This window comes from Pseudomonas sp. NLJ1 (assembly GCF_049486705.1).
Classification (GTDB): Bacteria; Pseudomonadota; Gammaproteobacteria; order Pseudomonadales; family Pseudomonadaceae; genus Aquipseudomonas; species Aquipseudomonas inefficax.
On the sequence record NZ_CP137735.1, the window covers coordinates 1,311,027 to 1,365,724 of the forward strand.

The 54,698-nt window shown below is 63.7% G+C and carries 57 protein-coding genes and 1 tRNA gene; 26 read left to right on the forward strand and 32 right to left on the reverse strand.

Annotated elements, in window-relative coordinates:
* Positions 1-28: 28 nt before the first annotated feature.
* Positions 29-874 carry an AAA family ATPase gene (locus tag R9B85_RS05765; RefSeq protein ID WP_013973748.1) on the forward strand — a complete coding sequence of 282 codons (846 nt, stop codon included), beginning with the start codon at positions 29-31 and terminating at the stop codon, positions 872-874.
* Between the two features lie 13 nt (positions 875-887).
* Positions 888-2,066, forward strand: a complete 1,179-nt coding sequence (locus tag R9B85_RS05770) for a vWA domain-containing protein (protein WP_112254182.1) — start codon at positions 888-890, stop codon at positions 2,064-2,066.
* A 90-nt stretch (positions 2,067-2,156) separates the two neighbouring features.
* Here the strand turns inward: R9B85_RS05770 and R9B85_RS05775 are convergent, their stop codons facing one another.
* From R9B85_RS05775 to R9B85_RS05790, 4 genes are read right to left on the reverse strand one after another with little or no spacing between them, the layout of a single operon-like run.
* Positions 2,157-3,098, reverse strand: a complete 942-nt coding sequence (locus R9B85_RS05775) for a biotin-dependent carboxyltransferase family protein (protein ID WP_207876928.1) — start codon at positions 3,096-3,098, stop codon at positions 2,157-2,159.
* The gene (gene pxpB, locus R9B85_RS05780) at positions 3,095-3,781 is read right to left on the reverse strand and encodes a 5-oxoprolinase subunit PxpB (RefSeq protein ID WP_423770897.1); all 687 of its coding nucleotides are present in this window, start codon (positions 3,779-3,781) and stop codon (positions 3,095-3,097) included. Before pxpB ends, R9B85_RS05775 begins: the two co-directional genes overlap by 4 nt.
* Positions 3,778-4,557: a 5-oxoprolinase subunit PxpA gene (locus R9B85_RS05785; protein WP_423770898.1), complete on the reverse strand. Its 780-nt coding sequence runs from the start codon at positions 4,555-4,557 to the stop codon at positions 3,778-3,780. The genes pxpB and R9B85_RS05785 overlap by 4 nt, the downstream gene beginning before the upstream one ends.
* A gap of 9 nt (positions 4,558-4,566) precedes the next feature.
* Entirely contained in the window at positions 4,567-5,853 is a 1,287-nt protein-coding gene (locus R9B85_RS05790) for an MFS transporter (RefSeq protein ID WP_207876931.1), read from the reverse strand.
* 128 nt (positions 5,854-5,981) lie between these two features.
* On the opposite strand from R9B85_RS05790, the gene R9B85_RS05795 reads away from it, so the two are divergent.
* The gene (locus R9B85_RS05795; RefSeq protein WP_252379334.1) at positions 5,982-6,893 is read left to right on the forward strand and encodes a LysR family transcriptional regulator; all 912 of its coding nucleotides are present in this window, start codon (positions 5,982-5,984) and stop codon (positions 6,891-6,893) included.
* A 132-nt stretch (positions 6,894-7,025) separates the two neighbouring features.
* On the opposite strand, the gene R9B85_RS05800 is transcribed toward R9B85_RS05795, so the two are convergent.
* From R9B85_RS05800 to R9B85_RS05810, 3 genes are read right to left on the reverse strand one after another with little or no spacing between them, the layout of a single operon-like run.
* Positions 7,026-7,547, reverse strand: coding sequence for a DUF2937 family protein (locus tag R9B85_RS05800; protein WP_112254188.1), 522 nt, complete (start codon positions 7,545-7,547; stop codon positions 7,026-7,028).
* A 9-nt stretch (positions 7,548-7,556) separates the two neighbouring features.
* The gene (locus R9B85_RS05805) at positions 7,557-8,330 is read right to left on the reverse strand and encodes a class II glutamine amidotransferase (RefSeq protein ID WP_112254189.1); all 774 of its coding nucleotides are present in this window, start codon (positions 8,328-8,330) and stop codon (positions 7,557-7,559) included.
* Positions 8,331-8,344: 14 nt separating this feature from the next.
* Positions 8,345-8,851: an MFS transporter gene (locus R9B85_RS05810; protein WP_207876932.1), complete on the reverse strand. Its 507-nt coding sequence runs from the start codon at positions 8,849-8,851 to the stop codon at positions 8,345-8,347.
* Positions 8,852-9,033: 182 nt separating this feature from the next.
* On the opposite strand from R9B85_RS05810, the gene R9B85_RS05815 reads away from it, so the two are divergent.
* Positions 9,034-11,076 carry a S9 family peptidase gene (locus R9B85_RS05815; protein ID WP_112254191.1) on the forward strand — a complete coding sequence of 681 codons (2,043 nt, stop codon included), beginning with the start codon at positions 9,034-9,036 and terminating at the stop codon, positions 11,074-11,076.
* Positions 11,077-11,215: 139 nt separating this feature from the next.
* Here the strand turns inward: R9B85_RS05815 and R9B85_RS05820 are convergent, their stop codons facing one another.
* Positions 11,216-11,494 (reverse strand): hypothetical protein, encoded by a 279-nt coding sequence (locus R9B85_RS05820; RefSeq protein WP_112254192.1) that lies wholly within the window; start codon positions 11,492-11,494, stop codon positions 11,216-11,218.
* Between the two features lie 132 nt (positions 11,495-11,626).
* Here R9B85_RS05820 and R9B85_RS05825 point away from each other — a divergent pair, with 132 nt between their 5' ends.
* From R9B85_RS05825 to R9B85_RS05835, 3 genes are all read left to right on the forward strand, one after another.
* Entirely contained in the window at positions 11,627-11,998 is a 372-nt protein-coding gene (locus R9B85_RS05825) for a YajD family HNH nuclease (RefSeq protein ID WP_003259546.1), read from the forward strand.
* Between the two features lie 71 nt (positions 11,999-12,069).
* The gene (locus tag R9B85_RS05830; protein WP_112254193.1) at positions 12,070-12,540 is read left to right on the forward strand and encodes an RNA methyltransferase; all 471 of its coding nucleotides are present in this window, start codon (positions 12,070-12,072) and stop codon (positions 12,538-12,540) included.
* A gap of 62 nt (positions 12,541-12,602) precedes the next feature.
* On the forward strand, positions 12,603-12,944 hold the full coding sequence (locus R9B85_RS05835) for a DUF2892 domain-containing protein (protein WP_112254194.1): 342 nt from the start codon (positions 12,603-12,605) through the stop codon (positions 12,942-12,944).
* Between the two features lie 239 nt (positions 12,945-13,183).
* Here R9B85_RS05835 and R9B85_RS05840 read toward each other — a convergent pair whose 3' ends face one another.
* Together R9B85_RS05840 and R9B85_RS05845 are read right to left on the reverse strand one after the other, a co-directional pair.
* A complete protein-coding gene (locus R9B85_RS05840) occupies positions 13,184-14,392 on the reverse strand; it encodes a hypothetical protein (protein ID WP_112254195.1) in 1,209 nt (402 codons plus the stop codon).
* Positions 14,393-14,433: 41 nt separating this feature from the next.
* Complete coding sequence (locus tag R9B85_RS05845; protein WP_112254196.1) at positions 14,434-14,883, reverse strand: YcgN family cysteine cluster protein; 450 nt, start codon at positions 14,881-14,883, stop codon at positions 14,434-14,436.
* Between the two features lie 144 nt (positions 14,884-15,027).
* Between R9B85_RS05845 and R9B85_RS05850 the strand changes: the two genes are divergently transcribed.
* On the forward strand, positions 15,028-15,621 hold the full coding sequence (locus R9B85_RS05850; protein ID WP_039613991.1) for a nitroreductase family protein: 594 nt from the start codon (positions 15,028-15,030) through the stop codon (positions 15,619-15,621).
* Between the two features lie 188 nt (positions 15,622-15,809).
* On the opposite strand, the gene R9B85_RS05855 is transcribed toward R9B85_RS05850, so the two are convergent.
* The 5 genes from R9B85_RS05855 to R9B85_RS05875 all read right to left on the reverse strand — a co-directional run bounded on the left by R9B85_RS05855 (position 15,810) and on the right by R9B85_RS05875 (position 20,594).
* A complete protein-coding gene (locus R9B85_RS05855; protein WP_112254198.1) occupies positions 15,810-16,742 on the reverse strand; it encodes a D-2-hydroxyacid dehydrogenase in 933 nt (310 codons plus the stop codon).
* A gap of 2 nt (positions 16,743-16,744) precedes the next feature.
* On the reverse strand, positions 16,745-17,038 hold the full coding sequence (locus R9B85_RS05860) for a YcgL domain-containing protein (RefSeq protein WP_112254199.1): 294 nt from the start codon (positions 17,036-17,038) through the stop codon (positions 16,745-16,747).
* Entirely contained in the window at positions 17,035-18,168 is a 1,134-nt protein-coding gene (gene rnd, locus R9B85_RS05865; RefSeq protein WP_112254200.1) for a ribonuclease D, read from the reverse strand. The genes R9B85_RS05860 and rnd overlap by 4 nt, the downstream gene beginning before the upstream one ends.
* 257 nt (positions 18,169-18,425) lie before the next feature.
* Positions 18,426-20,063 carry a phosphoethanolamine transferase gene (locus R9B85_RS05870; RefSeq protein WP_207876936.1) on the reverse strand — a complete coding sequence of 546 codons (1,638 nt, stop codon included), beginning with the start codon at positions 20,061-20,063 and terminating at the stop codon, positions 18,426-18,428.
* A gap of 165 nt (positions 20,064-20,228) precedes the next feature.
* Positions 20,229-20,594, reverse strand: a complete 366-nt coding sequence (locus R9B85_RS05875) for a 5-carboxymethyl-2-hydroxymuconate Delta-isomerase (RefSeq protein WP_112254203.1) — start codon at positions 20,592-20,594, stop codon at positions 20,229-20,231.
* A 114-nt stretch (positions 20,595-20,708) separates the two neighbouring features.
* Between R9B85_RS05875 and R9B85_RS05880 the strand changes: the two genes are divergently transcribed.
* Positions 20,709-20,945, forward strand: a complete 237-nt coding sequence (locus tag R9B85_RS05880; RefSeq protein ID WP_063912984.1) for a YdcH family protein — start codon at positions 20,709-20,711, stop codon at positions 20,943-20,945.
* Between the two features lie 123 nt (positions 20,946-21,068).
* Here R9B85_RS05880 and R9B85_RS05885 read toward each other — a convergent pair whose 3' ends face one another.
* A complete protein-coding gene (locus tag R9B85_RS05885) occupies positions 21,069-22,250 on the reverse strand; it encodes a trans-sulfuration enzyme family protein (RefSeq protein ID WP_215521321.1) in 1,182 nt (393 codons plus the stop codon).
* A 92-nt stretch (positions 22,251-22,342) separates the two neighbouring features.
* On the opposite strand from R9B85_RS05885, the gene R9B85_RS05890 reads away from it, so the two are divergent.
* Complete coding sequence (locus tag R9B85_RS05890; protein ID WP_039613985.1) at positions 22,343-22,804, forward strand: Lrp/AsnC family transcriptional regulator; 462 nt, start codon at positions 22,343-22,345, stop codon at positions 22,802-22,804.
* Positions 22,805-22,920: 116 nt separating this feature from the next.
* On the opposite strand, the gene R9B85_RS05895 is transcribed toward R9B85_RS05890, so the two are convergent.
* Positions 22,921-25,251 (reverse strand): FdhF/YdeP family oxidoreductase, encoded by a 2,331-nt coding sequence (locus R9B85_RS05895; RefSeq protein ID WP_112254205.1) that lies wholly within the window; start codon positions 25,249-25,251, stop codon positions 22,921-22,923.
* Positions 25,252-25,600: 349 nt separating this feature from the next.
* Between R9B85_RS05895 and moaA the strand changes: the two genes are divergently transcribed.
* Together moaA and R9B85_RS05905 are read left to right on the forward strand one after the other, a co-directional pair.
* On the forward strand, positions 25,601-26,605 hold the full coding sequence (gene moaA, locus R9B85_RS05900) for a GTP 3',8-cyclase MoaA (protein WP_075046042.1): 1,005 nt from the start codon (positions 25,601-25,603) through the stop codon (positions 26,603-26,605).
* A gap of 20 nt (positions 26,606-26,625) precedes the next feature.
* Positions 26,626-27,525, forward strand: a complete 900-nt coding sequence (locus R9B85_RS05905) for a bestrophin family protein (RefSeq protein ID WP_112254206.1) — start codon at positions 26,626-26,628, stop codon at positions 27,523-27,525.
* Positions 27,526-27,644: 119 nt separating this feature from the next.
* Here R9B85_RS05905 and moaB read toward each other — a convergent pair whose 3' ends face one another.
* The gene (moaB, locus tag R9B85_RS05910; protein ID WP_112254207.1) at positions 27,645-28,184 is read right to left on the reverse strand and encodes a molybdenum cofactor biosynthesis protein B; all 540 of its coding nucleotides are present in this window, start codon (positions 28,182-28,184) and stop codon (positions 27,645-27,647) included.
* A gap of 140 nt (positions 28,185-28,324) precedes the next feature.
* Between moaB and R9B85_RS05915 the strand changes: the two genes are divergently transcribed.
* Both R9B85_RS05915 and R9B85_RS05920 read left to right on the forward strand, forming a co-directional pair.
* Positions 28,325-29,212 (forward strand): LysR family transcriptional regulator, encoded by an 888-nt coding sequence (locus R9B85_RS05915; protein ID WP_112254208.1) that lies wholly within the window; start codon positions 28,325-28,327, stop codon positions 29,210-29,212.
* A gap of 151 nt (positions 29,213-29,363) precedes the next feature.
* On the forward strand, positions 29,364-30,209 hold the full coding sequence (locus R9B85_RS05920) for a DUF6216 family protein (protein WP_112254209.1): 846 nt from the start codon (positions 29,364-29,366) through the stop codon (positions 30,207-30,209).
* Here the strand turns inward: R9B85_RS05920 and R9B85_RS05925 are convergent.
* A complete protein-coding gene (locus tag R9B85_RS05925; RefSeq protein WP_112254210.1) occupies positions 30,199-30,969 on the reverse strand; it encodes an AraC family transcriptional regulator in 771 nt (256 codons plus the stop codon). The genes R9B85_RS05920 and R9B85_RS05925 overlap by 11 nt on opposite strands.
* Positions 30,970-31,348: 379 nt before the next feature.
* Here R9B85_RS05925 and R9B85_RS05930 point away from each other — a divergent pair, with 379 nt between their 5' ends.
* The 5 genes from R9B85_RS05930 to R9B85_RS05950 all read left to right on the forward strand — a co-directional run bounded on the left by R9B85_RS05930 (position 31,349) and on the right by R9B85_RS05950 (position 37,894).
* The gene (locus R9B85_RS05930; RefSeq protein ID WP_013973778.1) at positions 31,349-32,965 is read left to right on the forward strand and encodes an APC family permease; all 1,617 of its coding nucleotides are present in this window, start codon (positions 31,349-31,351) and stop codon (positions 32,963-32,965) included.
* A gap of 23 nt (positions 32,966-32,988) precedes the next feature.
* Positions 32,989-33,915, forward strand: coding sequence for a 4-hydroxyproline epimerase (locus R9B85_RS05935; RefSeq protein WP_207876946.1), 927 nt, complete (start codon positions 32,989-32,991; stop codon positions 33,913-33,915).
* A 46-nt stretch (positions 33,916-33,961) separates the two neighbouring features.
* On the forward strand, positions 33,962-34,909 hold the full coding sequence (locus tag R9B85_RS05940) for a dihydrodipicolinate synthase family protein (protein ID WP_252379328.1): 948 nt from the start codon (positions 33,962-33,964) through the stop codon (positions 34,907-34,909).
* Positions 34,910-35,066: 157 nt separating this feature from the next.
* Positions 35,067-36,644 carry an aldehyde dehydrogenase (NADP(+)) gene (locus tag R9B85_RS05945; protein WP_423770899.1) on the forward strand — a complete coding sequence of 526 codons (1,578 nt, stop codon included), beginning with the start codon at positions 35,067-35,069 and terminating at the stop codon, positions 36,642-36,644.
* 2 nt (positions 36,645-36,646) lie between these two features.
* Complete coding sequence (locus R9B85_RS05950; RefSeq protein WP_423770900.1) at positions 36,647-37,894, forward strand: NAD(P)/FAD-dependent oxidoreductase; 1,248 nt, start codon at positions 36,647-36,649, stop codon at positions 37,892-37,894.
* A 123-nt stretch (positions 37,895-38,017) separates the two neighbouring features.
* Here the strand turns inward: R9B85_RS05950 and xenA are convergent, their stop codons facing one another.
* On the reverse strand, positions 38,018-39,109 hold the full coding sequence (xenA, locus tag R9B85_RS05955; protein WP_015271369.1) for a xenobiotic reductase XenA: 1,092 nt from the start codon (positions 39,107-39,109) through the stop codon (positions 38,018-38,020).
* Positions 39,110-39,159: 50 nt separating this feature from the next.
* Here xenA and R9B85_RS05960 point away from each other — a divergent pair, with 50 nt between their 5' ends.
* Complete coding sequence (locus R9B85_RS05960; RefSeq protein WP_252379327.1) at positions 39,160-39,495, forward strand: ArsR/SmtB family transcription factor; 336 nt, start codon at positions 39,160-39,162, stop codon at positions 39,493-39,495.
* 120 nt (positions 39,496-39,615) lie between these two features.
* Here R9B85_RS05960 and R9B85_RS05965 read toward each other — a convergent pair whose 3' ends face one another.
* From R9B85_RS05965 to R9B85_RS05980, 4 genes are all read right to left on the reverse strand, one after another.
* Positions 39,616-40,233 carry a helix-turn-helix transcriptional regulator gene (locus R9B85_RS05965; RefSeq protein ID WP_112254215.1) on the reverse strand — a complete coding sequence of 206 codons (618 nt, stop codon included), beginning with the start codon at positions 40,231-40,233 and terminating at the stop codon, positions 39,616-39,618.
* Positions 40,233-40,877: a hypothetical protein gene (locus R9B85_RS05970; protein ID WP_252379325.1), complete on the reverse strand. Its 645-nt coding sequence runs from the start codon at positions 40,875-40,877 to the stop codon at positions 40,233-40,235. Before R9B85_RS05970 ends, R9B85_RS05965 begins: the two co-directional genes overlap by 1 nt.
* A gap of 260 nt (positions 40,878-41,137) precedes the next feature.
* The gene (gene mqo, locus R9B85_RS05975) at positions 41,138-42,775 is read right to left on the reverse strand and encodes a malate dehydrogenase (quinone) (protein WP_112254217.1); all 1,638 of its coding nucleotides are present in this window, start codon (positions 42,773-42,775) and stop codon (positions 41,138-41,140) included.
* Between the two features lie 433 nt (positions 42,776-43,208).
* Positions 43,209-43,400: a YhfL family protein gene (locus R9B85_RS05980; protein ID WP_046616491.1), complete on the reverse strand. Its 192-nt coding sequence runs from the start codon at positions 43,398-43,400 to the stop codon at positions 43,209-43,211.
* A 705-nt stretch (positions 43,401-44,105) separates the two neighbouring features.
* Here R9B85_RS05980 and R9B85_RS05985 point away from each other — a divergent pair.
* The 3 genes from R9B85_RS05985 (at position 44,106) to R9B85_RS05995 (ending at position 45,143) form a co-directional block, all read left to right on the forward strand.
* Positions 44,106-44,378 carry a DUF3077 domain-containing protein gene (locus tag R9B85_RS05985; protein WP_025340252.1) on the forward strand — a complete coding sequence of 91 codons (273 nt, stop codon included), beginning with the start codon at positions 44,106-44,108 and terminating at the stop codon, positions 44,376-44,378.
* 160 nt (positions 44,379-44,538) lie between these two features.
* Entirely contained in the window at positions 44,539-44,796 is a 258-nt protein-coding gene (locus R9B85_RS05990; protein ID WP_370290641.1) for a type II toxin-antitoxin system RelE/ParE family toxin, read from the forward strand.
* Positions 44,793-45,143, forward strand: coding sequence for an addiction module antidote protein (locus tag R9B85_RS05995; RefSeq protein WP_112254218.1), 351 nt, complete (start codon positions 44,793-44,795; stop codon positions 45,141-45,143). The genes R9B85_RS05990 and R9B85_RS05995 overlap by 4 nt, the downstream gene beginning before the upstream one ends.
* A 97-nt stretch (positions 45,144-45,240) precedes the next feature.
* On the opposite strand, the gene R9B85_RS06000 is transcribed toward R9B85_RS05995, so the two are convergent.
* From R9B85_RS06000 to dapA, 5 genes are all read right to left on the reverse strand, one after another.
* Positions 45,241-45,330: transfer RNA gene (locus R9B85_RS06000), tRNA-Ser, on the reverse strand.
* A gap of 91 nt (positions 45,331-45,421) precedes the next feature.
* Positions 45,422-46,132 carry a phosphoribosylaminoimidazolesuccinocarboxamide synthase gene (purC, locus tag R9B85_RS06005; RefSeq protein WP_011535129.1) on the reverse strand — a complete coding sequence of 237 codons (711 nt, stop codon included), beginning with the start codon at positions 46,130-46,132 and terminating at the stop codon, positions 45,422-45,424.
* A gap of 30 nt (positions 46,133-46,162) precedes the next feature.
* Positions 46,163-46,921 (reverse strand): MBL fold metallo-hydrolase, encoded by a 759-nt coding sequence (locus R9B85_RS06010; protein ID WP_112254219.1) that lies wholly within the window; start codon positions 46,919-46,921, stop codon positions 46,163-46,165.
* The gene (gene bamC, locus R9B85_RS06015) at positions 46,922-48,043 is read right to left on the reverse strand and encodes an outer membrane protein assembly factor BamC (protein WP_112254220.1); all 1,122 of its coding nucleotides are present in this window, start codon (positions 48,041-48,043) and stop codon (positions 46,922-46,924) included.
* 15 nt (positions 48,044-48,058) lie between these two features.
* Entirely contained in the window at positions 48,059-48,946 is an 888-nt protein-coding gene (dapA, locus tag R9B85_RS06020; protein ID WP_207876952.1) for a 4-hydroxy-tetrahydrodipicolinate synthase, read from the reverse strand.
* A gap of 259 nt (positions 48,947-49,205) precedes the next feature.
* Here dapA and R9B85_RS06025 point away from each other — a divergent pair, with 259 nt between their 5' ends.
* Entirely contained in the window at positions 49,206-49,766 is a 561-nt protein-coding gene (locus R9B85_RS06025) for a glycine cleavage system protein R (protein WP_013973793.1), read from the forward strand.
* Positions 49,767-49,777: 11 nt separating this feature from the next.
* Positions 49,778-50,251 (forward strand): peroxiredoxin, encoded by a 474-nt coding sequence (locus tag R9B85_RS06030; RefSeq protein ID WP_013973794.1) that lies wholly within the window; start codon positions 49,778-49,780, stop codon positions 50,249-50,251.
* 118 nt (positions 50,252-50,369) lie between these two features.
* Here the strand turns inward: R9B85_RS06030 and R9B85_RS06035 are convergent, their stop codons facing one another.
* Positions 50,370-51,440, reverse strand: a complete 1,071-nt coding sequence (locus tag R9B85_RS06035) for an AI-2E family transporter (RefSeq protein ID WP_112254222.1) — start codon at positions 51,438-51,440, stop codon at positions 50,370-50,372.
* A 19-nt stretch (positions 51,441-51,459) separates the two neighbouring features.
* Positions 51,460-51,699 (reverse strand): sulfurtransferase TusA family protein, encoded by a 240-nt coding sequence (locus R9B85_RS06040; protein ID WP_008097503.1) that lies wholly within the window; start codon positions 51,697-51,699, stop codon positions 51,460-51,462.
* A 123-nt stretch (positions 51,700-51,822) separates the two neighbouring features.
* Between R9B85_RS06040 and R9B85_RS06045 the strand changes: the two genes are divergently transcribed.
* Entirely contained in the window at positions 51,823-53,259 is a 1,437-nt protein-coding gene (locus tag R9B85_RS06045; RefSeq protein ID WP_112254223.1) for a M48 family metalloprotease, read from the forward strand.
* A gap of 109 nt (positions 53,260-53,368) precedes the next feature.
* Here R9B85_RS06045 and nadA read toward each other — a convergent pair whose 3' ends face one another.
* Entirely contained in the window at positions 53,369-54,427 is a 1,059-nt protein-coding gene (gene nadA, locus R9B85_RS06050) for a quinolinate synthase NadA (RefSeq protein WP_112254224.1), read from the reverse strand.
* Between the last annotated feature and the right edge of the window lie 271 nt (positions 54,428-54,698).

Consider the following 54,698-nt stretch of genomic DNA (forward strand, 5'->3'; position numbering starts at 1 on the left):
CTACAGGCTTACCGCAGAGGACAGACCCATGAAGTTCGAAGGCACCCGCGACTACGTCGCCACAGACGACCTGAAACTGGCGGTAAACGCGGCCATCACCCTCGAACGCCCCTTGCTGGTCAAGGGCGAACCCGGCACCGGCAAGACCATGCTCGCCGAGCAGCTGGCAGCCTCGTTCGGTGCGCGCCTGATCACTTGGCACATCAAGTCCACCACCAAGGCCCACCAGGGCCTCTACGAGTACGACGCGGTCAGCCGCCTGCGTGACTCGCAGCTGGGCGTGGACAAGGTCCACGATGTGCGCAACTACCTGAAAAAGGGCAAGCTGTGGGAGGCCTTCGAAGCCGAGGAACGGGTCATCCTGCTGATCGACGAAATCGACAAGGCCGACATCGAGTTCCCCAACGACCTGCTGCAAGAACTCGACAAGATGGAATTCTACGTCTACGAAATCGACGAGACCATCAAGGCCAGACAGCGCCCGATCATCATCATCACCTCCAACAACGAAAAGGAGCTGCCGGACGCCTTCCTGCGCCGCTGCTTCTTCCACTACATCGCCTTCCCCGACCGCACTACCCTGCAGCAGATCGTCGACGTGCACTACCCGAACATCAGCCAGTCGCTGGTCAGCGAGGCGCTGGACGTGTTCTTCGACGTGCGCAAGGTACCAGGCCTGAAGAAAAAGCCGTCCACCTCCGAACTGGTCGATTGGCTCAAGCTGCTGATGGCCGACAACATCGGTGAAGCGGTGCTGCGCGAACGCGACCCGACCAAGGCCATTCCACCGCTGGCCGGCGCGCTGGTGAAGAACGAGCAGGACGTACAACTGCTCGAGCGCCTGGCCTTCATGAGCCGGCGCGGCAACCGCTGACAGGAGCCGGGCCATGCTGCTCAACCTGTTCAATGAAATGCGCGCGGCCAAGGTGCCGGTGTCGGTACGCGAACTGCTCGACCTGCACCAGGCCCTGCAAAAGCGCGTGGTGTTTGCCGACATGGACGAGTTCTACTACCTCGCCCGCGCCATCCTGGTGAAGGACGAGCGCCACTTCGACAAGTTCGACCGCGCCTTCTCTGCCTACTTCAAGGGCCTGGAGAACCTCGACCGGCACATCGAGGCGTTGATCCCCGAAGACTGGCTGCGCAAGGAGTTCGAGCGTTCGCTGACCGATGAGGAGCGCGCGCAGATCCAGTCGCTGGGTGGCCTGGACAAGCTGATCGAGGAGTTCAAGAAGCGCCTCGAGGAGCAGAAGGAGCGTCACGCCGGCGGCAACAAGTGGATCGGCACCGGCGGCACCAGCCCGTTCGGTTCGGGCGGCTTCAACCCCGAGGGCATCCGCGTGGGTGAGGCCGGCAAGCGCCAGGGCAAGGCGGTGAAGGTGTGGGACCAGCGCGAATACAAGAACCTGGACGACCAGGTGGAGCTGGGCACGCGCAACATCAAGCTGGCCTTGCGCCGGCTGCGCAAGTTCGCCCGTGAAGGCGCCGCCGAAGAGCTGGACATCGACGGCACCATCGACCACACCGCGCGGGATGCCGGGCTGCTGAACATCCAGATGCGCCCCGAGCGGCGCAACACGGTGAAGCTGCTGTTGCTGTTCGACATCGGTGGCTCGATGGACGCCCACGTCAAGGTCTGCGAAGAACTGTTCTCGGCGTGCAAGACCGAGTTCAAGCACCTGGAGTACTACTACTTCCACAACTTCGTGTACGAGTCGGTGTGGAAGAACAACCTGCGCCGCACCTCGGAGCGCTATTCCACTTTCGACCTGCTGCACAAGTACGGCGATGACTACAAGGTTGTGTTCGTCGGCGACGCGGCCATGGCGCCCTACGAAATTACCCAGCCGGGTGGCAGCGTGGAGCACTGGAACGAAGAAGCCGGGTATGTGTGGATGCAGCGTTTCATGGAAAAATTCAGGAAGATCATCTGGATCAACCCGTACCCGAAGCAGGCCTGGGATTACACCGCATCGACCCATCTGGTACGGGACCTGATCGAGGACAAGATGTATCCGCTGACCTTGCAGGGGTTGGAGGAAGGGATGCGTTACCTGTCCAAGTGATTTTGCCAGTGCCGGCCCTTTCGCGGGTGAACCCGCTCCCACAGGTATTGCGCAAGCCTTGAGGCCTGTGGGGTACATGTGGGAGCGGGTTCACCCGCGAAGAGGCCGGCAGCCTTGACGCCAACGGTCCAGGTATACCTGCTGCTCCCGCCACGCCTCATCCTGCACCACCGCCCTGAACCGCACCACCGCCCCCGGCATGCACTGCGCCAGTTGCGCCAGCGCCAGCGGCGTCAATGCCCCAAGCCGCGGATAGCCACCAATGGTCTGCCGGTCATTGAGCAACACGATCGGCTGCCCATCCGGCGGCACCTGCACCGCCCCCAGCGGAATACCCTCGGAAATCATCGGCGCACCCTGGTAGACCAGCTGCGGCCCCAGCAGGCGGATGCCCATGCGGTCGGCACGGCTGTCCAGCGTCCACTCGCGGTTGAACGCCTCGAACAGGCTGGTACCGCTGAAGTCACCGATCTGTGCGCCGATCACCAGGTCAAGCACTGGCTTTTGTGCGTACTGTGGCCGCAGCGCTGCCGGTACCTCACGCAAGGTCGCTGAAGCGCTGGAAAATGCCAGCAGCTGGCCTTTGCCGAGCGCAGAGCCCTGGCCATCGATACCGCCCAGTTCTTCCCGCACGACCGTGGCACGACTGCCCAGCACATCCTCGCCCAGGAACCCGCCAGGTGCTGCCAGGTACGCCCGCACGCCCTGCTTCGGCTGCTTCAGGGTCAACCGCTGCCCCTTGGCCAATGCAAAGCTGCGCCAGGGCGCCAGCGGCTGATCATCGACCCGCGCATCCAGGTCGGCACCGGCCAGGGCCAGCACACAATCCTGCTCTGCGACCACACAGAAACCACCTAGCGCCACCTCGACCACCGGCGCCGTCAACGGGTTGCCCAGCAGCCAGTTGGCCCAGTGCATCGCCACCCAGTCCAGCGCCCCGCCCTGGGTCACGCCCAGGTGGCGTACGCCGAAGCGCCCGGCATCCTGCAACTGGCACAGCGGCGTACTGGCCTCGATCTTCAACTGCTTCATGCTTGTGCCTCCACATCACCGCCCAACGCCACGAACTCGCTGCGCGAAACCGGCACGAAGCGCACCCGGTCACCGGGTTGCAACAGGCTGTAGCCCTCGCGTTCACGGTCGAACAGGCGCACCGGGGTACGCCCGATCAGGTTCCAGCCCCCCGGCGATACCGCCGGATAGGCCGCCGTCTGGCGCTCGGCAATGCCGACGCTGCCGGCCGCCACGCGCTTGCGCGGGGTGCCAAGGCGCGGGCTGGCCAGGCGTTCGTCCACCAGGCCCATGAAGCCGAAACCGGGGGCGAAACCCAGGGCGAACACCGGGTACTCGCGCTCGCTGTGCAAACGGATCACCTCTGCTTCACTCAAGCCACTGCGGGCCGCCAACACCGGCAGCTCCGGGCCGACGCTGGCGTCGTACCACACCGGGATCTCATGGCGGCGGCCACCGCTGCCCGTGTCTGGCTGCAAGCCCTCCAGTGAACGGATGATCAGCGCCCTCGCCTCACTCGGTGGCAGGTCGAACTGCACCATCAGCGTGGTGTAGGACGGCACCAGGTCCAGCAAGTGCTCGCCGAACGCCGCGTGCAAGCGCTGGCTGGCGGCAAGCATCCACGGCATGTTGCCCTCGTCGATGGAGTCGAACAGGCGCACCATCAGGCTGTCGATGGCCACAACTTCAATACGCGGCTTCATCGCGACTCCAGGGCATCGAGGGCCTGGCGAATCTGCCGCACCGCTGCTACCGAACTGTCATTGTCGCCGTGTACGCACAGGGTGCTGGCCGCCAGCCTCAACGCACTGCCATCGTCCGCCACCAGCGTGTCGCCACGGGCCAGGCGCACGGCCTGCTCCACCACCAACGCCGGGTCGTGGTGCACCGCGCCGGGCAGGCGCCGCGACACCAGGTGCCCGCTGGCGGTATAGGCGCGGTCGGCGAATGCTTCGAACCACAGCGGCACGCCAATTTCATCGCCCAGGGCCTGGGCGGCGCGGTTGTCGGCGGTAGCCATCAGCATCAGTGGCAGGCCGCCGCCATAGGCCGCCACAGCCTCCAGTACGGTACGCAGCTTGAGCGGGTCGGCCATCATGTCGTTGTACAGCGCACCATGGGGTTTCACGTACGCCACGCGGCCGCCCAACACTTTGCAGATGCCGTCCAGCGCACCGATCTGGTAATGCAGCAGGTCGCGGATTTCCTCCGGGCTGCAGGCCATGGAGCGGCGGCCGAAGCCGACCAGGTCCGGGTAGGCCGGGTGCGCGCCGATGGTCACGCCGTGCTCCAGCGCCAGGGCCACGGTGCGGCGCATGATGCCGGGGTCCCCGGCGTGGTAGCCGCAGGCGATGTTGGCGCAATCGATGTAAGGCATGACCTCGGCATCCAGGCCCATGCGCCAGCTGCCGAAACTCTCGCCCATGTCGCAATTGAGTAGCAGGCGTTCCACCGCGCGGCCTCCGTTGTCGTTGTTCATATGCCTACCTTACCGCGCCTGCAGTTGTTTGCCGCGGGTTTCCGGCAGGCTCAGCGCCGCCACGATCACCACGCCGTAGGACACGGCCGAAAACACGCCGATACCCAGGCCCAGCGGCACTTTCTGGCCGAGCACGCCGATCAGCAGCGGGAACAGCGCCGCAATGACCTTGCCGATGTTGTAGCAGAAACCCTGCCCCGAACCGCGGATACGCGTGGGGAACAGTTCGGTGAGAAACGCGCCCATGCCGCTGAAGATGCCCGAGGCGAAGAAGCCCAGCGGGAAGCCCAGCCACAGCATCACGCCGTCGCTGACCGGCATTTGCGTGTACAACAGCACGATGACGAACGAGCCCACGGCGAACAGGATGAAGTTCTTCTTGCGCCCCAACAGGTCGGACAGGTACGCACTGACCACATAGCCGACGTAGGAGCCTACGATCACCATGGCAAGGTAGCCACCGGTACCCAGCACGCTCAGGCCGCGCTCGTTCTTCAGGAAGGTCGGCAGCCATGAGGTAATGGCGTAGTAGCCGCCCAGGGCACCGGTGGTCAGCAGCGACGCACGCACGGTGGTCCAGAGCATGCCCGGGGCAAAGATTTCGTAGAACTGCGCAGGAGCCTCGGCGCTTTCCACCGCCTTGGCCTCGCGGTACACCTCGGGGTCCTTGACCAGGCGGCGGACGAAGATCACGAAAATCGCCGGCACCAGGCCCAGCAGGAACAGCGCGCGCCAGGCCTGCTCTGCCGGCAGCCAGGAGAACAGCAGCGCGTAGAGGATGGCGGTGAGGCCCCAGCCAAGCGCCCAGCCGGACTGCACCATGCCCACCGCCTTGCCACGGTCCTGGGCACGGATCACCTCGCCGATCAGCACCGCGCCGGCAGTCCACTCACCGCCAAAGCCGAAGCCCATCAGGGTACGGGCGATCAGCAGCTGTTCGTAGTTCTGGGCGAAACCGCAGAGGAAGGTGAAGAAGGCAAACCACAGCACCGTCAGTTGCAGGGTGCGCACGCGGCCGATGCGGTCGGAGAGAATGCCGGCCACCCAGCCACCCACGGCCGAGGCGATCAAGGTGCTGGTGTGGATCAACCCGGCTTCGGTGGTTGTGATGCCCCACAGCATGATCAGCGTCGGGATGACGAAACTGAGCATCTGTGTGTCCATGCCGTCCAGGCCGTAGCCGATCTTGCAGCTCCAGAACGTCCGGCGCTGCTGTGAGTCGATGTCGCGATACCAGGCGAAAGGCCCGGACGAAGATGGGGAACTGACCTGCTGCTGCACGCCGGTGGGGTTCATGCTTGCCTCGGCTTGTTGGTATTGTTTTATGGGCGACAATGAGTCGCGGCCTGGCTGCCATTGTTCAGACGCCGCGCCATTTGCGTCCAACGAGAAAAACCGCCGGTCTGGAACAAGAAAAACTGATCATGAACCTTCGCTTCCTCGAAACCTTCGTCTGGGTCGCCCGGCTCAAGAGCTTCCGCCTGACCGCGGAAAAGCTGTTCACCACCCAGGCCTCGGTGTCCAGCCGCATTGCCGCGCTGGAGGCCGACCTGGGCGTGAAGCTGCTGCTGCGCGACTCACGCGGCGTCAGCCTGACCCCGGAGGGCGGCAAGGTACTGGAATATGCCGAGCGCATGCTGGAAACCGCCAAGGCCATGAAGCAGTCGCTGGACAGCGACCGGGCCAAGGTCGGGCGTATCCGTATCGGGGTGATGGACACGGTGATCCACACCTGGATGAGCGCGCTGGTGGCGGAGCTGACCGAGCGTTACCCGCAGGTAGAGATCGAACTGGTGGCCGACACTGCGCTGAACCTTCGCGAGCAATTGCAGAAGGGCTTTCTCGACGTGATTCTGCAGACCGACCTGCTGCGCGAGCAGTCGATCCGCAGCCTGGACCTGGCGCGCTATCCGATGGGTTGGGTGGTGGCCGCCGGCTCGCACCAGCACCGCGATTACGGATCATTGGCCGAGCTTGGACGGGAACGCATCATCACTTTCTCGAAGAACTCGCGGCCGCACCAGGAAGTGCTGAGCCTGCTACTGGGTGCCGGTGCCGAAACGCCGCGGCTGAATTGCGTGAACTCGGTGGCGGCGATTACCCGGTTGTTGCGCGACGGGTTCGGCATTGGTGCGTTGCCGCCGGCGCTGGTGGATGCCGAGTTGAGCCGAGGTGAGCTGGTGTTGCTGCAGGGGCTGCAACCGCCGCCGAGCCTGGAACTGGTGGTGGCCTGGCAGACCGGGGTGGCGTTGGTGGATGAAGTGGTCGGGGTATGCCGGCAGGTGCTGGAAAGGTATGCGCGGGATGTGGGGGCTCAGCGGATAGTGCTGGTGTGAACCAGCTGTGCTGCCTGTGCTGGCCCTTTCGCGGGTAAACCCGCTCCCACAGGTACTGCATAAGCTTGAATCCTGTGCAAACCCTGTGGGAGCGGGTTTACCCGCGAAGAGGCCAGTACAGGCAAGCAGTAATCAGCGCCAGCTCTCTTTCACCGCCCTGCGCCGCCCACCCAGAATCACCCAGCCAATCCCCAGCAGCAGGCTCTCGACCACGAAGGCCAGCACAAACCCTGCGCCTACGCCCCAGCCAATCGCCTCGGGCACTAGCAATATCTGATAGCTATAGCCGTTCAGGGTCTCTTCCCGCAGTTGCGGGTCCGCCTGCACCAGCACATGCCAGGTGCGCTGCGCCCATGCCCCTTGCAGCGCCTGCCATTCGTTTTCCAGCAATTGGTTGCGGATCATCAGGCTTTCGATGCTGTTGGCGTCACTGAGGAACACCGGATCGTCGCTACTGCGGTAATGCCGCAGCAGCGCCTGCAGGTCGCCATTGAAAAAGCGTTCGGCAGTCTGCCGGAAGCCATCGAGCGCCTCGCGTGATTCGAACAGGTGCGCCTCGACCCGCTGGCTGTAGTCCTTCACCAGCCCCGGAACCTGGATACCGGCCAGCAGGCCGAAGGTGAACAGCAGCAACCGCAGGTAACTTCTGAACATGCCGCATCCTTAGCTCTGGCCGTGCGCCACGCACTCGCCGTGCCGCCACAGGGCCCACTGACCCGGCTCGTAGCGCTGCCAGGTCTCGTTCTCGGTCAAGGCCTCGGTGGCGATCACCGTGACCACGTCGTTGGGGGTGGTTTCGGTGTGAAAATCGACGATCAGGTCGACATCCTTCAACCGTGCCGCACCAAAGGGTGCACGGCGGGTAATGTGCACCAGCTTGGTCGAACAGAAGCAGAACAGCCAGTCACCGTCGCTGAGCATGCAGTTGAACACGCCCTGGCTGCGGTAGCCGGCACAGGCTTCGACCAGCACCGGCAGCAGCTGTTCCACCGGCACGGGCTCGGGGAAGGCACTGCGGATGCGGTTGAGCAGGTCGCAGAAGGCCGCCTCGCTGTCGGTGTCGCCCACCGGCCGGTAGAAGCTGGCCAGGCCCTTGAAGTCGCCCAGCTGGCCATTGTGCGCGAAGCACCAGTTGCGACCCCACATCTCCCGCACGAACGGGTGGGTGTTGGACAGGCACACCTTGCCGACGTTGGCCTGACGGATGTGGCCGATGACCACTTCGCTCTTGATCGGATAACGCTGTACCAGGTTGGCCACTTCCGACTCGCTGCTGGCAGCCGGGTCCTGGAACAGGCGCAGGCCACGGCCTTCGTAGAAGCCGATGCCCCAGCCGTCACGGTGCGGGCCGGTACGGCCGCCGCGCTGCATCAGGCCGGTGAAGCTGAAGACGATGTCGGTGGGGACGTTGGCACTCATGCCCAGCAGTTCGCACATAGGCGTGTCTCCGCTTACAGACGGGGCTCGACCCGGCCGCCGCCTCGGGAGACGGCCGGGGCGGCAGGGGGTGGCGCATCACGGTATCGGTCGCGACGCTCTGCGGCCAGCGGGGCCTGGGCGCCAAGCTGGTCATCTTCGGCAGCCTGGCGCTGGGCAGCGGCCTCGGCCTGCGCGCGGCGCTCGCGGGCGCGCTTTTCCAGCGGCAAGCGCAGCAGTACGAAGAGGAAATACAGGGAGAAGGCGCCCATGCCGTACATGGCGAAGTCGGACACCGCGCGCCAGGCGTTGTTGCCAACCTTGAAAGCGACATCCAGGGCGGTGATGGCAATGGCCGGGGCGAAGCTGTCCTTGACCGGGTCGACGATGGTCGGGGTCAGCAGCAGCACTGCCAGCACCACCCGCAGCGGTTCGCGCAGCCAGCGCCACATCCAGCCGGTGAGCTTGAAGCCCACCATCAGGCAGCCCAGAGCAGCAACGGCGTAAAGGCCCCAGGCGAGGGTGTAGTCGTTCTCGGTCATGGTGTTCGTGCAAGCCAGGCAAAGAGATGCCTATGATAAACACTTTTCCGGGCGCAGACAGTGTTTGCCTGTGCCGGCCTCTTCGCGGGTAAACCCGCTCCCACAGGATCACTGCAGACTTCGAGCCATGCGCATTACCCGCGAAGAGGCCGGTACAGGCGACCCCAAACATGAGATCTTCAATGCAAACCAAGCCCCAACCCCCGATTGCCCACGCCGACAACACCGCCGACCCGTACGCCTGGCTGCAACAGCGCGACACCCCCGAGGTGCTTGCCTACCTGCAGGCCGAGAACGCCTACCAGGAAGCCTGCCTGGCCGACCAGGCGCCGCTGCGCGAACAACTGTTCGAAGAAATCAAGGGTCGCATCCTGGAAACCGACCTCTCGCTGCCGGCGCCCTGGGGCCCCTACCTGTACTACACCCGTACCACCGCGGGCGACGAGTACCCGCGTCACTACCGCTGCCCGCGCCCGGCCGACGACTCCAACACGGTCGATGAAGGCCAGGAGGAACTGCTGCTCGACCCCAACGCCCTGGCCAATGGCGGTTTCCTGTCCCTCGGCGCGTTCAACGTCAGCCCCGACCACCGCCTGCTGGCGTATAGCCTGGACACCAGCGGCGACGAAATCTTCACCCTGTACGTGAAGGACCTGGCCAGTGGCAGCGTCACCGCCCTGCCCTTCGACGACTGCGACGGCAGCCTGACCTGGGCCAACGACAGCCAGACGCTGTTCTTCGCCGAACTGGACGACACCCACCGCCCGTGGCGCCTGCGTCGTCACACGCTGGGCAACGCGGGTGCGCAGACCGTGTTCGAGGAACCCGACGGGCGCTTCTTCCTGCACTGCTACCGCACCAGCTCCGAACGCCAACTGGTGCTGCTGCTCAACAGCAAGACCACCAGCGAAGCCTGGGTGCTGGATGCGCAGACCCCGCTGGCACCGTTCACCTGCCTGGCGCCACGCGTCGAAGGCCACGAGTACTTCCCTGACCACGGCCAGCTCGACGGCCAGTGGCGCTGGTTCATCCGCACCAACCAGGACGGCATCAACTTCGCCCTGTACCACGCCCCGGTCGCGCCGGTGCCCAGCCGTGAACAATGGCAGGTGCTGGTGCCGCACCGCGACGCGATCATGCTCGAGGGCCTCAGCCTGAATGCCGGCGCGCTGACCCTGAGCCTGCGCGAAGGCGGCCTGCCGATCATCGAAGTGCGCCCGCAGGGCCTGGCGGCCTACCGCGTCGAACTACCCGATGCCGCCTACAGCCTGTACGTGCAGGACAGCCTGGAGTTCAGCAGCACGCGCCTGCGCCTGCGCTACGAAGCACTCAACCGCCCGGCCCAGGTGCGCCAGCTGGAGTTGGCCAGCGGTGCCCAGGCGGTACTCAAGCAAACCCCGGTGCTGGGGCCGTTCGATGCCGACGACTATGTCAGCGAGCGCCTGTGGGCCACGGCAGCGGACGGCACCCGGGTGCCCATCAGCCTGGTGCGCCGCCGTCAGGACCTGGGCCGGACCGTGCCGTTGTACCTGTATGGCTACGGTGCCTATGGCGAAAGCCTCGACCCGTGGTTTTCGCATGCGCGCCTGAGCCTGCTGGAGCGCGGCGTGGCCTTTGCCATCGCCCACGTGCGTGGCGGCGGCGAACTGGGCGAAGCCTGGTACCGCGCTGGCAAGCAGGAGCACAAGCACAACACCTTCAGCGACTTCATCGCCTGTGCCGAGCACCTGATCGCCGAAGGTGTGACGGCTGCCGATCGCCTGGCCATCAGTGGCGGCAGCGCCGGCGGCCTGCTGATGGGTGCAGTGCTCAACCTGCGACCCGAGCTGTTCCGCTGTGCGATTGCCGAAGTGCCGTTCGTCGATGTGCTCAACACCATGCTCGACCCAGAGCTGCCGCTGACCGTGACCGAGTACGACGAATGGGGCAACCCTGAAGAGCCGCAGGTGTATGAGCGGATCAAGGCCTACGCGCCGTACGAGAACGTGAAGGCACAGGCCTACCCGGCAATGCTGGTGGTGGCGGGCTACAACGACAGCCGCGTGCAGTACTGGGAAGCGGCCAAATGGGTGGCACGGCTACGCACGCGCAAGACCGACGACAACCTGCTGCTGCTCAAGACCGAGATGGGGGCTGGGCATGGCGGGATGAGCGGGCGGTACCAGGGCTTGAAGGATGTGGCGCTGGAGTATGCGTTCGTGTTTGGTGAGCTGGGTGTGGCGTAAAACCCAGGGTTGAGCACCCGCGCCGATCCCTGTGGGAGCGGGCATGCCCGCGAAGAACTCAACGCGGTGGTTGGCACCGGCTTCGCCGGTGTTCGCGGGCACGCCCGCTCCCACAGGATCCGGTGCAGGCTGATTTTATTTAATCATCATCCACCGCCGGCTTCGGCGGCTCCGGCCGCAACCCCGGCAATGGCTGGTCCTTCGGCGGCCCGGGCACCGGCATCGGCGGTAACAGTGGCGCCCCCGGCTGGCTGCCATAGGCCTTGGGCGGCGTACTCGGGGTAATCTGCGGATATGGCGTAGGCGTAGGCGTACCCGGTGCACCGGGCACCGGCGTGTTCAGCCGGGGTGGCGTGCTGGCAGCTTCGGCCATGGGCAGGCCGGCGAACAACAGCACAACGAGGATCGCGCGAAACATCAGCAACCTCCTGTCGGGAACCTTCCTACAGGCTACGCCTAAAACAAAGCTTTCGCCTGTCCGCCTGCCCCGCAAGCGCGCTAGACTCAGTGGCATAACCGTCATTTGCCTGATCAGAACAAAGGAAACACCATGAGCTCCACCTCTTCCGCCGCCGCCACCGCGCGCCTGGACCGCATCCTGGCCGATGCCAAGCGCGACAAGGAAATGGGCTACCGCGACAAGGCCCTGAAAATGTACCCGCACGTCTGCGGCCGCTGCGCCCGCGAGTTCTCCGGCAAGCGTCTGAGCGAGCTGACCGTGCACCACCGCGACCACAACCACGACAACAACCCGCAGGACGGCTCCAACTGGGAGTTGCTGTGCCTGTACTGCCACGACAACGAGCACTCGCGCTATACCGACCAGCAGTACTTCAGCGAAGGCTCAACCAGCACCCCGAGCATCGCCAAGGCCACCCACAACCCGTTCGCCGGGCTGGCGGGCATGCTGAAGAAAGACTGACCATCGATTCGCCCCCCGCTGCTGCCGGGCAGCCCGTATAATCGCGCTTTTTTCGCGAAGGGCCCCGGTACGTGGCAAACAAACGATACAGCTGCATCGGCCTGTTCAACCCCAAGTCGGCAGAAAATGTCGGCTCGGTGATGCGCGCCGCGGGTTGCTATGGCGTCAATTCGGTGTTCTACACCGGCAAACGCTACGAGCGTGCCCGTGACTTCATCACCGACACCAAGCGCGTGCACTACGACATCCCGCTGATCGGTATCGATGACCTGCAGCGCATCATCCCGCTGGGCTGCACACCGGTGGCCGTGGAATTGGTGGAAGGTGCGCGGCCATTGCCGGAATACACCCACCCCGACCGGGCCATCTACATCTTCGGGCCGGAAGACGGCAGCCTCAGTGCCGATGTGCGGGCGTGGTGCGAAGAGACCATCTACATTCCGACCGAGGGCTGCATGAATCTGGCAGCGACGGTGAACGTGGTGCTGTATGACCGCATGGCCAAAGGGCTGAATACCCGTTCAGGCCCCAGGTTCAAGTAACCGACTGAACGATGACGGCGGCCGACAGGTCACCTGCATACACTTCAGACGGAGGCCTTGCCATGCTCGATATCCATTCCGCGACTGCATCGTCGCAGCACAATGTTCATGGGCTGGAACGGGTCAGCTCGCTGGCCGGGGGAGCGCTTATGTTCAGCAAGGGGCTGCGCCATGGCGGCCTGGTCGGCTTGCTGCAGATGGTGGTGGGAGGTTTGGCGGTGGCGCGCGGGGTCAGCGGGCATTGCTCGACCAAGGCCTGGTGGCAGCGCCATCGTCAGGAATACCAGCGGTTGCGTGCGGACATCGAGCGCAGTGCGGCGGAGCTGGAGACGTTGAAGGCCAGTGCCGACGCGGCAACGCGGGGGGTGACGGTGACCGGGAAGGATCCGTTGGCTGGCAGTTGATTTTTTCACTGCCTGTGCTGGCCCCTTCGCGGGTGAACCCGCTCCCACAGGGACCGCACCGTCTTGAGGGCAGTACATTACCTGGAGGAACAGCCTTGTGCTGCGAAAGGGCCGGTATGATCAAAGAGGTCTGTGGCTGTAAGTGCCTCTTCGCAGCACAAGGCTGCTCCTACAAGGCAACGAAAAACCTGTGGGAGCGGGTTCACCCGCGAAGAGGCCGGTAGGGGCGAAAGAGATGCTCAGCGCAACGCCTTGCTCTGCAACACCTCGGAGCGCCGCCCCAGCACGTTCTCGCTGATCTGCACGAAGTCTTCGGTGCTGACACTGGGCAGGCGCATCAGCCCGCGTGCCACATCGTCAAGTGAGCGTTTGGCCTGGGTGTGGATGCGGATTTCCTTGTCCAGCGCCTGCAACAACATCACCCCCCGCGCCACCTGCGCCGGGGTGGCATGCTCGCCCTTGAGCCGGGTGACCTTGGCGCCCTGCTTGCTCAGGCGCGCCTGCCAGGCCTGGTAACGGTCGTCACTTACCCCGCCCGAGCGGCGCAGCAACTCGCTGGCGTAGTAGTCAGTCAGGCTTTCCACCAGCCAGTCACTGCCATCACGCCCATGGATCTGCGCAAACAGTTGCACCACTTCGCGCAGCAACGGGCTGCTGCCATTCTCGCTGACCATCGGCCGCCCACTGTGCAGGTACAACGAGCCCTGCGCGGCCATCGCCCCGCGCCACATGCCATCGCGAGCACCGACCAACAGCAGCTTCGGCGGGTTGCGCGGGAACACCGCCTGCAATTGCGGCCAGACAAAGGTCAGCATGGTCAGGTTGTCCATGCGCCGCATACCCTGCCCCACCGGTGCTGCCACGGTGACCTCGGTTTCGCCCAGGCGGGCGCGGCGGCTGCCCAGGTCGCCGGCAAGCATCCAGCCGGTGGGGCGGTCGAACAGGCGCGAAACGTTGTCGATGCGGAACTTGTCCTTGCCGATGCGTGGCCAGGAGGTTTCGATGCTCTTCCAGCCTTCAGGCAGGTCGAACGCCAGCCGCGCCACCAGCTCGGTGCCATCCTGCTGGTCGAGGCGTGCAGGTGGCACCAGCTGGTCGCCGAGGAACAGTGCCCAATGCGGAGTGATGCGCGACGAATAGGCGCCGCTGGCGCGCTTCTGGTCCAGCTGCACGCGGTAGCTGAGGCTGGTCTTGCCGGCCGCCGGTCGCCACACGCCACGCTGGCCCTGCAGTTGCCATTGGCCATCAGCCTGGAAGCCGCTGTAGGCCCCGACCTTGCCCAGGTCGAAGTCCAGGCTGCGCACGGCACTGCCTTCGGCCAAGGTGAGGCGGACTTCCGCCTGGCCACTGGTTGGCAACAGGCGCACCTGGTAGTCGAGGTCGACCTTTTTCGCCCAGGCCGGCGAACTGGCCATCAGGCCCAACAGCAACAACAGCTGGCAACGCATACAGAAACTCCTTGTTTCCCCATGGCAGCGGGCCGCGCCGGTCAGCTGGCGCGGAAGATCAGGTGGTCTTCCCAGTCGTCTTCGTGCACATCGTGTTCACTGAGCATGCGCCCCGACTGGGAAATGCGCTGTTCATGGACCTGCTGGCGATCACCGCAGACCAGGTGGTGCCAGGCCGGCAGGTCCTTGCCCTCGCTGACCAGGCGGTAGCCGCAGGTACTCGGCAGCCACTTGAACTGGTCGGCCTTGCCCGGGGTGAGCTGGATGCAGTCTGGTACCTGGGCGAAGCGGTTGGGGTAATCGCTGCACTGGCAGGTATCCAGATCCAGCAGCTTGCAGGCGATGCGCGTGTAGTAGACGCTGTTGTCGTCCTCGTCCTCGAGCTTTTGCAGGCAGCACAGGCCGCAGCCGTCACACAGCGACTCCCACTCTTGCGGGCTGAGTTGTTCGAGGGTCTTGCGCCGCCAGAACGGCGCGTTTTCAGCGGTCATCACACGGGGTTCCTGCATTCATCTTGGGGCCACGGCGCGCGGCGGCGCCAGTCTAGAGCCTGGCCTTCGGCAAAGCCAGACCGCTTGTCAGTCGCGACGCGACGCAGTAGCGTGCGTGTTTCCCGTCCTTTTGCAGGAGCCGCCATGAGCGCCACCCCCCGCATTGCCGATTACGCCATCAACGAGCAGTTCATCAACCGCTGGTCGCCACGTGCCTTCACCGCCGAGCCGATCAGCGAAGAAACCTTGCTGAGCTTCCTCGAAGCGGCTCGCTGGGCGCCGTCGGCGAACAACTCGCAACCTTGGCGCTTCCTCTATGCCCGCCGTGACACGCCGAACTGGGAGCGTTACCTGAACCTGCTGGTGCCGGCCAACCGCAGCTGGGCGCAACAGGCTTCGGCGCTGGTGCTGGTGATTTCCAAGACCACCTACGCCGCCCCGGGCGCCACGGAAGAAAAACCGGCGCTGTGGCACACCTTCGACACCGGTTCCGCCTGGGGTCACCTGGCCCTGCAGGCCAGCATCAGCGGCTGGCATACCCATGGCATGGCCGGTTTCGACCAGGAACTGGCACGGCAGGAGTTGAAGGTCCCTGAAGGCTATGTGCTGCATGCCATGGTGGCAATCGGCAAGCTGGGCGACAAGGCCAGCCTGAACGAAGCCCTGCAGGCGCGTGAAGTACCGAGCCCGCGCAAGCCACTGAGCGAGCTGGCTGCCGAGGGTGATTTCAGCCTGTAAGCCTTGCATTGGCTGTACCGGCCTCTTCGCGGGTAAACCCGCTCCCACAGGGATCTCCACTGCCTCATGGGGCCTGTGTTGATCCTGTACCAGCACAGCCAACACCAGCCTCCCACAGGACCTGAGGGTAGCGGAGATCCTGTGGGAGCGGGTTTACCCGCGAAGAGGCCGGCACAGGCATTACACAATCAATAACCCCGGGCGAAGTCCACTTCGCCTCGCAACCCCTGCCCCGCCACATACGCCCGCACATTCTCGACAAACAACCGCACCATCGCCGCCGGCGAGGTGGGCGCCGAGCTGTGCCCGGTCAGCAGCAAGCCCCACGCCGTCCAGAACGGGTGTTGCCTGGGCAACGGCTCCTGTCGACAGACGTCGATCACCGCCCCTGCCAGGTGCCCTTCCTTCAGCGCCTCGACCAGATCAGCGTCGACCACCGCCGCCCCACGCCCGGCATTGATGAACAGCGCCGTGGGCTGGAAGCACTTGAACAGTGCCGCGTCATACAGGTCGTGGGTAGCCGGGGTATCCGGCAGCAGGTTGAGCACATAGTCGACCTGGCCAACCATGCGCGGCAGGTCGGCCAGCGCCGCTACCTCGACGAAGGGCGCCTGCTCGCGGGCGCTGCTGGCAACGCCATACAGCACCACGCCAAACGGCTGCAGGAACTCGGCCACCCGCTGGCCAATGTCGCCAGTGCCGACGATCAGCACCTTGCGCCCTTCCAGGGTACGCCCCGGGCGGTCATCCCAACGCCGCTCGACCTGGCTGACCAGGCGCGACAGCACCTCGCGCTCATGGCCGAGCATGTAGGTGAGCATGTACTCGGCCATCACCTGGCCAAAGATGCCCACGGCGCGGGTCAGGCGATAGTCACGTGGCAGGCCCTCGGCCAGCAGCGGGGTAATACCAGCCCAGGTGGACTGCATCCAGCCCGGCTTGTGGCCCTGGCGCAGCAGGCTTGCCAGCAGGTCCGGCTGGCCCAGCCACACTGGGCACCGTGCCGCCTGGCGGGCCAGTTCGGCGGAGTCGCCGCTGGTCAGGATTTCCAGCTCAGGCGCGGCTGCGCGCAAGATCTCGGCGTATCGAGCATGATCATGCTCAGCAATCAGTACTCGCATGATCAGGCAGGGTCGTTACGGCGCAGCAACTCTTCGGGCAGGTGCTCGATGTAGTCGTCTTCCGGCGGCGGCATCTGCAGGTGGTAACCCTGGTTGTCGAGGTTTTCCAGCACCTTGGCGATGTCCTCGCGGGCCAGCTTGCGCTCGGGGGTAAGCACCAGGTCGAAGGCGTGCTTGGGGGTGCCGAAAAACGGCAGCAGGCCTTCGGGCACGCGCTCCAGGCCGTCAGCCTTGAGCACGTACAGGTACATTTCGTTCTTGCGGGGGCTCTTGTAGATAGAGCAAATGCGTTTCATCGGGTCTCTCCGGCGCCTGCCAGGCTGTCCAGCAGGGCCTGGCCCATGCGCTCACGGCGCCAGCCGCGCAGCGAATCGGGCAATTGATAGGGGCCATTGGGGTAGCCGCTCTTGAGCAGCGCTTCCAGGGCTTTCTTGCGCAGCATCAGTTCGGGGGCAATGCCCAGGCGCTCACCTTCGGCCTGGCCGATGGCACGCAGCTGCTTGAGGATGCCTGCGGCCTCGATCGGCAAAGGCTCGGGCAAGGCCTGTGGCCATTGTTCGGCTGGCAGGCTGGCGGCACGCTTGATCAGCTGGATGAGGAACTCACCGTCCTGACGAATGGTGCGCGGATGCATCTCGTCGATCTTGGCCAGCGCCGACAGGTTGCTCGGCTGGCTCTTGGCCATGGGCCACAGCGAGTGCTCCTTGAGGATGCGGTTGCGCGGCACATCGCGGTTGCGCGCTTCACGCTCGCGCCAGGCGCACAGCTCGCGCAGCACCGCCAGTTGCTGGGGTGCCAGCTTCCAGGCCAGCTTGACGTCGCGGTACAGGCTTTCGGGTTCGACTTCGCGGCGCAATGCAGCCACCAGCTCGGCGCCGTCCTCCAGCACCCAGGCGTACTTGTCGTCACTCAGGCGCGGGCGCAACACGGTGAACAGCTCGGCCAGGTGTACGGCATCCTCGGCGGCATAGCTGACCTGGGTTTCCGAGAGAGGCCGCTGCAGCCAGTCGGAGCGGGTTTCGCCCTTGGGCAGGTCGATACCCAGCACTTCCTGCACCAGGCGCGAATAGCCCATGGAGAAGCCCAGGTTCAGGTAGCCAGCGGCCAGCTGGGTGTCGAACAGCGGCTGTGGCAGCTTGCCAGTCAGGCGCAGCAGCACCTCGAGGTCTTCGCTGCAGGCGTGCAGCACCTTGACCACGCCGCTGTCATCCAGCAGGTCAGCCAAGGGTTGCCAGTTACCGATCAGCAACGGGTCGATCAGGAAGGCACGCTGGCCATCGCCGATCTGGATCAGCCCGGCTTTCGGGTAGAAGGTGTCGACCCGCATGAATTCGGTATCGACGGCGACAAAGGGCAGCTGGTGCCAGTCGCGGCAGTGTTCGGCCAGGCTCTGGTCGTCACGGATCCAGTGTATTTCGATGGCCACGAGGCTCTCCCACTAACATTGGCGCGCAGTATATACGGCGCGGGCACTGCTGGTGAAACCCGGGCCATCCTTGATATCGATCAATGGTGCTGTTGTGCATGCTCAGGCAGGAGCAACTCTGGTGCGCGTAATCCCTGTGGGAGCGGGCATGCCCGCGAACACGGGCGAAGCCCGTGCCATGCACCGCGTCGCCTGCTTCGCGGGCATGCCCGCTCCCACAAAGACCGCGCAAGCCCAAGTATGGAACGCGCTTCGCCTCAGCGCTTGGCCGCCATCCACGGCCGGCAGCTGGCGAACATGTCCAGCGACTGCTGGTAGACCTCGGTGCGTACCTGCAACAGGCCGAGCATCGAGTGGAACAGGTTGTCCTGCGACAGCGGCGCATCGCTGAGCTTGGCCAGGCAGTCGGTATCGACGCCGAAGTCCTCCTTGTAGCTGTCGGAGAACCAGGTCAGCAACGGCACGTGCTTCTGCTGCTCGGGGGCGATGGCGTAAGGCGTGCCATGCAGGAACAGGTTGTATTCACCCAGCGACTCGCCATGGTCGGACAGGTAGATCATCGCCGTGTCGACCTTGTCCTGCTTGCTGCGCAGGGTGTCGATCAGCGAGGCCAGTACCTTGTCGGTATAGGCCAAGGTGTTGTCGTAGCCGTTGACGATTTCCTGCTCGCTGCACTGGTCCAGCGCGTTGCTCTGGCACACCGGTGCAAAGCGCTGGTCGGCGCCAGGGTAGCGCTTGAAGTATTCCGGCCCGTGGCTGCCCATCTGGTGCAGCACCAGCACGGTGTCCTTGTCGAGGTTGTCGATCAGCTCAGCCAGGCCCTGCAGCAGGATCTGGTCATGGCATTCACCATCAGTGCACAACTGCGGGTCCTTGAGGTTGCTGACATCGATGAATTGCACGCGGTCGCAGGTGCCCTTGCAGCCCGACTGGTTGTCCCGCCACTGCACCGCCAGGCCGGCACGCTGGAGGATGTCCAGCAACCCTTCGCGGTTCTTCGCCACACGGGCATCGTAGTCCTTGCGCTGCATGCCAGAGAACATGCACGGCACCGAGACAGCGGTTTCCGTGCCGCAGGAGTGCACATCGGAGAACGCCAGCAGGCCCTGTTCCCTGGCAAGGTTCGGTGTGGTATCGCGGTTGTAGCCAAGCACGCCGAAGTGGTCTGCCCGCGCACTTTCCCCCACCACCAGCACGGTCAGCGACTTGCGTTCATGCTTTTGCCAGGCGGCATCACGCTTGGCATCTTCGCCATAATGCTGGAAGGGGTGCGATGCGGTGCCGACACGCTCGCTGACATAACCGATGGAGGCCCCCACGATATTGCTGGGGGTGAGCATCAGGCGCAGTTCGTGGTGGTTGCGAAACAGCGACGACAGGCCCTGGTAGTTGACCAGTGCCACCGAGCCCAGGGCCACCACGCAGGCACCGCCAACCACCAACTTGCCAAGCAGTTCACGGTGCCAGGCGCGATAGGCGACAGGCGCCTTCCACAACAGGACCGAAGGCACTACACCCAACCCCAGGATATACAAGGCGAACTTCAGCGAGAGCAAGTCGCGCACTTCCGCCACATTGGTTTCCGCCATATTGCGGAACATGCCCGCATCAATAAGTACACCGTATTGATTCATGAAGTAAGCCACGCCCGCGCCGCTCATGAACAACACGATAAGTACCGGTTTCAATATATAACGGAAGGCAACCAATGTAAGGATCAGGTTGAAGGCGAACAACATCAGCACGGCAAACGCCAGGCTCAGCCAAAGCCCAGGCAAACCGGGCGGCACGACCTGTTCAAGATGCTGCCAGAGGAAGACATTGAAGCCGATCAGCAGGTAAAGGCTGGCCAGCAGCGTGACCCATTCAGTCCGCAGGGATTTGAAGTTGAGCATCGGTGTTCGCAATCAAGAGTGATTATCAGCCCGAGGGCCTGCGCGGCACCTGGGAAACTTGGCTGAACTCTAGAAAGCGTGCCATCAATATTTCGTGAAAAAGGCGCCAACAAATTCGTGAACCGGCGCCTTTTCTACATTAAAAGAAGTTCATCCAACGCTTGTTCAGCCGCGCAGGCGAGCCTTGGCGTAGGGCTCGCGGTCGATGTCCAGCACTTCCACGCACAGCTGGATGTCCAGCCCGGGTTGCTCGGGGATGGCCTCTCGCAGCACATCCAGCAGGCTGGCGGACAGTTGCGTCTTCACCTCGGGCGAGCGCCCGCTGAGGATGGCAAGGCGCACATGGGCAAAGGCACGCTCGCCGGGCGCGGTGCCCACCCGATAGTGCTTGAAGGCTTCGGCGCGGCTTTTGATATCGGCCTCGTCGGCGAACTGGCCGCTGCCGACCAGGGCGTGGTTCAGACGCAGCAGCAGGACGTCGACATTGAGCTCGCCCAGGTTGTCGCTGTATTCCAGATTCACGTGAGGCATGGCGCAGGTTCCGGGTAAGGGGAGATGCGACAGCCTACCCCAGTCCCCTACCTGCGCAAAGACGACTATCCTCAATGGTCAGAACCATCCGCCAACCCTGACAGAGGTGAAGAAATGCCAGTTCCGCATGATCTGCTCGCTGACCTGCACGTTACCGCTGATGCATTCCAGGCGCTCATCGACAAGGACCAGACGCTGCACTCACTGCACAAGGAATACAACGCAAAGGACAAAGAGGTGGTAGCCGCCGAAGGCAACGGCACCAACGACGAAGCCGTCAACCGCCTGCGCAAGGAGCGGTTGCTGATCAAGGACAAGATCGAACGGATCATCCATCCGCCCAAATCCTGACAGGAATTAATTGAATCCACCGGCCTCTTCGCGGGTAAACCCGCTCCCACAGGGTCACCACTGCCCTCAAGGCCTGTGGAGTACCTGTGGGAGCGGGTTCACCCGCGAAGAGGCCAGCAGCCCTCACATGGCAGCCGCAGCCTTCAACGCCCCATCCAGGTCTTCGATCAGGTCGCGATAATCCTCGATCCCCACCGACAACCGCAGCAGGTTCTCGCTGATCCCCATCACGCCTTTCTGCTCCGGGCTCAGCGAGCAATGCGACATGCTCCAGGAGTGGTTGATCATGCTTTCCACCCCGCCCAGCGAGTCGGCCAGCACAAAGATCTGCAGCGCCTCCACCAGGCGGTTGAGCGCGGCCCGGTCGCCCTTGACCTTCATCGCCACCACCGCCCCGCCACTGCGCATCTGCCGTTTGCACAGCTCATGCTGTGGGTGGCTTTCCAGCCCCGGGTAGTACACCTGCTCGATCTGCGCGTGGCTTTCGAGGAAGCGCGCTACCTGCAAGGCATTGGCACACTGGCGCTCCATGCGCACATCCAAGGTCTTCAGGCCGCGCAGGGCCAGGTAGCAGTCGAACGGCCCCTGCACCGCGCCGATCGCCATGCTGATGCGGCGCAGGCGCGCCAACAGCGCATCATTGGCAGCTACCACCACGCCGCCGGTAAGGTCGGAGTGGCCACCGATGTACTTGCTGGCCGAGTGCATCACCAGGTCCACGCCCAAGGTGATCGGGCGCTGGTTCCACGGCGAGCAGAAGGTGTTGTCGATGCAGGTAAGGATACCCCGCGCCTTGGCCAGGTCGCACACCGCCTTGATGTCGACCAGGTGCAGCAACGGGTTGGTCGGCGATTCGATCCAGATAAGCTGGGTTTCCGGCTTGATGGCAGCGGCTACCGCCTCGAGGTCGTTGAGGTCGACGTAGGTGGTGGTCAGGCCCGATGTGCGGCTGCGGTAGTCTTCCATGATGCGGAAGGTGCCGCCGTACACGCCATTCATCACCACCACGTGGGCGTCCTTGGGCAGCAGCTCCAGCACGGTGGCGGTAGCGTTCACACCCGAAGCGCAGGCGACAGCGCCAACGCCCTCTTCCAGGGCGGCGACACAGGTTTCGTAGGCATGCCGGGTGGGGTTGCCGACGCGGCTGTAGGAGTATTCCGGCTTGTCGTCCAGGCTGCGCTTGGTGAAGGAGCTGGCGGTGACGATCGCTGGGAAAATAGCGTTATCGGCAACGCTGAACTGCTCACCGGCGTGAATGGTACGGGTGGCGAAATTGCGCGGCTTGTCGGACATGGTCGGGCCCATTGGCAGAGTGAAAGTTGCCACTATCGCACAACCCAAATCTTCTGGCCTTGGGGTAATCTGTGAAATATTTTTCGCCACGGCCCACGCGCGATATGGACAGCTTCGACCAGCACATTCTCACCCTGCTTCAGCGCGATGCCTCGATCTCGCTCAAGGACCTGGCCGAGGCCGTCAACCTGTCTACCACACCGTGCTGGAAACGGGTCAAGCGCCTGGAGGAAGACGGCTACATTGTCGGCCGTGTTGCGCTGCTCGACCCGGAACGGCTGGGGTTGGGGCTGACGGTATTCGTCCAGCTCAAGACCCAGCGCCACGACAGCGCCTGGCTGGAGCAGTTTGCCGCGACCGTGACCGGGTTCGAGGAAGTGATGGAGTTCTACCGCATGTCGGGGGACTGGGATTACATGCTACGGGTGGTGGTCGGGGACATCGCGGCGTATGACCGGTTTTACAAAAAGCTGATCACCAGTACTGACGGGCTGTCGAACATCACATCCAGTTTTGCCATGGAGCAGATGAAATACACCACGGCTTACCCGGTGCATCGTTCCTGATCGGTGCTGGATTCTTCGCGGGCTTGCCCGCTCCCACAAGGATCACCTTGCCCTCAGGCCTGTGAGGTCCCTGTGGGAGCGGGTTTACCCGCGAAGAGGCCGGTACAGGCAACCCATCATTCCGAAGCAAGCACCGCCGCAATCCGGTTACCCGCCTTGGCTTTCTCGACCTTGATCGCCACAAACTTCGAGGTCGGCGTATAGGTCCCCTCGCCATAGCTTTCCAGCGGCACCAGCGGGTTGGTCTCTGGGTAATAGGCCGCCGCCTGCCCCTCGGGTACGTCATACGCCACCAGGCGGAAGCCCGACACCCGTCGCTCCACGCCATCCTCCCACAGCGACACCAGGTCCACATGCTCGCCCGGCTCGAAGCCCATCCGACGGATGTCCACCTCGTTGACGAACACCACTTCACGCAGGCCGAACACCCCGCGATAACGGTCGTCCAGGCCATACAGGGTGGTGTTGTACTGGTCGTGCGAGCGCAAGGTCTGCAGGATCAGGTCAGGCTTGTCACCGCGCGCCAGCACCTTGGCATTCACCAGTTGCTCCGGCAACTGGTGCGGGCTGAAGCGCGCCTTGCCTGTGGCCGTGCGCCAGGTGCGGTCGGCGGCGTTGTTGCCCAGGTGGAAGCCGCCCGGGTGCTGCAGGCGCTCGTTGAAATCGGTAAAGCCGGGGATCACATCGGCAATCATGCTGCGGATGCGGCCATAGTCGGCAACTGCGTATTCCCAGTCGATCGGCTGCTTGCCCAAGGTCGCCTGGGCCATGCCGGCGATGATCCACGGCTCCGAGCGCAGGTGCGGCGAGCGTGGGCGCAGCTGGCCATGGGAAATATGCACCATGCTGAAGGTGTCCTCCACGGTCACGCCTTGCGGCCCGTTGGCCTGCATGTCGATTTCGGTACGGCCCAGGCACGGCAGGATCAACGCATCGCGGCCGGTGACCAGGTGCGAGCGGTTGAGCTTGGTGGAAATCTGCACGGTCAGCGCGCAATTGCGCATGGCCGCATGGGTGCGCGGCGTATCCGGCGTGGCCTGGGCAAAGTTACCACCCAGGCCGATGAACACCTTGGCCCGCCCCTCTTCCATGGCCTTGATCGCCAGCACCGCGTTGTGCCCATGGGCACGTGGCACGCGGAACCGGAAGCGTTTCTCGATGGCATCGAGCAGTGCCGACCCGGGCTTCTCGTCGATGCCCATGGTGCGGTCGCCCTGCACGTTGCTGTGGCCACGCACCGGTGACAGGCCGGCGCCGGGCTTGCCGACGTTGCCGCGCAACAGCTGCAAGTTGACGATTTCCTGAACGGTCGGCACCGAGTGGCGATGCTGGGTGACGCCCATGGCCCAGCACATGATTACCCGTTCGGCCTTGCGGTACATACGCGCGGCCAGTTCGATCTCGGCCTGGGTCAGGCCCGATTGCTCGACGATATGCTGCCAGGGTGTGGCATCCACGGCTTCCAGGTATGCGTCGATGCCACTGGTATGCTCGGCGATGAAGGCATGGTCGAACACCGCCGGTTCGCCATTGGCCTGGGCTTCGCGCTCCCACTGCAGCAGGTACTTGGCAATGCCGCGCATCACTGCCATGTCGCCGCCCAGGGCCGGGCGGAAGTAGGCCGTATTGGTTGGTTCAGAGCCATTGCTGAGCATTTCGAACGGGTGCTGCGGGTGCTGGAAGCGCTCCAGGCCGCGCTCCTTGAGCGGGTTGAAGCAAACCACCTGGGCACCACGCTTCACCGCTTCACGCAGCGGTTCGAGCATGCGCGGATGGTTGGTGCCGGGGTTCTGGCCGATGACGAAGATGGCGTCGGCCAGCTCCAGGTCGTGGAACACCACGGTGCCCTTGCCCACGCCGAGGGTTTCCGACATGCCCACGCCGCTGGCCTCGTGGCACATGTTCGAGCAGTCGGGGAAGTTGTTGGTGCCGTAGGCGCGAACGAACAGCTGATAGAGGAACGCCGCCTCGTTGCTGGCCCGGCCCGAGGTGTAGAACTCGGCCTGGTCGGGCGATTCGAGTGCGCGCAAGTGTTGGGCAACCAGCGCAAAGGCTTCTTCCCAGCTGGTTTCTACATAGTGGTCGGTGGCCGCGTCGTAGCGCATCGGGTGGGTCAGGCGGCCCTGGTATTCCAGCCAGTAGTCGGTCTGCTCGGCCAGCGCACTGACGCTGTACCTGGCGAAGAACGCCGGGTCCACCGAGCGGCCGGTGGCTTCCCAGTTGACCGCCTTGGCGCCGTTTTCGCAGAACTTGACCATGTCGTTTTCCGGCGACTCGCCCCAGGCGCAGCCGGGGCAGTCAAAGCCGCCGTTCTGGTTGGTCTTGAGCATGGCCCGCAGGTTCTTGAAGGCATTGTCGCTGCCCAGCCAGCTCTTGGTCACGCTCTTGAGCGCCCCCCAGCCGGCGGCGGCGCCCTTGTAGTCCCTGATGTGTTGGTCCTGGCTCATGCGATGAATCCTCACGCTTCGATGCTTTTTTTCAGCCTATGGAGCGTGAGGTAGAGCCGTCCAATCGAAAGATCTTACGGGGTGATAGGCGGTTTCGATCATGGGCTGAAACCGCGGCGTGGCCTTCGCGGGTGAACCCGCTCCCACAGGGATCCCACAAGTTTCGAGTCCTGCGCTTTACCTGTGGGAGCGGGTTTACCCGCGAATTGGGCGACGCGGTCAACACTTTGAAATACCTGGCCTGCAGCCATGATAGAGGCCATCGATCAATCGGTCGGACAAAGCAATTTGACGGCCCTGCGGCCAGGTTATAGCTTGGACTCAAGTCCCAACCCATTCGAGCGCGAACGTGGAACAGAACAGCCGGGCCCTGATCGACGGCTTCAACCGGAAAATCGACTACCTGCGGATGTCGGTCACCGACCGCTGCGACTTCCGTTGCGTGTACTGCATGGCCGAAGACATGCAGTTCCTGCCGCGCCAGCAAATCCTCAGCCTCGAGGAACTGTTCCAGGTGGCCGAGCGCTTCGTCGCCCTCGGCACCCGCAAGATCCGCCTGACTGGCGGCGAGCCGCTGGTGCGCCAGGGCATCGTCGACCTGTGCGGGCGCATCGCCGCCCTGCCCGGCCTGCGCGAATTGTGCCTGACCAGCAACGGCTCGCAACTCGGGCGCCTGGCCCAGCCGCTGTTCGACGCTGGCGTCACGCGCCTGAACATCAGCCTCGACAGCCTGGACGCCGAGCGCTTCAAGCAACTGACCCGCACCGGCGACCTGCACCAGGTGATCGCCGGCATCGACGCCGCTCGCCAGGCCGGCTTCAAGCGCACCAAGCTCAACTGCGTGGTCCTCAAGGGCCGCAACGACCACGAACTGGTCGACCTGGTGCGCTTTGCCATCGACCGCGAGCTGGACATCACCTTCATCGAAGAAATGCCCTTGGGCGTGATCAGCGAACATGAACGCGGCGAGTCGTTCTGCTCCAGCGATGAAGTACGCGCACTGCTGGCCGAGCAATTCACCCTGGTCGAATCGACCGAGTCGTCCCAGGGCCCGGCCCGCTACTGGCGCCTGGCCGAAGCCGCCAACACTCGGGTCGGCTTCATTTCGCCACACAGCCACAACTTCTGTGCCACCTGCAACCGCGTGCGCCTCACCGTCGAAGGCCGCCTGCTGCTGTGCCTGGGCAATGAACACTCGGTGGACCTGAAGCAGGTGCTGCGCGCCCACCCCGGCAACCCCGAACGCCTGGAAAAGGCCATTCGTGACTCGCTGCACCTCAAGCCCTACCGCCATCATTTCGAAGTCGGTGGCGATGTGCAGATCCTGCGCTTCATGAACATGACCGGCGGCTAGACAGCCGTCTCTGGATTGCCATGATCGTCCACCCCACCCCCGATGTGCTGCGTGTGCTGTTCACCCTCAAGGGTTCGATCGTCAAGCGCATTGCCCTGCGTTGCCTGACAATCACCCTGCTGGCCGCGCTGATCGTGTTGGTCGAGCGGCATTTCCCGGCGTTTTTCTACCCGGTCAGCGCCACGCCGTTCACCTTGCTGGGCCTGTCGCTGTCGATTTTCATGAGCTTTCGCAACAACGCCTGCTATGACCGCTGGTGGGAGGGGCGCAAGGCCTGGGGCAAGCTGATCATCGAAACCCGTTCGTTCGTACGCGAAAGCCTGGTGATTACCGACGAACCTCTGCGGGCCGAACTGTTGCGCAGCCTGTGCGGCTTTGCCCATGCACTGAATGCACGGCTGCGCAATGAGGACGAACTGGCCGCCGCCCGGCCCTGGCTGGCCCGGCCCGAAGCGATCAGCCCGCACAACGTGTGCGACGCCATCCTGCGCGAAATCGGCGGGCACTGCTCGCGGCTGGCCGCACAGCAGCAGATCAGCGACTGGCGCTACAGCCTGCTGGAACAGCGGCTGGTGGGCCTGACCGAAGTGCAGGCCACCTGCGAGCGGATCAAGGGCACACCGTTGCCGTTCCCCTACACGCTGTTGCTGCACCGCACCATCTACATCTTCTGCCTGCTGCTGCCGTTTGCCCTGGCCGAACCGCTGGGCTGGCTGGCGCCGCTGTTCACCACCATCGTGGGGTACACGTTCTTCGGGCTGGATGCGATTGGCAACGAACTGGAAGACCCGTTCGGGCGCGACGAGAACGACCTGCCGACCGATGCCATGGTGCGGACCGTGGAGCGCGATGTGCTGGCGGGGTTGGGGGAACAACAGCTACCGCCGGCGTTGCTGCCGGTGGGGTATGTATTGAACTGAATGGTTGGGGTTTACTGTGCCGGCCCCTTCGCGGGTAAACCCGCTCCCACAGGGTTCGAAACCTGTGGGGTCCCTGTGGGAGCGGGTTTACCCGCGAAAGGGCCAGCACAGGAGAGCACTCAGCCCCGGCTGGCACACGCCTCGATCGGTTTCAAGTGCTTGACGAAGTTGCACGGCCGGTGCCGCGCATCCAGTTGCTCCGCCAGGATGCCCTCCCACGCCGTACGGCAGGCCCCGGTGGAACCCGGCAGGCAGCACACCAACGTCCGGTTGGACAGCCCGGCCAGCGCCCGGCTTTGCACGGTCGAGGTGCCGACATCGAGAATCGACAACGCACGGAACAGTTCGCCAAAGCCATCGATGCGCTTGTCCAGCAGGCACTCGACCGCTTCCGGCGTGCTGTCACGGCCGGTAAAACCGGTACCGCCGGTGATCAGTACCACCTGCACCTGCTCGTCGGCAATCCAGGTGGCGACCTGGGCGCGGATCTTGTAAAGGTCGTCCTTGAGCAACGCCCGCGCCACCAGGCGGTGGCCGACCTCCACCGAACGGCTGGCCAGCAGTTCACCGGAGGTGTCGTTGTCATAGGTACGGGTATCGCTGACAGTCAGCACGGCGATGTTGAGCGGTACGAAGACCGCGTCGGGTTGGACGCGCACGGTGGGGCTCCTCGAGTGGCATTGCCGCCACGCTAGAGGCATGGCCCCGAGGCGTCCAATCGATATGGCGTACCGACTGATCAATGACATCTATCGCAGACGTGGGTTAAGGTCTGCACAACCCGCTACCAGGCACTTCCATGGACATCAAGCAGCTCAAGTTCCTCATCGCCCTCGACCAGACCCGCCACTTCGGCCAGGCGGCGGCGCTGTGCCATATCACCCAGCCGACGCTGTCCATGCGCCTGCGCAACCTGGAGGACGAGCTGGACCTGGTGCTGGTCAAGCGTGGCCAGCGCTTCGAAGGCTTCACCGAGGCCGGCGAGCGCATCCTGGCCTGGGCCCGCACCTTGCTCGCCGCTCACGACGGCCTGCAGGCCGAAGCCGCCAGCTGTCGTGGCCAGGTAGTCGGCAGCCTGCGCCTGGGCACGGTGCCGCTGGCCAGCTTCAACCCCATGCACCTGCTGCTGCCACTGCGCGACAAATACCCCGAACTGCACTTCCAGCTCAGCTCGCTGAGTTCGGAACAGATCATCGACGGGCTCAGCCGCAACCAGCTCGACCTGGGTATCTGCTACCTCGACCAGGTCAACACCAGCTTCTTCGAAGTGATCGAACTGGGCACCACCACCATGGGCCTGCTGCACGATACCCGGCACTTCCAGTTTGCCAGCGACACCCTGCGCTGGGACGAGCTGGGCGACATTCCGCTGGGCCTGCTGAGCAAAGGCATGCACTACCGCCAGTCGCTGGACCTGAGTTTCCGCAGCCGTGGCCTTGAGCCGAACGCGGTACTGGAAAGCGACTCGAGCTTCCAGCTGATCCAGGCCATCAACACCGGCATGTGCTGCGCGGTCATGCCGCTGGACTGTGGCCTGGAAGACCTGAGCGAACACCTGCGTATCCTGCCGGTGGCCGACGCTGCCATCCACAGCCCGGTCGGCCTGCTACTGCGGCGCAGCGAGCCGCGTTCGGCAATTGCCGAGCAGTGCTTCGATGAAGCGCGGCTATTGTTCGCCAATGCCTGAGCTTGGCTCGGCAAGCAGAACTTTCCTACAGGCAACTCAGAAGCTTCGCTAACGACAGGTCAGATTAAGCGCCTTTATCATCGTCGCTTCATCGGACCCGCCGGCCGGCAGCGCATGCACAAGGCCAGCTTACTTCGTTAAAGGAGCTGACATGAACACTTCCACAAACCTGGCCTCATCCTTCTGGAGCATAGAAAACCTGGCGCCCTTGGCCGGGATCGGCGCGCCCATACTACTGGGGATCCTGTTGTGGTTTATCTACAGACGAGCCGGTTCGCTGTACTTTCTTCGAGACCTCATCTGGCGCATCTTCGGTGGTACCACCGAATTCGACAACCACTCGCAGTTCGACACCCTGCGCAAGGAGCTACGGGAAATCGAGTACTTTCGCTATGAGTTCAACATCCCCGCGAAAAACCTGCACGAGGCCAACCTTGCCCATCGCTGGATCGTCGACAACGGCTTGGCACCCGGCGACCTGAGCCGCAACCGCGCCTACATCGACTGGAGCGACTTCAACGCCCCCAGGTTCGCTACCGGCAAATTCTCACCGAAACGCTTCAGGTGTTTCATTGCACTGCTGGCCATACTGGGCGTGCTGCTGGCTCCCCTGCCCATGGCAAGCCAATCGCCATACATGATGGTTTGGCTGAAAAACGAGCCGGACTCACCTGCTTTCTATCTGTCGCAACAGGACATCAAGTTTGAAATGTGGTTTCCGGATGACAAGCTGACGCTGGACCAGTGCCGGTCTTCGGAAAGACTGGCGCCCTTTACCCGCTACATGCCGGAAGAAAATCTGGACACCATCTGCTCGTTCTTCATGGCCACCGACTACGCAGTGGAAGTTGAAAAGGGCCTGAAGGGCCAGCGTCGGTTTCTGGCGGTTGTGTCCGCGATACTGTTTCTTGGCCTGGTGCTGGTGGTACTGAAGCTGTCACGAATGCAGCGCGCGCAAACCGTTTATAGCCGCTTCATCGCGTCTACTACGCCGTAGCCTGGCGGTATTGCCTCGGCGTGAAGCCGGTCAGTTGCTTGAACTGGCGGCTGAAGGCGCTGTGGTCGGTATAGCCGCAGCACATCGCCACTTCGGTGATCGGCAGGTCCGAGTGCAGCAAACGGTGGGCGTGCTCCAGGCGCGCCTTGTGGATCATCTGCCGTGGCGTCAGGTGGAACACCCGCTTGCAGTAGCGCTCCAGCTGGGCCACGGAAATGCCGGCGATACGGGTCAGCTCGCCCATGCTGATCGGCTGGTGGAAATGCCGGCGGATATGCTCGTCCACCGCCGCCAGGCGCTGGTAGGCGGGGTGGCTGTCGGCGGCTGACTGCAGGTCGACCGAAATGCCCACCAGGCCGATGATCTCGCCGGTCTGGTTGTACAGCGGGCGCTTGTGGGTCAGGCACCAGCCAGGCTCGCGGCTACCGTACAGGTGCAGCTCCAGCTGGTCTTCCAGCACCAGGCCTTCCTTGAGAACGCGACGGTCCTGCTCGGTGTAGCCGGGGCCCAGCTGTGCCGGGAACACTTCGGCGCTGGTCTTGCCCAGCAGCGGTTGCAGGCGCTTGAGGCCACAGCGCTGGACCAGGGTGTTGTTGGCCAGCACATAGCGGGCGGCCGGGTCCTTGATGAAGATCGCGGCGTTGGGGATGGCGTCGAGGATCGGCAACAGCAGGGATACGCCGGCGAGCAGGGCCTCGAGGCTGGCGGGGCGGTGCTGGTCGAGGGACTGGTACAGGGTTGCCAGGGGGGTGTCGGTCATCTGCTCTAGCTCGGTTTGCTGTGTCGGCCTCTTCGCGGGTAAACCCGCTCCCACAGGTACTACGCAGCCCTCGAAAGCTGCGGAGATACCTGTGGGAGCGGGTTTACCCGCGAAGAGGCCGGCACAGCGAGTAAATGTCTACAACCCTTATGCGGTATGGCTTACAGCCTATCCACCGCCCTTCCCTCCCACCACTGTTTTTTTGCAACTGTGCCGATTTCGTCATCCCCCCTGCAGAAAACCATCAAGAACCGTCGCCCCGATCGGTCCACTCTATGCCCCACGCAAGCCGCCCCAAGTCCTACAAGAGCGCGGCCCAAAAAGCCGCATCTCGTGACATCAGACCTGCCTATCCAATAACCAACAAAAAGGCGAACCCATGTCAGGCAAATTCAAAAAACAGTTGTCATTGCTGGACCTCACCTTCATCGGCTTAGGCGCCATCTTCGGCTCAGGCTGGTTGTTCGCCGCCAGCCACGTCTCGGCCATCGCCGGCCCGGCCGGCATTCTGTCCTGGTTCCTTGGCGGCTTCGCCGTTCTGTTGCTGGGCATCGTCTATTGCGAACTGGGCGCTGCCCTGCCGCGTGCCGGGGGCGTGGTGCGCTACCCGGTTTACTCTCACGGCCCGCTGCTGGGCTACCTGATGGGTTTCATCACCCTGATCGCCTTTTCCAGCCTGATCGCCATCGAAGTGGTCGCATCGCGCCAATACGCCGCCGCCTGGTTCCCCGGGCTGACCAAGGCCGGCTCCAGCGACCCGACCGTGCTCGGCTGGCTGGTACAGTTCGCCCTGCTGGGGCTGTTCTTCTTCCTCAACTACCGCAGCGTGAAAACCTTCGCCAAGGCCAACAACCTGGTCAGCGTGTTCAAGTTCATCGTGCCGCTGCTGGTGATCGGCGTTCTGTTCACCTTCTTCAAGCCAGAAAACTTCGAGGTCCAGGGCTTTGCCCCGTTCGGTCTGTCCGGCGTTGAAATGGCGGTATCGGCCGGTGGCATCATCTTCGCCTACCTGGGCCTGACGCCGATCATTTCGGTGGCCAGCGAGGTGAAGAACCCGCAACGCACCATCCCTATTGCGCTGATCCTCTCGGTACTGCTGTCCACCGCGATCTACGCCCTGCTGCAACTGGCCTTCCTCGGCAGCGTGCCGACCGAGATGCTGAGCAACGGCTGGGCCGCAGTGACCAAGGAACTGGCCCTGCCCTACCGCGACATCGCCCTGGCCCTGGGTGTGGGCTGGCTAGCCTACCTGGTGGTGGCCGACGCGGTGATCTCGCCCAGCGGCTGCGGCAACATCTACATGAACGCCACCCCGCGCGTGGTCTATGGCTGGGCGCAAACCGGCACCTTCTTCAAGTACTTCACCCGCATCGACGCCGAGTCCGGCATCCCGCGCCCGGCACTGTGGCTGACCTTTGGCCTGTCGGTGTTCTGGACCCTGCCGTTCCCGTCCTGGGAAGCGCTGATCAACGTGGTTTCCGCCGCCCTGGTACTGAGCTACGCCGTGGCCCCAGTCACCGTCGCCGCCCTGCGCCGGAACGCCCCCGACATGCCGCGCCCGTTCCGGGTCAAGGGCATGGGTGTGCTAGGCCCGCTGTCGTTCATCATCGCCGCGCTGATCGTGTACTGGTCGGGCTGGAAGACCGTGTCCTGGCTGCTGGCCCTGCAGATCGTGATGTTCGTGCTGTACCTGCTGTGCGGCCGCTTCGTGCCGACCCAGCACCTGTCGCTGGCCCAGCAAGTGCGCTCGTCGGCGTGGCTGATCGGCTTCTACGCCGTGACCATCCTGCTGTCGTGGCTGGGCAGCTTCGGTGGCCTGGGCGTGCTCGGCCACCCGTTCGACACCGTGGTCGTGGCCGCCTGTGCGCTGGGCATCTACTACTGGGGCGCTGCCACCGGCGTACCTGCGCACCTGGTGCGTCTGGAGGGCGAGGATGAAAGCGAAGCCTCCTCCGAAAGCTACCCAGGCCAGCGCCCTGCCGCCGTCGCCTCCTGACCCACTCTCGAATGGATATGCCCATGAAACACGTTCATGTCATCGACTCGCACACCGGCGGGGAACCGACCCGCCTGGTGATGAAAGGCTTCCCGCAACTGCATGGCCGCAGCATGGCCGAGCAGCGTGACGAGCTGCGCGAGCTGCACGACCAGTGGCGCCGCGCCTGCCTGCTGGAGCCTCGTGGCAACGATGTGCTGGTCGGTGCGCTGTACTGCCCACCGGTATCGGCCGACGCCACTTGCGGGGTGATCTTCTTCAACAACGCTGGCTACCTGAACATGTGCGGCCACGGCACCATCGGCCTGGTCGCCTCGCTGCAGCACCTGGGCTTGATCGCACCGGGCGTGCACAAGATCGACACCCCGGTGGGCCAGGTCAGCGCCACCCTGCATGAAGACGGCGCCGTCACCGTCGGCAACGTGCCGTCCTACCGCTACCGCCAGCAGGTGCTGGTGGACGTGCCCGGCCATGGCCCGGTGCGCGGCGACATCGCCTGGGGCGGCAACTGGTTTTTCCTTGTTTCCGAACACGGCCAGTGCATCGAGCTGGGCAACCGCGAGGCGCTGACCGAGTACACCTGGGCGATGCTCAAGGCCCTCGAAGCCCAGGGCATCACCGGTGAAAACGGTGCGCCCATCGACCACGTCGAACTGTTCGCCGACGACGCCAACGCCGACAGCCGCAACTTCGTGATGTGCCCCGGCAAGGCCTACGACCGCTCGCCCTGCGGCACGGGCACCAGCGCCAAGCTGGCCTGCCTGGCCGCCGACGGCAAGCTCGACCAAGGCCAGACCTGGGTACAGGCCAGCATTACCGGCAGCCAGTTCCAGGGCCGCTACGAGCATGACGGCGATCGCATTCGCCCGTTCATCACCGGCCGCGCCTACATGACCGCCGACAGCACCCTGCTGATCGACGAACAGGACCCGTTCGCCTGGGGCATCTGACCCCGGCTTTTTCCAAAAAAATCGAATATCGCGAGGAGTGACAACAATGACCAACAACATCTTCACCGGCACCATGCCCGCCCTGATGACCCCCTGCACCGCCGAGCGCAAGCCGGACTTCGACGCCTTGGTGCGCAAGGGCCGCGAGCTGATCGAGGCTGGCATGAGCGCCGTGGTGTACTGCGGTTCGATGGGTGACTGGCCACTGCTGACCGAGGCCGAGCGCCAGGAAGGCGTGGCGCGCCTGGTGGCCGCCGGTATTCCGACCATCGTCGGTACCGGCGCGGTGAACACCCGTGAGGCGGTAGCCCACGCTGCCCACGCGGCCAAGGTTGGCGCCGCCGGCCTGATGGTCATCCCCCGCGTGCTCAGCCGCGGTGCCTCGCTGATTGCCCAGAAGCACCACTTCTCGGCCATCCTGGCAGCCGCACCGAAGCTGCCGGCGGTGATCTACAACAGCCCGTACTATGGCTTCGCCACCCGCGCCGACCTGTTCTTCGAACTGCGCCGCGAGTTCCCCAACCTGATCGGTTTCAAGGAGTTCGGCGGTGGCGCCGACCTGCGCTACGCCGCCGAGCACATCACCTCCAAGGACGATGACGTGACCTTGATGGTCGGCGTCGACACCCAGGTGGTGCATGGCTTCGTCAACTGCAACGCCACCGGCGCCATCACCGGCATCGGCAACGCCCTGCCGCGTGAGGTGCTGCACCTGGTGAGCCTGAGCAAGCAGGCGGCCAAGGGTGACGCCAAGGCCCGCCGCCTGGCGCGCGAACTGGAAGCGGCGCTGGCGGTGCTGTCGTCGTTCGATGAAGGCTGCGACCTGGTGCTGTACTACAAGCACCTGATGGTGCTGAACGGCGACAGCGAATACAGCCTGCACTTCAACGAGACCGATGCACTGACCGACGCCCAGCGCAACTATGCCGAGCAGCAGTACGCGCTGTTCCGCACCTGGTACGCCAGCTGGTCGGCTGAGCAGAACCTGGCCTGATCGTCTGATTCCAGGCCGAGCCGCAGCCCCTGTGGGAGCGGGTTCACCCGCGAACACCGGCGAAGCCGGTGCCAGGCACCGAGTTGCCTGCTTCGCGGGTAAACCCGCTCCCACAAGGGCTGCGCTCTCCCTTGATATTGATTCCAAAGGAGGCTCCATGACCCTCACAGGCAACCTGCTGATCGGCCAGACGCCGGTAACCGGCAGCCGCGAAGCCATCCGTGCCATCGACCCGACCACCGGCCATGCGCTGGAGCCGGCCTACCACGGCGGCACCGGCGAACACGTTGCCCAGGCCTGCGCCCTGGCCTGGGCGGCGTTCGATGCCTACCGCGAAACTTCGCTCGAACAACGGGCACAATTTCTCGAAAGCATCGCCACGCAAATCGAAGCCCTCGGCGATGTCCTGATCGACCGCGCCGTGGCCGAAACCGGCCTGCCCAAGGCGCGCATCCAGGGCGAGCGTGGCCGCACCTGCACCCAGCTGCGCACTTTTGCCCGTGTGGTGCGGGCCGGCGAATGGCTGGATGTGCGGGTCGACAACGCGCAGCCCGAGCGCCAGCCCCTGCCGCGTGCCGACCTGCGCCAACGCCAGGTGGCCCTGGGGCCGGTGGCGGTATTCGGCGCCAGCAATTTCCCTTTGGCCTTCTCGGTGGCCGGTGGCGACACCGCCTCGGCCCTGGCCGCCGGTTGCCCGGTGGTGGTCAAGGCCCATGGCGCCCACCCAGGCACCAGCGAGCTGGTCGGCCTGGCAGTGGCAAAGGCCGTGAAGCAGTGCGGCTTGCCGCCCGGTGTGTTTTCGCTGTTGTACGGCTCCGGTCGTGAAGTGGGCATTGCGCTGGTCAGCGACCCGCGCATCAAGGCCGTTGGCTTTACCGGCTCGCGCAGCGGCGGCATTGCGCTGTGCCAGGCGGCCCAGGCCCGCCCGGAACCGATCCCGGTGTACGCCGAAATGAGCTCGATCAACCCTGTGTTCCTGTTCGACACCGCCCTGCAGACCCGCGCCGAGGCACTGGCACAAGGCTTCGTCGCCTCGCTGACCCAGGGTGCCGGCCAGTTCTGCACCAACCCCGGCCTGGTGATTGCCCGCCAAGGGCCGGCGTTGCAGCGTTTCATCGACGCCGCCAGCGAACATGTGCGCCAGGCTGCGGCGCAGACCATGCTTACCCCGGGCATTTTCAGTGCCTACCAGGCTGGTGTCGGCGCCCTGGCCGCAAACGCCAATGCCCAGGCCGCCGCCAGTGGCCTGGTCGGGCAAGGCCCCAACCAGTGCCAGGCGCAGCTGTTCGTGACCCAGGCCGAAGCGTTCCTCGCCGACCCGGCGCTGCAGGCCGAAGTCTTTGGCGCGGCGTCGCTGGTGGTGGCCTGCGCCAACGATGAGCAAGTCCGTCAGGTGGCCGAGCATCTGGAGGGCCAACTGACCGCCACCCTGCAACTGGACGACGCTGACATCGCCAGCGCCCGCGCACTGCTGCCGACCCTCGAGCGCAAGGCTGGCCGCATCCTGGTCAATGGCTGGCCGACCGGTGTAGAGGTATGCGACGCGATGGTGCACGGCGGGCCGTTCCCGGCCACCTCCGACGCCCGCACCACCTCGGTGGGCACGGCGGCGATCCTGCGCTTCCTGCGCCCGGTGTGCTACCAGGACTTCCCCGATGCCCTGCTGCCGCAGGCGCTGCAGCACGGTAACCCGCTGCAACTGCGGCGTCTGCTCGACGGTAAACGGGAAGGCTGAGCATGGTCGAAACCGCTGAAACCGATATCGCCGTGGTCGGCGCCGGCATTGTCGGCGTCGCCTGTGCCCTGCAACTGGCCCGCCAGGGCCGCCGGGTAACTCTGGTCGACCGCCAGGCACCCGGCCATGGCGCGTCCTACGGCAACGCCGGGCACCTGGCCACCGAGCAGGTATTCCCGATTGCCGACCTGTCGATTCTCAAACGCCTGCCGCGCATGCTGCTGGACCCGATGGGCCCGCTGCGCCTGGACTGGAAGTACCTGCCCAAGGCCATGCCGTGGTTCACCCGCCTGCTGCTCAACCTGCGCCCAGGCCCGTTTCAGCGCAGCGTGGCCGGCATCCGTACCTTGAACGAGGGCAGCCTGGGTGCCTGGCAGCGGCTGCTGGGTTCGATCGGGCGCAGCGAGCTGTTCCAGGAAGATGGCTCGCTGCTGGTATTCGAGCGGCCGGAGTCGCGCCAGGCCCTGGAGGCCTTGCGCGCGCGCATGCAACAGCAGGCGGTGGCGGTGGACTTCTGGTCGGCCGACACCGTGCGCGAGGCGGCGCCGCAACTGAGCCCGTCGTTGCAAGGTGGGCTGTTCTTCCCACATACCGGGCACTTCATCGACCCCTACCGAGTAGTGTACGAACTGTTCGAAGCGGCCAAGGCCACTGGCGTGCGTTTTATCCAGGCGCAGGTCGACGGCGGGCGGCTGCACAGCGGCGGGGTCAGCCTGGCCAGCGACCAGGGCACGCTCGATGCCCGCCAGGTGCTGATCAGTTGTGGCGCACATTCTGCGCGGTTGACCGGCGCGCTGACCGGCAAGCAGGTGCCACTGGACACCGAGCGCGGCTACCACCTGATGTTGCCTGGCGAGCATCAGCGTTTGCCGTTTGCAGTCACATCGCTGGAGCGCAAGTTCATAATGACGCCCATGGCCGAAGGCTTGCGCCTGGCCGGCACGGTGGAATTCGCCGGGCTGGACGCGCCGCCGAGCATGCAGCGGGCGTGGCAGTTGCACCGCTTGAGCAAGGGGTTGTTCCGGCGGGATTTGAGTGTGGAGGGAGCGACGCCCTGGATGGGCTTCCGGCCTTCGTTGCCAGATTCGTTGCCGGTGATCGACCGGGTTTGTGATGGGCGGGTGCTGTTGGCGTTCGGACATCAGCACCTGGGGTTGACCCAGGCAGCGGTGACGGCGGAATGGGTGGGGCGGTTGGCTGAACGGGCCGGTGGCGCGGAGATGGGGGCTTACCGGTTGGACCGGTTTTAGCCAGTGCTGGCCTCTTCGCGGGTGAACCCGCTCCCACAGCTATTGCACAGGGCCTGAACCCTGCGGTGATCCTGTGGGAGCGGGTTTACCCGCGAATGGGCTGCAATGCAGCCCCTCCATACCTCAGCGATAACGCTCAAGCCAGTGCGCATAAGGCGCGGGCAAGGTCCATGAGGCTTTCTCCACCCCCAACTCTTTAGCCGCAAAGTAAGCCCAGTGCGGGTCTGCCAGGTGCGCACGCCCTACCGATACCAGGTCCAGCTGGTTGGCCTGCAGCGCCGCTTCCGCCAGTTGCGGCGTACCAAAACCCCACGCCGAAGTCACCGGCAGCTTCGCCTCACGACGCACTCGCTCGGCAATCGGCCCCATGAACGCCGGGCCCCACGGAATATTGGTGTCGGGAATGGTAAAGCCCACACTCACGCTCAGCAGGTCGAGGCCGCCAGCCTTGAAACGGCGCGCCAGCTCGATCGACTCCTCCAGGGTCTGCTCATCACGGCCATCGTATTCCAGCACACCAAACCGCGCGGTCAGTGGCAGGTTCTCTGGCCATACCTCACGCACCGCTGCCAGGGTTTCCAGCAGGAAGCGGCTGCGGTTGTCGAAGCTGCCACCGTAGGCGTCGGTACGCTTGTTGGAGTGCTCGGAGAAGAAGCTCTGGCCCAGGTAACCATGGGCAAAGTGCAGCTCGATCCACTCGAAACCGGCATCGCGCGCACGGCGGGCAGCATCGACGAAGTCCTGCTTGACCCGGGCGATGTCGTCCAGGGTCATCTCGCGCGGCACTTGTGGCAGGTGCGCGCCGAAGGCGATGGCGGACGGGGCGATGGTTTCCCAGCCGCGGGCATCGTCGGCGGCAATGTGGTCATCACCTTCCCAAGGGCGGTTGGCGCTGGCCTTGCGCCCGGCGTGGGCAATCTGGATACCCGGTACGGAACCGGCGGCCTTGATTGCCTGCACCACCGGCACGAAAGCCTGGGCGTGGGCATCGCTCCAGATACCGGCGCAACCGGGGGTGATGCGCCCTTCCGGTGCCACTGCCGTGGCCTCGACCACCAGCAGGCCGGCACCGCCACGGGCCAGGCCGGCCAGGTGCACGTGGTGCCAGTCGTTGATCATGCCGTCCTCGGCCATGTACTGGCACATCGGCGGAATGGCAATGCGGTTGCGCAGGGTGACGTCCTTGAGGGTATAGGGTTCGAACAAGGCGGACATGGGCAAGCTCCCGGGCTGTTTGATTACGATAGTTCGATCATAATCGAACTATGGCAATTAATGATAGCCCCGTTATCATGACGGCCATGCGAACCTATCAACATCCCAATTCTGAAGACCTCACCCTGGAACGCCTGCTCTATGCCCTGAGCGACCCGGTGCGCCTGGGTATCGTGCGTCACCTGGCGGGCGTGGCCGAAGCCAGCTGCGGCGAGCTGGACGGCGGCCGGCCGAAGTCGAGCATGTCACATCATTTCCGCGTGTTGCGTGATGCGGGGTTGGTGCATACCCGCAATGTGGGGACGACCCATATGAACTCGTTGCGTAGCGAGATGCTGGGGGAGCGGTTTCCCGGGTTGCTGGACTGCATTCTGCGACAGAGTTGATTTTTCCTGCCCCGGCCTCTTCGCGGGTAAACCCGCTCCCACAGGGGGCGCACAGGTCTCGAAGGCAGTGATTATCCTGTGGGAGCGGGTTTACCCGCGAAGAGGCCAGCACAGGCAACATCAATCTTCGTTCTTGCCCAGGGCAAACCGGCACACCTGCCCTCCCCTGAGCATGCACTCCTCATGGCTGACCTCGCCTCCACCCAAGGCCCCGATCAGCGCCAGGTCCAGCTCGCACACCACCGGATGCGCCTTGGCCAGGTGATGAAACACGCAATTGTGCGCAACGATCTGCGGCTCGCCCCCCGAGCGGAAGAACACCTGCGCCTCGTACCCGGCATAGTTCATGTGCTCGACGATGCGCGACTCATCCACCACCTGGTGCTCAAGGTCCGCCGCCAGCTTGCGCCCCAGCTGGCGCATCAGCGCCAGCAACGCCTCCTGCCCCAGCAAGCCGGCCACTTGCGCAATCAGCAAGTTGGCCAGCAATGGGTACTGCCGTGGGAACAGTTCGCGGGCATGTTCGGTCAGCTCGTGCAGCTGCTCCGGGCGGCGCCCTGTGGGCCGGGTAGCGCCACGCCTGACCAGGCCGTCGCGCTCCAGCGCTGCCAGGTGCTGGCGCACGGCAGTGCGGGTGATGGCCAGGGCCTGCGCCAGGTCGTCGATGCTCATGCCGGATGGCTGACGCAACAACGCGTGGAGCAGGTCCTGTTGGGTACGGCCCAGGCCTTCGAGCATCAGAATTTGTCCGGGAACTGTTTGACCAATGCCGCAGCCAGCGCATCGGACAAGGTCAGGATATGCTCGCGCATCATCGCCCAGGTGCGCGCCTCGCCCACGTAGTCAGCAGCCGCCAGCTGGTCGATCTGGGCCACGTGGTGCCCGCCGTGGGCGCTGAGCAGCGTCAGCAGGGTCGCCTCGGGCAGGTTCGGGTTGGCCTTGGCCAGGAACGCGGCGATGGCCTTGGCATTGCTGGTCAGCTCATTGACCGCGGCTTGCTGGCCCTTTTTGTCCTTGGCCACGGTGGCGTCGCTGTAGTGCTTGATGGCGCCCCAGTGGCCGGCCAGCAGTTTCAGCAACTGATCGGCGGCGGGCTGGCCGTACAGCGGGGCAATGCTGTTGGCGATCCGGGTGGCGTCGGTGACCACTTCCTTGGCGGCGACTTCAGCCTCCTTGGCGTTGCCGGCCTGGTTGGCGATGGCATAGTTGCGCACCCAGAAGATGTGCTCGACCCAAAGGTCACGCAGGGCCATGCGCGTGGTCGTTGCAGCAGCTTCGGCGGGTTTGGCGGCGGGGGTTTCGCTGGAGTAGGAGTAGCTTTGGCTCCATGCCGGCTGGGCGCACAGGGCAAGCAGCAGTAAGGCGGCGATCTTGATGTTCATGACAGCACCCTCCTGGAGGGGATTGACTGACAAGATTAATTTAAGCATCAAAATATGTTTTTATTGACTACTGCGTGAGCTTTCAGATCAGTGGTTTGCTGTTCTGGCCTCTTCGCGGGTGAACCCGCTCCCACAAGTACACGCGCTGCCTCAGGCTTTTTGTTATCCCTGTGGGAGCGGGTTTACCCGCGAAAGGGACCGAACAGGCAACAAAAAAGCCACGAGGTCTCCCCCGTGGCTTCTGTCACAACAATGGCCCGTTACAGCGCCATGTCATTCTCAGGCTTGCTCTCGACCGGCTGGCTCGGTGCAACCGTGGTGCCGACGCTCTCGTCGATCACCGGTGGCTTCTCGAGCTGCAGCACTTCAGCGGTGTAGTTCCACTCTTTCTGGGTGGCCGCCGCCGAGTCGTTCAGCTTGGTGCCATAGCTCGGCACGATCTGCTTGATCTTGGCCTGCCACTCAGGGGTAGCGACCTTCTCCTTGAACACGGTTTCCAGCACGTTCAGCATGATCGGTGCAGCAGTCGACGCACCTGGCGATGCACCCAGCAGGCCGGCAATGGTGCGGTCTTCGGAAGCGACCACTTCGGTGCCCAGCTTCAGCACGCCACCCTTATCGGCATCACGCTTGATGATCTGCACGCGCTGGCCCGCCTGCCACAGGCGCCAGTCTTCCTTCTTGGCGTTCGGGAAGTAGGTACGCAGGGCTTCGAAGCGGTCATCGTCAGACAGCATCAGCTGGCCAGCGAGGTACTCCACCAGCGGGTACTGATCGATGCCGACCTTGGTCATCGGCCACACGTTGTGGGTGGTGGTGCTGCTCAGCAGGTCCAGGTACGAGCCGTTCTTCAGGAACTTGGTCGAGAAGGTGGCGAATGGGCCAAACAGGATCACGCGCTTGCCGTCCAGCACGCGGGTGTCCAGGTGCGGAACCGACATGGGTGGCGCGCCGGTCGAGGCGATGCCGTAGGCCTTGGCCATGTGCTGCATGGCCACGGTCGGGTTCTCGGTCACCAGGAACGAGCCGCCCACCGGGAAGCCTGCGTATTCCTTGGCTTCAGGAATGCCCGACTTCTGCAGCAGCTTCAGTGCGCCGCCGCCGGCACCGATGAACAGGAACTTGGCGTCGGTGGCCGACTCGGTACCGTCCTTCAGGTTCTTGTACTCGACGTGCCACGAGCCGTCCTTGTTGCGGGTGATGTCCTGCACTTCGCTGGACAGCTTCAGGTCGAAGTTTTCCTGGGTTTTCAGGTGGCCGACGAACTGGCGGGTGATCTCGCCGAAGTTGACGTCGGTGCCGATTGGCGTCCAGGTCACGGCCAGCTTCTGGTTCGGGTCGCGGCCTTCCATCATCAGCGGGACCCACTTGGCGATCTGCGCGTGGTCTTCGGAGTACTGCATCGGGCGGAACAGCGGGCTGGCCTGCAGCGCCTCGTAACGCTTCTTCAGGAACTTGATGTTGTCATCGCCCCACACGAAGCTCATGTGCGGAGTGGTATTGATGAACGAGTGCGGGTTCTTCAGCACGCCCTGGCGCACCTGCCACGACCAGAACTGACGGGAGATCTGGAAGGCCTCGTTGATTTCGATGGCCTTGGCGATGTTGACGTTGCCGTCCTTGTCTTCCGGGGTGTAGTTCAGCTCGGCCAGCGCGGAGTGGCCGGTACCGGCGTTGTTCCAGCCGTTGGAGCTTTCTTCGGCCACGCCATCCAGGCGCTCGACCATTTCCATCGACCAGCTTGGCTCCAGCTCGTGCAGCCACACGGCCAGGGTGGAGCTCATGATGCCGCCACCGACGAGCAGCACATCTACTTTCTTGGTTTCTGCGGCGTGCGCTTGCATGACGCTTGCAGCGACAGCCAGACCCAGCAAGGTCTTGCCAGCTTTCTTGAACATTGATCGATTCCAGTCAGGAGAACAGAGGGTGGGCCTGTGGCTGGCCCCGGTAAAGCGTGTTCTGCAGCGCAGGCTTGTTGTTGATCATTGTTCAGCAGCCAGAGAACCAGAAAACGACTCGGCCTTTTGTCGAATTGACCGACAAGGCTGAATCGTTTTTCCGATTGTAGCTTAAATGCCAGCACAAACAAATTGCCGGCCTGGGAGTCAAGGTGACGGGTTGTCTCACGCCTGTATTGGCCTCTTCGCGGGTGAACCCGCTCCCACAGGTGCCATGCCGCACTCAAGTCCGGTGAGATTCCTGTGGGAGCGGGTTCACCCGCGAAAGGGCCGGCACAGGCTGAAGTGCCCCACAAACAAAAACCCCCGGCCATGTACATGACCGGGGGCCTTGGATCACGCCGCAAGCGTCGCGATCAGGGTACCGCCAAGATTACTGCTGCTGAGGCAGTTTATCGATCGGGCCGCAGCCACCGATGATCTTGGAGATGGAAACCGAAGGGTGGAACAGGTAGTCGTAGCTGCAGTTTTTCGGCTGGTTGTAAACCTGGCCAGTGCAGCCCGACAGCAGGGCAACACCCGAAACGACAGCAACGGCTACGGTAGCCTTGAACAGCTTTTTCATACTAAGTCCTTTAAATGAATCATCTTCGGCCATCATTCTGATGGCGGCAGGATGATACAGAACATGAGCATTGGATCCAAGCAGCAACGTGCATTGGCTAGTTGCAGGGATGCAGTTGTAGGAGCGGCCTTGTGTCGCGATGGGCCGCAAAGCGGCCCCTGTCCTACACCTGAAGCTCAGAATAATCCCCTTCCATGTAGGCAATTTCCCAAACATACTGCCAAACCGCTCAAACTGTTGCGACGGATTGGGTCGCGCTCTAGTCTCGGCTTGTCGTTGCAAATCAACGACCGGCTTTGACAGGCCGACAACTTCTCCGTGCACGTACACCCGTTATGGCGGCAGTACGTGGGGCACCTCGTGTGCGCCGAGTCTCCGGAGTCCTCGGTCTGTCAACCCGCGTACCGCTGCCACCCTCTTGTTTGACAGCAAGTCCGTAGCAGCTCGACTGACTCTGGAGCTAACTATGCGCAAGATGGTCCCCGATCCACCCCTCTCCCTCGATTCCACCCAGGCTCTGCAAGACACCCTGGTCCAGTCCTCAGAGTACGTACTCTGCGCCCTGTTCGTGGCCCGCCAATCCGTGCAACTCAAACCCACCCACAGGGGGTAATCATTGCCCTCAAGTACTGCGCTGTACCTGTGGGAGCGGGTTCACCCGCGAAGAGGCCGGTACAGACATACAAAATCCTAGGGAGATTCACCATGCCCACCGACGACACAAAACAACCCACCACAGTCGGCAAGACCTGCTTCTACCAAGGCGAAAACAACACCCACCCACTGTTCCGCATCGAACCTGGCATCCCCTGCCAGGACGCCCGCGAACAGGCCTCCGAACTGATGGGCTACGTCCGCGACCTGATCATCACCGGCCTGATGGACGGCGACCAGAAACTGATCTGGGCATCGCACTACCTGAGCGCGATGGCCAAGGCGCTGCTGGATGATGCCGAATTGGGGATGATGAAAAAATAAGGCAACGAGATAGCCTCTGGAGACATAACCATCCAGGGGCACCATTCGACGCCATGTAGTCCATTTCCCAAACCTAAGCCAAACCCTGCTCAGGCTATTGCTGTGCTCCACTCGTCCCCTTAGCCTCATCGCGCAGCACGCGGTCGCTCACTCATCGACAATCAAAGACCCGATCGGCAGAAGTGCTACAACCTCAAGAATCGCCCGAGCAGAAAATGGCAGCTTCGGCGATATCGAATCGGTAGGCGACGGTGTCAGTGAAATGCGCGTGTCTGTCGGGCCCGGATATCGAATCTACTTCGTACGAACGGGCTCGACCCGCTACCTGATGCTGTATGGCAGCGATAAAACGGATCAACCCAGAGGCATCAAGCGAGCCAAGGAAATTCTTGATGCTGTACGAGGTAAACAACGATGAGCGACAAATTCACTTCCGAGGACATGCCAATCCTTGAGCTGGACTTGAGCAATAGCAAACGGTTCGAGGCTTCCCGGTTTCTAGACAGTCCCGAAACCATCGCAGCTTTCCTGGCAGAAGCAATGAAAGCTAACGACGCTCAAATCCTGATGCATGCGTTGGGCGAAGTGGCGAAAGCCAAGGGCGTGAACCAATTTGCACAAGAGGCGGGCTTAAATCGTGAATCGCTTTACAAGACTTTGAGGGGTGGCGATAAGACACGCTTCTCAACTATTCAGAAGCTGATGCTGGCTTTGGGAGTTGAGCTGACAGTGAGGCCACTCCAGAAGCTACCAGCTTCTTCATAGGACGCCACCCAACAGGCAAGCAGAACGCCAAATCGATTGCCGGTCCAACAACGAAAAAGCCCCCGGAAACTTTCGCTTCTAGGGGCTTCATCTTGTATGGCGGAGAGATAGGGATTTGAACCCTAGGTACTGTTGCCAGTACAACGGATTTCGAATCCGTCCCGTTCGACCACTCCGGCATCTCTCCAATGCCGCGCATCATACCAGCGTTCTTTTAAAACGCAAATCTTTTTTTCAAAAAAATCGCGTGGTATCAGGCGCTTGCGTGAACGTGGCGCTTACAGCGGCACGCCCAGGCGCTTGGCAACTTCTTCGTAGGCTTCGATCACGTCGCCCAGGCCCTGGCGGAAGCGGTCCTTGTCCATCTTCTTGCGGGTCTCTTTGTCCCACAGGCGGCAGCCGTCCGGGCTGAACTCGTCGCCCAGCACGATCTGGCCGTGGAATACGCCGAATTCCAGCTTGAAGTCGACCAGCAGCAGGCCGGCGTCATCGAACAGCTTGCTCAGCACTTCGTTGACCTTCAGCGACAGCTTCTTCATTTCCACCAGCTGTTCGGCGGTGCCCCAGCCGAACGCGACAACGTGGGATTCGTTGATGAAGGGGTCGCCCTTCTCGTCGTTCTTCAGGAACAGCTCGAAGGTGGACGGCTCCAGCTTGATGCCCTCCTCCACGCCCAGGCGCTTGACCAGGCTGCCGGCGGCGTAGTTGCGCACCACGCACTCGACCGGGATCATGTCCAGCTTCTTCACCAGGCACTCGTTGTCGCCCAGCAGCTTGTCGAACTGGGTCGGCACGCCGGCTTCTTCCAGTTTCTGCATGATGAAGGCGTTGAACTTGTTGTTCACCATGCCTTTGCGGTCGAGTTGTTCGATGCGCTTGCCGTCGAACGCCGAAGTGTCGTTACGGAACAGCAGGATCAAGCGGTCGGCGTCGTCGGTCTTGTAAACCGATTTGGCCTTGCCGCGGTAGAGTTCGTCGCGTTTTTCCATGATTGGGCTCCGCTTGCTTGAGGTGTTGGGCTAGGCGATTTCGCGCCAGTCGAGCCCGTGTTCCTGATTCGCCACCTGGAGCCAGTCCGGGTCGCACCCAAGGGTGTCGACGAAGCACTGGCGGGCCAAGTGTGGCAGGTTGTTCTTGCTGCTGAGGTGGGCCAGCACCAGGTGTTGCAGGTTGCTCCAGCCCAACTCGTGCACCAGGCGCGCGGCCTGGTGATTGTTCAAATGCCCTTGCATGCCGCCCACCCGCTGTTTCAGGAAGGCCGGGTAGTGACCGCGCGCCAGCAGGTCGCGGCAATGGTTGGCCTCGATCAGCAGTGCATCTAGGCCCTGGTAACGCTCCAGCAGCAGCGCGTCGTACGAGCCCAGGTCGGTCAGCATGCCGAAGCGCCGCTGGCCATCGCTGACCACGTACTGCAGCGGCTCGTAGGCGTCGTGCTCGACCCGCGCCGCCGTCACTTCCAGGCTGCCGATACGCAGGCTGTCGCCACAAGCGAGAAAACCGGCCACCTCCACCGGCTTGCGCATGCCGCGCAAGGTCCCCTGGCTGAGGTAGACCGGTACATTGTAGCGCCGTGACAGCAAGCCGACCCCATGCACGTGGTCGGCATGTTCGTGGGTGACCAGTACCGCACTGAGCTGGGCCGCCGACACGCCGAGCAGCGCCAGGCGCCGCTCGGTCTCGCGCAGGGAAAACCCGCAATCGACCAGGATGAACGTGTCACCACGGGCGATCAGCGTGCCGTTTCCCTGGCTGCCGCTTCCGAGTACCGCGAAGCGCACTTAGCCCAGGTGGTCCTGAATGGCGCTCAGCACGCGGCGGGCGACATCGGCCGGGGCCACGGTGTTGATGTTTTTCTCGACGGTGACCTGCACGCTCTCGCCAACCTTGCTCAGGCGAACCTGATAACGCTCGGCACGGGCTTCACGCTCTTCCTTGGTCGGCTCGCTGCCGAACATGCGGCCAAAGAAACCAGGCTGGTTCTGCTTGTCTTCAGGCTTTTCGGACAGGTTGATGTAGTACAGGCCCAGGCTGCGGTTGATGTCCTCGACACGCCACTCGCCGCCCTGCTCCAGGGCACGGCCCACGCTGGACCAGGCGCGGTCCAGGTCGGCGCCAAGGTACAGCACCGGGTTGCCGCTGCCGTCTTCGCTCAGGCTGACGCGGCTTGGCGCGTCGAAATCGCGCGCGGCCAGCAGCGAAACCGAACCGCCCTTCTCGGCACTGCGGTTCATGCTGGCAAGCATTTCGTCGACCAGCAGGGCATCGGCGCCGGTGTTGCTGGAGGTGGACGGGAAATCAGGCTCGGCAGTGCTGCCGGCCGGGCGCTCGACGCTGACCACATACACCTCGGAGGTGTTGCGCTGCACGCCAGGCTCCATGCGTACCCGCACTCGCACTTCGCTGTCAGCGCTGCTGGCAGTGCTGGCCAGGCGCTGGCCGAGCGATGCCGACAGTTCGTCGAAACGCTGCCAGGTGGTGTTGAATTCGCCAGTCTGCGGGCGCTCTTCGGCGATGCGGAAGCCGTTGTCCTCGAAGAACTGGCGAGCCACCGGCCACACTTCGGCCGGCGAATGCTGGGCCAGTACCCAACGGCTGCTGCCGCTGCGCTGCAGGCTGTAGTCGGTAACCTGAGCGCCGCTACCGGTCAACGGTTGCGGGCGCGGCACCTCGAACTCACCGGTGGCGCTGTCGTCGGCGACGTTGCGCGGAATCGGCAGCAGCGGGTCAAGGCGCTTGACGTTGCTGGCGTCCGGCGGCAGCTGCATCGGCGCAGTCGGGCGCGCCTGCAGGTAATCGCTGCCGCGGTCGCGGAAATAGCCATCCTCGCCCCACAGCCAGCCACACCCACTGGTGCTGGAGATGATCAGGGCAAGGGCAGAAAGACCAGCCAGTCGCTTCATGCGGTGTACTTCCTCTTAAACCAGTACGCCGGACTGGCGCAAGGCAGTACGGACTTTTTCGTGGCAGCCTTCGCTCAGCCAGGTCAGCGGCAGGCGAATGCCCTTTTGCATCAGGCCCATTTCGACGAGCGCCCATTTCACCGGGATCGGGTTGGCTTCGCAGAACAGGTCTTTGTGCAGCGGCATGAGTTTTTCGTTGATTGCGCGGGCCTTCTCGGCATTGCCCGCAAGGGCGGCCTCGCACAGGTCGGCCATTTCGCGCGGGGCGACGTTGGCAGTGACGGAGATGTTGCCCTTGCCGCCCATGAGGATCAGTTCGACGGCAGTCGGGTCGTCGCCGGACAGGACGATGAAGTCGCTGTCGACGCCATCGAGGATCGCCTTGGCGCGTACCAGGTCGCCGGTGGCTTCCTTGATACCGATGATGTTGTTGACCTTCGACAGGCGGATCACGGTATCGGCCTGCATGTCGCAGGAGGTGCGGCCAGGTACGTTATAGAGGATCTGCGGGATGTCGACGGCTTCGGCAATGTGCTTGAAGTGCTGGTACAGGCCTTCTTGCGTCGGCTTGTTGTAGTACGGCACCACCAGCAGGCAGGCGTCGGCGCCGGCATTCTTGGCGTTCTGGGTCAGGTGCACGGCTTCGGCAGTGGAGTTGGCACCGGTGCCGGCGATGACCGGGATCGGCTTGTTGCTGCGCTTGACGCGCTCGACCACGTGCTTGATGACCAGGATGTGTTCTTCGACATCCAGCGTGGCCGACTCACCGGTGGTGCCGACAGCGACGATCGCATGAGTGCCGTTTTCCAGATGGAAGTCTACAAGTTTGTCGAGGCTGCCCCAGTCCACACGCCCTTGTGCATCCATGGGTGTGACCAATGCCACCATACTGCCCGCAATCATGTAACTGCTCCTGCCGGAAAAAGAGAGCGGTAATGGTACTGGGGGCATCGGCCTTGCACAAGCGAAGCAGGCAGGCGGAGCATTCCCCTCGGCGGCTTATTTCGCTACCCTTGATGCTTTGATCGGTGCAGCGCGGCCCGCCGGGCCGTCGACCTTGCTCCCCGCCAGCGTCCACGACCTCGCATGCGAGCCCCGGGCCCTGCCGACAGGAGGCTTTCGCCCGTCCTGTGCCGACCGCTCATCGCTTTAGGAATGCTGCATGTCCACCCCCACCGTCCGCGAACAATTCCTTGTCATCAGTGCCCTGGGCCCCAACCCCATGGAGCTGGCCAACGTGCTCAGCCGCGCTGCCTTCGAAAACCGCTGCGCGGTGGTCACCTCGCGCCTGAGCCGCCACGGCGAGACCAGCGCCCTGGTACTGCAGGTAGGCGGCAGCTGGGACGCCCTGGCGCGCCTCGAAGCCATGCTGCCGGGCCTGGGCAAGAAGCACGGCCTGACCCTGGACGTGGTGCGCAGCGCCGACCAGGAAGTGCGCCCGCAGGCCCTGCCCTACGTGGCCTACGTCAGCGCCGCCTACCGCCCGGACATCATCAACGAGCTGTGCCAGTTCTTCCTCGACCACCGCGTCGAGCTGGAAGCCATGACCTGCGATACCTACCTGGCGCCGCAGACCGGCAGCAGCATGCTCAATGCACAGTTCACCGTGATTCTGCCGGCCGGCACCCAGATCAGCTGGCTGCGTGACCAGTTCCTGGACTTTGCCGATGCCCTGAACCTCGATGCGCTGATCGAGCCATGGCGTCCACAGAACCCAATGTAAGGAAACCGACCATGGCTGTAGCACTCGACCAACCCGTTGCCGACTTCCAGGCCCAGGCCACCAGCGGGCAAACCGTCAGCCTGGCCGAGCTCAAGGGCCGGCAAGTGGTGGTGTACTTCTACCCGAAGGACAGTACCCCGGGCTGCACCACCGAGGGCCAGGGCTTCCGTGACCAGCATGACGCCTTTGCCGCGGCCAACACCGTGGTGTTCGGCGTGTCGCGCGATGGCATCAAGTCGCACGAGAACTTCAAGGCCAAGCAAGGCTTCCCGTTCGAGCTGATCAGCGACAAGGACGAAGCCCTGTGCCAACTGTTCGACGTGATCAAGCTGAAGAAGCTGTATGGCAAGGAATACATGGGCGTTGACCGCAGCACCTTCCTGATCGACAAGGACGGTGTGCTGCGCCAGGAATGGCGTGGGGTGAAGGTGCCCGGGCATGTGGATGCCGTATTGGCTGCTGCTCAGGCCCTGAACAAGGCTTGAGATTGTATGGGGGCGCTTTGCGCCCCTTTCGCGACACAAGGCCGCTCCTACAGGGAATCGCGTTCCCTTGTAGGAACGGTCTTGCGTCGCGATGGGCCGCAAAGCGGCCCCAGTTACATCAAAGCATCGGTGAAACGCTAGGCTCCTGCCGCGGCCAGGCATCCAGCACGGCCTTGATCAAGGTCGCCAGCGGGATCGCAAAGAAGATCCCCCAGAACCCCCACAACCCGCCAAACAGCAGCACCGCGCAGATGATCGCCACCGGGTGCAAGCTGACCGCCTCGGAGAACAGCAGCGGCACCAGCACGTTGCCGTCCAGCGCCTGGATGATCGCGTACACCGTCATCAGGTAGATGAACTGGTCGCCCCAGCCCCACTGGAACAGCGCTATCAAGGTCACCGGCACCGTGACCACAACCGCGCCCACGTAAGGCACCACCACCGACAGCCCGACCAGCAGCGCCAGCAGTGCCGCGTAGTTGAGCCCCAGGCTGATGAAGGCTATGTAGGTGGCAATGCCGCAGATCAGGATCTCGATGCCCTTGCCGCGAATGTAGTTGGCGATCTGCCGGTTCATCTCGCTGCCCAGCCGGTTCAGCAGGGTGCGCTGGCGTGGCAGGTAACCGCTGACCCAACGGCCAATCAGTTCGCGGTCCTTGAGAAAGAAAAACACAAGGATCGGCACCAGCACCAGGTAGATCATGGCGTTGACCAGCAGCGGCAGGCTCGATAACGAAAAGGTCAGTGCCCACTGGCCGAACTTGCCGATTTCCCCGCGCACCGACTCGATGGCATGCAGCACCTGCTCGTCCGACACCAGGTGCGGGTAGCGCTCAGGCAACAGCAACAGCAACGACTGCCATTTGCCGAGCATGCCCGGCAGTTCGTTGAACAGGGTGATCAACTGGTGCCACAGCAACGGCACCAGTACCAGCATGAACACCGCCAGCGCGCCCATGAACAGGGCGAACACCAGCAGCACCGCCAACCGGGTCGGCACCCGTACACGCTCCAGGGCGTTGACCAGCCCCTGCATCAGAAACGCCAGCACCATGCCCGCCAGCACCGGCGCAAGCATGCCACCCAGGGTGAGTACCGCAGTAAAAGCCAGGAACAACAGAACCGCCAGCACCACCGCTTCCTCATCGGAGAAGTAGCGCTGCATCCAGTCGCGAAGCACTTTGAACATTGACGATCCTTGGAAAGACTCAGGCCTTGCGCAGCCAGTAAGTGTAGGTGCCGGCCTCGGCCGTTTCCCGCAGCAGGGTATGACCTGCCAGCTGGGCGAAAGTGCGGAAGTCGCGCTGGGAACCGGCGTCGGTGGCGATTACCTTGAGCACCGCGCCGCTGGCCAGGCGGTTGAGCTCCATCTTTGCCTTCAGCAGCGGCAAAGGGCAATTCAGCCCGCTGGCGTCCAGTTCGGCGTCACAGGTCAGGGTGTCACTCATTGCGGGGCTCTCCAAAAGGCATTGCCAGGCTGTATCTGGATTTGGCCGGCTAGGATAGCGCCACTGGTCGCCAACGTGTGAGCCCGCTACAGTAGGTATCTTTGACCGACGCGAGCTTCATGCATGAATCTACTGCGCCCTACCCTGCTGACGCTGGCCTGCCTGTTGGCCCTTCCAGGCCACGCTGACGACCTGCCATCACTGGGAGATGCCAGTTCCGCGATCGTCTCGCCGCAACAGGAGCACCAGCTCGGCCGTGCCTGGCTGAGCCTGCTGCGTGGCCAGGTCAACCAGCTCAACGACCCGCAGCTCAAGGACTACGTCGAAACCAGCGTGTACCGCCTGGCCGAAACCAGCCAACTGCAGGACCGCCGCCTGGAATTCATCCTCATCGACAGCCGTGAGCTCAACGCCTTTGCCGCCCCGGGCGGCATCGTCGGGGTCAACGGCGGGCTGTTCCTCAACGCCCAGACCGAAGGCGAGTACGCCTCGGTACTGGCCCACGAACTGGCGCACTTGTCGCAGCGCCACTTTGCCCGTGGCGTCGAGGCCCAGCAGCGCATGCAGCTGCCGATGATGGCGGCGCTGCTGGCCGGTATCGTGCTGGCCGCCGGTGGCGGCGGTGATGCCGGTATCGGTGTGATCGCCGGTACCCAGGCGGCGGCGATCCAGGAACAGCGGCGTTTCTCGCGGCAGAACGAACAGGAAGCCGACCGCATCGGCATCCAGAACCTGGAAAAGGCCGGCTACGATCCGCGCAACATGCCGACCATGTTCGAACGCCTGGCCCGGCAATACCGCTACGACGCCAAGCCGCCGGAGTTCCTGTTGACTCACCCGGTGACCGAGTCGCGTATCGCCGACACCCGCAACCGTGCCGAGCAGGCCCCCAAGGGCGGCGTCGAGGACAGCATGCGCTACCAGCTGATCCGCGCCCGGGTGGCACTGACCTACGAAGGCACCCCAGGGCTGGCGGCCAAGCGCTTCCGCGCCCAGTTGGACGAAGACCCCAAGCTGGACGCAGCACGCTACGGCCTGGCACTGGCGCAGATCAAGGGCGGCCAACTGAACGAAGCACGTGAACTGCTCAAGCCGCTGCTGGCCAAGGCGCCCAACGACATTACCTACAACCTGGCGCAGATCGACCTGGACATCACCAACAACCGCCTGGCCGACGCGCAGCAGCGCGCCGAACGCATGCAGGGGTTGTACCCGGGCAATTACCCGCTGAAGCAGGTGCGTGCCGACCTGCTGGTGAAGCAGAACAAGCCCGCCGAGGCGGAAAAGGTGCTGAACGAACTGGTGAAGAGCCGGCCGGATGACCCGGACGTGTGGTACGACATGGCCGAAGTGCGTGGCCTTTCGGGAAATACCATTGGCTTGCACCGGGCGCGGGCCGAGTATTTCACCCTGGTGGGCGATTTCGACCAGGCGATCCAGCAGCTGGATTACGCCAAGCGCCGATCGGGTGGCAACTTCCCGCTGGCAGCACAGATTGACCAGCGCCAGCGCGAGATCATGGAGCAGCGGCGCATGGTTCAGGAAATGATGGGGCGTTGAGGACCTCTTCGCGGGTGAACCCGCTCCCACAGGGACCGCACCGCTTGCAAAGGCGATGCAGTACCTGTGGGAGCGGGCGTGCCCGCGAAGAAAGCGACGCGGTATATCGTCAGGCGTTCCCGGACAACTTCAGGCGCGCGGCCTGGGTAAAGTCCAGCATCCGGTTCAACGGTTTGATCGCCTTGGGCACCAGCGCCGGGTCGACAAAAATCTCGTTCGTGCCGTTACGCAGGCAATCCAGCACACGTTCCAGGGTGTTCATCGCCATCCAAGGGCAGTGCGCGCAGCTGCGGCATGCCGCGCCGTTACCGGCGGTGGGGGCTTCGACGAACTCCTTGTCCGGGCACAGCTGCTGCATCTTGTAGAAGATGCCGCGGTCGGTGGCGACGATGAAGGTCTTGTTCGGCAGGGTCTGGGCAGCCTTGATCAGCTGGCTGGTGGAGCCCACCGCGTCGGCCAGCTCGATCACCGCTTCTGGCGACTCGGGGTGCACCAGAATCGCCGCATCCGGGTACAGCGCCTTCATGTCGGCCAGCTGGCGCGACTTGAACTCTTCGTGAACGATGCAGGCACCGTCCCACAGCAGCATGTCGGCACCGGTCTGCTTCTGGATATAACGCCCCAGATGCTGGTCCGGGCCCCAGATGATGGTTTCGCCGTTGTCCATCAGGCTCTCGACGATTTCCAGCGCGCAGCTCGAGGTCACCACCCAGTCGGCACGGGCCTTCACGGCAGCGGAAGTGTTGGCGTAGACCACCACGGTACGCTCGGGATGCTGGTCGCAGAACGCCGAGAACTCGTCCACCGGGCAGCCCAGGTCGAGCGAGCAGGTGGCCTCCAGGGTCGGCATCAGCACGCGCTTTTCCGGGGTGAGAATTTTTGCGGTCTCGCCCATGAAACGCACACCAGCAACGATCACGGTTTCGGCCGGGTGGTTCTTGCCGAAGCGGGCCATTTCCAGCGAGTCGGACACGCAGCCGCCAGTCTCCTCGGCAAGCGCCTGGATGACCGGGTCGCAGTAATAGTGGGCGACCAGCACGGCGTTCTGGGCCTTGAGCTCGGCAGCAATGGCCGCACGGTATTCGGCCTCCTGCTCGGCTGTCAGCGGGTTTGGCTGCTTGGCGTCGAGGTGGGCCTGAACCAACAGGCGTTCGGAAATCTGGGTCATGATCGCTGGACCTGCAGGCGCGTGCGCGCGTCGAATCGAGTGTATCACCCGGCCCTGACAGATCGGCTAAGGGCGCCGGACGGCTCGCAGGCCGCCACGGCCCTCTGCGGGCGCGGATTATTATCGGAGGCCGAAGGCTACAGACAATCCGGCGATTTCTAAAGTGGTTTTTGTGTTGCCTGTGCTGGCCCTTTCGCGGGCGCGCCCGCTCCCACAGGAATTGGGCAGACCCTGTGGGAGCGGGTTTACCCGCGAAGAGGCCGGTACAGGA

Excerpts from the sequence above, each read along its gene's own strand:
- R9B85_RS05875 (WP_112254203.1), bottom strand. The coding sequence starts at position 20,594 with ATGCCTCACGTGAATCTGGAATACAGCGACAACCTGGGCGAGCTCAAT.
- xenA (WP_015271369.1), bottom strand. The coding sequence starts at position 39,109 with ATGTCCGCCTTGTTCGAACCCTATACCCTCAAGGACGTCACCCTGCGC.
- R9B85_RS05800 (WP_112254188.1), bottom strand. The coding sequence starts at position 7,547 with ATGTTCAGAAGTTACCTGCGGTTGCTGCTGTTCACCTTCGGCCTGCTG.
- R9B85_RS06025 (WP_013973793.1), top strand. The coding sequence starts at position 49,206 with ATGTCCACCCCCACCGTCCGCGAACAATTCCTTGTCATCAGTGCCCTG.
- R9B85_RS05985 (WP_025340252.1), top strand. The coding sequence starts at position 44,106 with ATGCCCACCGACGACACAAAACAACCCACCACAGTCGGCAAGACCTGC.
- R9B85_RS05890 (WP_039613985.1), top strand. The coding sequence starts at position 22,343 with ATGGACAGCTTCGACCAGCACATTCTCACCCTGCTTCAGCGCGATGCC.
- R9B85_RS06035 (WP_112254222.1), bottom strand. The coding sequence starts at position 51,440 with ATGTTCAAAGTGCTTCGCGACTGGATGCAGCGCTACTTCTCCGATGAG.
- dapA (WP_207876952.1), bottom strand. The coding sequence starts at position 48,946 with ATGATTGCGGGCAGTATGGTGGCATTGGTCACACCCATGGATGCACAA.
- R9B85_RS05915 (WP_112254208.1), top strand. The coding sequence starts at position 28,325 with ATGGACATCAAGCAGCTCAAGTTCCTCATCGCCCTCGACCAGACCCGC.
- mqo (WP_112254217.1), bottom strand. The coding sequence starts at position 42,775 with ATGTTCAAGAAAGCTGGCAAGACCTTGCTGGGTCTGGCTGTCGCTGCA.
- R9B85_RS05825 (WP_003259546.1), top strand. The coding sequence starts at position 11,627 with ATGAGCTCCACCTCTTCCGCCGCCGCCACCGCGCGCCTGGACCGCATC.
- R9B85_RS05935 (WP_207876946.1), top strand. The coding sequence starts at position 32,989 with ATGAAACACGTTCATGTCATCGACTCGCACACCGGCGGGGAACCGACC.
- R9B85_RS05850 (WP_039613991.1), top strand. The coding sequence starts at position 15,028 with ATGAGCGCCACCCCCCGCATTGCCGATTACGCCATCAACGAGCAGTTC.
- R9B85_RS05970 (WP_252379325.1), bottom strand. The coding sequence starts at position 40,877 with ATGAACATCAAGATCGCCGCCTTACTGCTGCTTGCCCTGTGCGCCCAG.
- R9B85_RS05795 (WP_252379334.1), top strand. The coding sequence starts at position 5,982 with ATGAACCTTCGCTTCCTCGAAACCTTCGTCTGGGTCGCCCGGCTCAAG.
- R9B85_RS05770 (WP_112254182.1), top strand. The coding sequence starts at position 888 with ATGCTGCTCAACCTGTTCAATGAAATGCGCGCGGCCAAGGTGCCGGTG.
- R9B85_RS05775 (WP_207876928.1), bottom strand. The coding sequence starts at position 3,098 with ATGAAGCAGTTGAAGATCGAGGCCAGTACGCCGCTGTGCCAGTTGCAG.
- R9B85_RS05880 (WP_063912984.1), top strand. The coding sequence starts at position 20,709 with ATGCCAGTTCCGCATGATCTGCTCGCTGACCTGCACGTTACCGCTGAT.
- R9B85_RS05980 (WP_046616491.1), bottom strand. The coding sequence starts at position 43,400 with ATGAAAAAGCTGTTCAAGGCTACCGTAGCCGTTGCTGTCGTTTCGGGT.
- R9B85_RS05945 (WP_423770899.1), top strand. The coding sequence starts at position 35,067 with ATGACCCTCACAGGCAACCTGCTGATCGGCCAGACGCCGGTAACCGGC.
- R9B85_RS05905 (WP_112254206.1), top strand. The coding sequence starts at position 26,626 with ATGATCGTCCACCCCACCCCCGATGTGCTGCGTGTGCTGTTCACCCTC.
- bamC (WP_112254220.1), bottom strand. The coding sequence starts at position 48,043 with ATGAAGCGACTGGCTGGTCTTTCTGCCCTTGCCCTGATCATCTCCAGC.
- R9B85_RS05870 (WP_207876936.1), bottom strand. The coding sequence starts at position 20,063 with ATGCTCAACTTCAAATCCCTGCGGACTGAATGGGTCACGCTGCTGGCC.
- R9B85_RS06045 (WP_112254223.1), top strand. The coding sequence starts at position 51,823 with ATGAATCTACTGCGCCCTACCCTGCTGACGCTGGCCTGCCTGTTGGCC.
- R9B85_RS05840 (WP_112254195.1), bottom strand. The coding sequence starts at position 14,392 with ATGCGTTGCCAGCTGTTGTTGCTGTTGGGCCTGATGGCCAGTTCGCCG.
- R9B85_RS05950 (WP_423770900.1), top strand. The coding sequence starts at position 36,647 with ATGGTCGAAACCGCTGAAACCGATATCGCCGTGGTCGGCGCCGGCATT.
- R9B85_RS05885 (WP_215521321.1), bottom strand. The coding sequence starts at position 22,250 with ATGGGCCCGACCATGTCCGACAAGCCGCGCAATTTCGCCACCCGTACC.
- R9B85_RS05965 (WP_112254215.1), bottom strand. The coding sequence starts at position 40,233 with ATGCTCGAAGGCCTGGGCCGTACCCAACAGGACCTGCTCCACGCGTTG.
- R9B85_RS05820 (WP_112254192.1), bottom strand. The coding sequence starts at position 11,494 with ATGTTTCGCGCGATCCTCGTTGTGCTGTTGTTCGCCGGCCTGCCCATG.
- purC (WP_011535129.1), bottom strand. The coding sequence starts at position 46,132 with ATGGAAAAACGCGACGAACTCTACCGCGGCAAGGCCAAATCGGTTTAC.
- R9B85_RS05815 (WP_112254191.1), top strand. The coding sequence starts at position 9,034 with ATGCAAACCAAGCCCCAACCCCCGATTGCCCACGCCGACAACACCGCC.
- R9B85_RS05920 (WP_112254209.1), top strand. The coding sequence starts at position 29,364 with ATGAACACTTCCACAAACCTGGCCTCATCCTTCTGGAGCATAGAAAAC.
- R9B85_RS05895 (WP_112254205.1), bottom strand. The coding sequence starts at position 25,251 with ATGAGCCAGGACCAACACATCAGGGACTACAAGGGCGCCGCCGCCGGC.
- R9B85_RS05930 (WP_013973778.1), top strand. The coding sequence starts at position 31,349 with ATGTCAGGCAAATTCAAAAAACAGTTGTCATTGCTGGACCTCACCTTC.
- R9B85_RS05790 (WP_207876931.1), bottom strand. The coding sequence starts at position 5,853 with ATGAACCCCACCGGCGTGCAGCAGCAGGTCAGTTCCCCATCTTCGTCC.
- R9B85_RS05960 (WP_252379327.1), top strand. The coding sequence starts at position 39,160 with ATGGCAATTAATGATAGCCCCGTTATCATGACGGCCATGCGAACCTAT.
- R9B85_RS05855 (WP_112254198.1), bottom strand. The coding sequence starts at position 16,742 with ATGCGAGTACTGATTGCTGAGCATGATCATGCTCGATACGCCGAGATC.
- R9B85_RS05805 (WP_112254189.1), bottom strand. The coding sequence starts at position 8,330 with ATGTGCGAACTGCTGGGCATGAGTGCCAACGTCCCCACCGACATCGTC.
- R9B85_RS05810 (WP_207876932.1), bottom strand. The coding sequence starts at position 8,851 with ATGACCGAGAACGACTACACCCTCGCCTGGGGCCTTTACGCCGTTGCT.
- R9B85_RS05835 (WP_112254194.1), top strand. The coding sequence starts at position 12,603 with ATGCTCGATATCCATTCCGCGACTGCATCGTCGCAGCACAATGTTCAT.
- R9B85_RS05940 (WP_252379328.1), top strand. The coding sequence starts at position 33,962 with ATGACCAACAACATCTTCACCGGCACCATGCCCGCCCTGATGACCCCC.
- R9B85_RS06040 (WP_008097503.1), bottom strand. The coding sequence starts at position 51,699 with ATGAGTGACACCCTGACCTGTGACGCCGAACTGGACGCCAGCGGGCTG.
- R9B85_RS05765 (WP_013973748.1), top strand. The coding sequence starts at position 29 with ATGAAGTTCGAAGGCACCCGCGACTACGTCGCCACAGACGACCTGAAA.
- R9B85_RS06030 (WP_013973794.1), top strand. The coding sequence starts at position 49,778 with ATGGCTGTAGCACTCGACCAACCCGTTGCCGACTTCCAGGCCCAGGCC.
- nadA (WP_112254224.1), bottom strand. The coding sequence starts at position 54,427 with ATGACCCAGATTTCCGAACGCCTGTTGGTTCAGGCCCACCTCGACGCC.
- R9B85_RS05925 (WP_112254210.1), bottom strand. The coding sequence starts at position 30,969 with ATGACCGACACCCCCCTGGCAACCCTGTACCAGTCCCTCGACCAGCAC.
- R9B85_RS05995 (WP_112254218.1), top strand. The coding sequence starts at position 44,793 with ATGAGCGACAAATTCACTTCCGAGGACATGCCAATCCTTGAGCTGGAC.
- pxpB (WP_423770897.1), bottom strand. The coding sequence starts at position 3,781 with ATGAAGCCGCGTATTGAAGTTGTGGCCATCGACAGCCTGATGGTGCGC.
- R9B85_RS05860 (WP_112254199.1), bottom strand. The coding sequence starts at position 17,038 with ATGAAACGCATTTGCTCTATCTACAAGAGCCCCCGCAAGAACGAAATG.
- R9B85_RS05785 (WP_423770898.1), bottom strand. The coding sequence starts at position 4,557 with ATGAACAACGACAACGGAGGCCGCGCGGTGGAACGCCTGCTACTCAAT.
- R9B85_RS05845 (WP_112254196.1), bottom strand. The coding sequence starts at position 14,883 with ATGACCGCTGAAAACGCGCCGTTCTGGCGGCGCAAGACCCTCGAACAA.